The 55,498-nt window shown below is 63.9% G+C and carries 57 protein-coding genes, 1 tRNA gene and 1 pseudogene (2 of these 59 running past the window's edge); 23 read left to right on the top strand and 36 right to left on the bottom strand.

The genetic code is table 11. The features are described from left to right. Together H143_RS20435 and fabI are read left to right on the top strand one after the other, a co-directional pair. On the top strand, positions 1 to 795 hold the 3' portion of the coding sequence (locus tag H143_RS20435) for a transglycosylase SLT domain-containing protein (RefSeq protein WP_019938202.1). It extends 666 nt beyond the left edge of the window; only the last 795 of its 1,461 coding nucleotides appear in the window; the start codon falls outside the window, past its left edge; the stop codon is at positions 793 to 795. A gap of 45 nt (positions 796 to 840) precedes the next feature. Then, on the top strand, positions 841 to 1,626 hold the full coding sequence (gene fabI / locus H143_RS0110480; RefSeq protein ID WP_019938201.1) for an enoyl-ACP reductase FabI: 786 nt from the start codon (positions 841 to 843) through the stop codon (positions 1,624 to 1,626). Between the two features lie 57 nt (positions 1,627 to 1,683). On the opposite strand, the gene H143_RS0110475 is transcribed toward fabI, so the two are convergent. Beyond that, positions 1,684 to 2,076, bottom strand: coding sequence for an OsmC family protein (locus H143_RS0110475; RefSeq protein WP_019938200.1), 393 nt, complete (start codon positions 2,074 to 2,076; stop codon positions 1,684 to 1,686). Between the two features lie 124 nt (positions 2,077 to 2,200). On the opposite strand from H143_RS0110475, the gene H143_RS0110470 reads away from it, so the two are divergent. The 4 genes from H143_RS0110470 to H143_RS0110455 all read left to right on the top strand — a co-directional run bounded on the left by H143_RS0110470 (position 2,201) and on the right by H143_RS0110455 (position 6,387). Then, complete coding sequence (locus tag H143_RS0110470) at positions 2,201 to 3,298, top strand: hypothetical protein (RefSeq protein WP_155803371.1); 1,098 nt, start codon at positions 2,201 to 2,203, stop codon at positions 3,296 to 3,298. A gap of 10 nt (positions 3,299 to 3,308) precedes the next feature. Continuing rightward, positions 3,309 to 4,619 carry a RimK family alpha-L-glutamate ligase gene (locus H143_RS20430; RefSeq protein ID WP_019938198.1) on the top strand — a complete coding sequence of 437 codons (1,311 nt, stop codon included), beginning with the start codon at positions 3,309 to 3,311 and terminating at the stop codon, positions 4,617 to 4,619. Positions 4,620 to 4,712: 93 nt separating this feature from the next. Continuing rightward, positions 4,713 to 5,900, top strand: a complete 1,188-nt coding sequence (locus tag H143_RS0110460; protein ID WP_019938197.1) for an MFS transporter — start codon at positions 4,713 to 4,715, stop codon at positions 5,898 to 5,900. A 118-nt stretch (positions 5,901 to 6,018) separates the two neighbouring features. Next, complete coding sequence (locus tag H143_RS0110455) at positions 6,019 to 6,387, top strand: PilZ domain-containing protein (RefSeq protein WP_019938196.1); 369 nt, start codon at positions 6,019 to 6,021, stop codon at positions 6,385 to 6,387. Between the two features lie 18 nt (positions 6,388 to 6,405). Here H143_RS0110455 and H143_RS0110450 read toward each other — a convergent pair whose 3' ends face one another. Then, complete coding sequence (locus H143_RS0110450; RefSeq protein WP_019938195.1) at positions 6,406 to 7,272, bottom strand: CoA ester lyase; 867 nt, start codon at positions 7,270 to 7,272, stop codon at positions 6,406 to 6,408. A gap of 19 nt (positions 7,273 to 7,291) precedes the next feature. Next, positions 7,292 to 8,473, bottom strand: a complete 1,182-nt coding sequence (locus H143_RS20425) for a CaiB/BaiF CoA-transferase family protein (protein WP_019938194.1) — start codon at positions 8,471 to 8,473, stop codon at positions 7,292 to 7,294. An 85-nt stretch (positions 8,474 to 8,558) separates the two neighbouring features. Between H143_RS20425 and H143_RS0110440 the strand changes: the two genes are divergently transcribed. Together H143_RS0110440 and H143_RS0110435 are read left to right on the top strand one after the other, a co-directional pair. Next, the gene (locus H143_RS0110440; RefSeq protein WP_019938193.1) at positions 8,559 to 9,527 is read left to right on the top strand and encodes a LysR substrate-binding domain-containing protein; all 969 of its coding nucleotides are present in this window, start codon (positions 8,559 to 8,561) and stop codon (positions 9,525 to 9,527) included. A gap of 67 nt (positions 9,528 to 9,594) precedes the next feature. Next, the gene (locus H143_RS0110435) at positions 9,595 to 10,644 is read left to right on the top strand and encodes an NAD(P)-dependent alcohol dehydrogenase (protein ID WP_019938192.1); all 1,050 of its coding nucleotides are present in this window, start codon (positions 9,595 to 9,597) and stop codon (positions 10,642 to 10,644) included. Positions 10,645 to 10,733: 89 nt separating this feature from the next. Here the strand turns inward: H143_RS0110435 and H143_RS20420 are convergent, their stop codons facing one another. The 6 genes from H143_RS20420 to H143_RS0110405 form a co-directional block, all read right to left on the bottom strand. Further along, the gene (locus H143_RS20420) at positions 10,734 to 11,942 is read right to left on the bottom strand and encodes a GGDEF domain-containing protein (RefSeq protein ID WP_196801295.1); all 1,209 of its coding nucleotides are present in this window, start codon (positions 11,940 to 11,942) and stop codon (positions 10,734 to 10,736) included. 130 nt (positions 11,943 to 12,072) lie between these two features. Further along, positions 12,073 to 13,110, bottom strand: coding sequence for an L-threonine 3-dehydrogenase (gene tdh / locus H143_RS0110425; protein WP_019938190.1), 1,038 nt, complete (start codon positions 13,108 to 13,110; stop codon positions 12,073 to 12,075). A 22-nt stretch (positions 13,111 to 13,132) separates the two neighbouring features. Continuing rightward, the gene (locus tag H143_RS0110420) at positions 13,133 to 14,335 is read right to left on the bottom strand and encodes a glycine C-acetyltransferase (protein ID WP_019938189.1); all 1,203 of its coding nucleotides are present in this window, start codon (positions 14,333 to 14,335) and stop codon (positions 13,133 to 13,135) included. A 13-nt stretch (positions 14,336 to 14,348) separates the two neighbouring features. Then, positions 14,349 to 16,694 (bottom strand): bifunctional diguanylate cyclase/phosphodiesterase, encoded by a 2,346-nt coding sequence (locus H143_RS21605; RefSeq protein WP_231378493.1) that lies wholly within the window; start codon positions 16,692 to 16,694, stop codon positions 14,349 to 14,351. Between the two features lie 292 nt (positions 16,695 to 16,986). Beyond that, the gene (locus H143_RS0110410; protein ID WP_019938187.1) at positions 16,987 to 18,231 is read right to left on the bottom strand and encodes a S9 family peptidase; all 1,245 of its coding nucleotides are present in this window, start codon (positions 18,229 to 18,231) and stop codon (positions 16,987 to 16,989) included. Positions 18,232 to 18,332: 101 nt separating this feature from the next. Further along, positions 18,333 to 19,745: a PLP-dependent aminotransferase family protein gene (locus H143_RS0110405; RefSeq protein ID WP_019938186.1), complete on the bottom strand. Its 1,413-nt coding sequence runs from the start codon at positions 19,743 to 19,745 to the stop codon at positions 18,333 to 18,335. A gap of 675 nt (positions 19,746 to 20,420) precedes the next feature. Between H143_RS0110405 and H143_RS22050 the strand changes: the two genes are divergently transcribed. Next, the gene (locus H143_RS22050; RefSeq protein WP_081627034.1) at positions 20,421 to 20,873 is read left to right on the top strand and encodes a VOC family protein; all 453 of its coding nucleotides are present in this window, start codon (positions 20,421 to 20,423) and stop codon (positions 20,871 to 20,873) included. A 525-nt stretch (positions 20,874 to 21,398) separates the two neighbouring features. Here H143_RS22050 and H143_RS0110395 read toward each other — a convergent pair. Then, a tRNA-Ser gene (locus tag H143_RS0110395) sits at positions 21,399 to 21,489 on the bottom strand. Positions 21,490 to 21,782: 293 nt separating this feature from the next. Here H143_RS0110395 and H143_RS0110390 point away from each other — a divergent pair. From H143_RS0110390 to H143_RS0110380, 3 genes are read left to right on the top strand one after another with little or no spacing between them, the layout of a single operon-like run. Next, positions 21,783 to 22,649 (top strand): pirin family protein, encoded by an 867-nt coding sequence (locus H143_RS0110390; protein ID WP_019938184.1) that lies wholly within the window; start codon positions 21,783 to 21,785, stop codon positions 22,647 to 22,649. Between the two features lie 56 nt (positions 22,650 to 22,705). Next, positions 22,706 to 23,374 carry a 3-oxoacid CoA-transferase subunit A gene (locus tag H143_RS0110385; protein ID WP_026349920.1) on the top strand — a complete coding sequence of 223 codons (669 nt, stop codon included), beginning with the start codon at positions 22,706 to 22,708 and terminating at the stop codon, positions 23,372 to 23,374. Further along, entirely contained in the window at positions 23,371 to 24,078 is a 708-nt protein-coding gene (locus H143_RS0110380; RefSeq protein ID WP_019938182.1) for a 3-oxoacid CoA-transferase subunit B, read from the top strand. Before H143_RS0110385 ends, H143_RS0110380 begins: the two co-directional genes overlap by 4 nt. A gap of 8 nt (positions 24,079 to 24,086) precedes the next feature. Here H143_RS0110380 and H143_RS20405 read toward each other — a convergent pair whose 3' ends face one another. The 7 genes from H143_RS20405 to H143_RS22440 form a co-directional block, all read right to left on the bottom strand. Next, a complete protein-coding gene (locus tag H143_RS20405; protein ID WP_019938181.1) occupies positions 24,087 to 24,902 on the bottom strand; it encodes a hypothetical protein in 816 nt (271 codons plus the stop codon). Between the two features lie 30 nt (positions 24,903 to 24,932). Next, positions 24,933 to 26,480 (bottom strand): SpoVR family protein, encoded by a 1,548-nt coding sequence (locus H143_RS0110370; protein ID WP_019938180.1) that lies wholly within the window; start codon positions 26,478 to 26,480, stop codon positions 24,933 to 24,935. Continuing rightward, a complete protein-coding gene (locus H143_RS0110365) occupies positions 26,477 to 27,742 on the bottom strand; it encodes a YeaH/YhbH family protein (RefSeq protein WP_019938179.1) in 1,266 nt (421 codons plus the stop codon). The genes H143_RS0110370 and H143_RS0110365 overlap by 4 nt, the downstream gene beginning before the upstream one ends. A gap of 15 nt (positions 27,743 to 27,757) precedes the next feature. Beyond that, entirely contained in the window at positions 27,758 to 29,683 is a 1,926-nt protein-coding gene (locus tag H143_RS0110360) for a PrkA family serine protein kinase (RefSeq protein ID WP_019938178.1), read from the bottom strand. Between the two features lie 275 nt (positions 29,684 to 29,958). Beyond that, entirely contained in the window at positions 29,959 to 30,384 is a 426-nt protein-coding gene (locus tag H143_RS0110355) for an NAD(P)-dependent oxidoreductase (RefSeq protein ID WP_019938177.1), read from the bottom strand. Between the two features lie 45 nt (positions 30,385 to 30,429). Continuing rightward, a complete protein-coding gene (locus tag H143_RS0110350; protein ID WP_019938176.1) occupies positions 30,430 to 31,176 on the bottom strand; it encodes an SDR family NAD(P)-dependent oxidoreductase in 747 nt (248 codons plus the stop codon). Beyond that, positions 31,173 to 31,400 carry a hypothetical protein gene (locus H143_RS22440; RefSeq protein ID WP_155803370.1) on the bottom strand — a complete coding sequence of 76 codons (228 nt, stop codon included), beginning with the start codon at positions 31,398 to 31,400 and terminating at the stop codon, positions 31,173 to 31,175. The genes H143_RS0110350 and H143_RS22440 overlap by 4 nt, the downstream gene beginning before the upstream one ends. Here H143_RS22440 and H143_RS0110340 point away from each other — a divergent pair. Further along, complete coding sequence (locus H143_RS0110340) at positions 31,390 to 32,268, top strand: alpha/beta fold hydrolase (RefSeq protein ID WP_019938174.1); 879 nt, start codon at positions 31,390 to 31,392, stop codon at positions 32,266 to 32,268. The two genes, H143_RS22440 and H143_RS0110340, sit on opposite strands and share 11 nt — an antisense overlap. A 46-nt stretch (positions 32,269 to 32,314) precedes the next feature. Here the strand turns inward: H143_RS0110340 and H143_RS0110335 are convergent, their stop codons facing one another. The 3 genes from H143_RS0110335 to H143_RS0110325 form a co-directional block, all read right to left on the bottom strand. Then, positions 32,315 to 33,016 (bottom strand): substrate-binding domain-containing protein, encoded by a 702-nt coding sequence (locus tag H143_RS0110335; protein WP_019938173.1) that lies wholly within the window; start codon positions 33,014 to 33,016, stop codon positions 32,315 to 32,317. A 30-nt stretch (positions 33,017 to 33,046) separates the two neighbouring features. Beyond that, complete coding sequence (locus tag H143_RS0110330) at positions 33,047 to 34,021, bottom strand: tripartite tricarboxylate transporter substrate binding protein (protein WP_019938172.1); 975 nt, start codon at positions 34,019 to 34,021, stop codon at positions 33,047 to 33,049. Between the two features lie 71 nt (positions 34,022 to 34,092). Beyond that, on the bottom strand, positions 34,093 to 34,971 hold the full coding sequence (locus tag H143_RS0110325; RefSeq protein WP_019938171.1) for a fumarylacetoacetate hydrolase family protein: 879 nt from the start codon (positions 34,969 to 34,971) through the stop codon (positions 34,093 to 34,095). Positions 34,972 to 35,127: 156 nt separating this feature from the next. Here H143_RS0110325 and H143_RS0110320 point away from each other — a divergent pair, with 156 nt between their 5' ends. After that, the gene (locus H143_RS0110320) at positions 35,128 to 35,847 is read left to right on the top strand and encodes a FadR/GntR family transcriptional regulator (RefSeq protein WP_019938170.1); all 720 of its coding nucleotides are present in this window, start codon (positions 35,128 to 35,130) and stop codon (positions 35,845 to 35,847) included. A 27-nt stretch (positions 35,848 to 35,874) separates the two neighbouring features. On the opposite strand, the gene H143_RS22670 is transcribed toward H143_RS0110320, so the two are convergent. After that, positions 35,875 to 36,078 (bottom strand): hypothetical protein, encoded by a 204-nt coding sequence (locus tag H143_RS22670; protein WP_019938169.1) that lies wholly within the window; start codon positions 36,076 to 36,078, stop codon positions 35,875 to 35,877. A 21-nt stretch (positions 36,079 to 36,099) separates the two neighbouring features. On the opposite strand from H143_RS22670, the pseudogene H143_RS22045 reads away from it, so the two are divergent. From H143_RS22045 to H143_RS0110285, 6 genes and pseudogenes are all read left to right on the top strand, one after another. After that, a pseudogene (locus H143_RS22045) lies at positions 36,100 to 36,371 on the top strand (MFS transporter); the annotation flags it as partial. 417 nt (positions 36,372 to 36,788) lie between these two features. After that, positions 36,789 to 37,532, top strand: a complete 744-nt coding sequence (locus tag H143_RS22965; protein ID WP_019938167.1) for a hypothetical protein — start codon at positions 36,789 to 36,791, stop codon at positions 37,530 to 37,532. Between the two features lie 14 nt (positions 37,533 to 37,546). Further along, positions 37,547 to 38,200, top strand: coding sequence for a 5,6-dimethylbenzimidazole synthase (bluB, locus tag H143_RS0110300; RefSeq protein WP_019938166.1), 654 nt, complete (start codon positions 37,547 to 37,549; stop codon positions 38,198 to 38,200). 84 nt (positions 38,201 to 38,284) lie between these two features. Beyond that, complete coding sequence (locus H143_RS0110295) at positions 38,285 to 38,581, top strand: FeoA family protein (protein ID WP_019938165.1); 297 nt, start codon at positions 38,285 to 38,287, stop codon at positions 38,579 to 38,581. Then, positions 38,574 to 40,403 (top strand): ferrous iron transporter B, encoded by a 1,830-nt coding sequence (locus H143_RS0110290; RefSeq protein ID WP_019938164.1) that lies wholly within the window; start codon positions 38,574 to 38,576, stop codon positions 40,401 to 40,403. Before H143_RS0110295 ends, H143_RS0110290 begins: the two co-directional genes overlap by 8 nt. Beyond that, a complete protein-coding gene (locus H143_RS0110285; protein WP_019938163.1) occupies positions 40,400 to 40,714 on the top strand; it encodes a DUF6587 family protein in 315 nt (104 codons plus the stop codon). Before H143_RS0110290 ends, H143_RS0110285 begins: the two co-directional genes overlap by 4 nt. A 63-nt stretch (positions 40,715 to 40,777) precedes the next feature. Here the strand turns inward: H143_RS0110285 and H143_RS0110280 are convergent, their stop codons facing one another. From H143_RS0110280 to H143_RS0110220, 13 genes are all read right to left on the bottom strand, one after another. Next, positions 40,778 to 41,527: an alpha/beta fold hydrolase gene (locus tag H143_RS0110280; RefSeq protein WP_155803369.1), complete on the bottom strand. Its 750-nt coding sequence runs from the start codon at positions 41,525 to 41,527 to the stop codon at positions 40,778 to 40,780. A gap of 3 nt (positions 41,528 to 41,530) precedes the next feature. Next, a complete protein-coding gene (locus H143_RS0110275; protein ID WP_019938161.1) occupies positions 41,531 to 41,800 on the bottom strand; it encodes a type II toxin-antitoxin system RelE/ParE family toxin in 270 nt (89 codons plus the stop codon). Then, positions 41,800 to 42,087: a CopG family ribbon-helix-helix protein gene (locus tag H143_RS0110270; RefSeq protein WP_019938160.1), complete on the bottom strand. Its 288-nt coding sequence runs from the start codon at positions 42,085 to 42,087 to the stop codon at positions 41,800 to 41,802. The genes H143_RS0110275 and H143_RS0110270 overlap by 1 nt, the downstream gene beginning before the upstream one ends. 149 nt (positions 42,088 to 42,236) lie before the next feature. Further along, complete coding sequence (locus tag H143_RS0110265) at positions 42,237 to 42,818, bottom strand: carboxymuconolactone decarboxylase family protein (protein WP_026349916.1); 582 nt, start codon at positions 42,816 to 42,818, stop codon at positions 42,237 to 42,239. Between the two features lie 69 nt (positions 42,819 to 42,887). Next, entirely contained in the window at positions 42,888 to 44,225 is a 1,338-nt protein-coding gene (locus H143_RS0110260) for an aspartate aminotransferase family protein (RefSeq protein WP_026349915.1), read from the bottom strand. Positions 44,226 to 44,240: 15 nt separating this feature from the next. After that, positions 44,241 to 45,287, bottom strand: coding sequence for a C45 family peptidase (locus H143_RS0110255; RefSeq protein WP_019938157.1), 1,047 nt, complete (start codon positions 45,285 to 45,287; stop codon positions 44,241 to 44,243). A 16-nt stretch (positions 45,288 to 45,303) separates the two neighbouring features. After that, positions 45,304 to 46,032: a glutamine ABC transporter ATP-binding protein GlnQ gene (gene glnQ / locus H143_RS0110250; protein WP_019938156.1), complete on the bottom strand. Its 729-nt coding sequence runs from the start codon at positions 46,030 to 46,032 to the stop codon at positions 45,304 to 45,306. Continuing rightward, positions 46,029 to 46,685, bottom strand: a complete 657-nt coding sequence (gene glnP, locus H143_RS0110245) for a glutamine ABC transporter permease GlnP (protein ID WP_019938155.1) — start codon at positions 46,683 to 46,685, stop codon at positions 46,029 to 46,031. Before glnP ends, glnQ begins: the two co-directional genes overlap by 4 nt. A gap of 66 nt (positions 46,686 to 46,751) precedes the next feature. Then, a complete protein-coding gene (gene glnH, locus H143_RS0110240) occupies positions 46,752 to 47,504 on the bottom strand; it encodes a glutamine ABC transporter substrate-binding protein GlnH (protein ID WP_019938154.1) in 753 nt (250 codons plus the stop codon). A 257-nt stretch (positions 47,505 to 47,761) separates the two neighbouring features. After that, positions 47,762 to 48,622, bottom strand: a complete 861-nt coding sequence (locus tag H143_RS0110235) for a MurR/RpiR family transcriptional regulator (RefSeq protein WP_019938153.1) — start codon at positions 48,620 to 48,622, stop codon at positions 47,762 to 47,764. Between the two features lie 51 nt (positions 48,623 to 48,673). After that, positions 48,674 to 49,291 carry a riboflavin synthase gene (locus tag H143_RS0110230; protein WP_019938152.1) on the bottom strand — a complete coding sequence of 206 codons (618 nt, stop codon included), beginning with the start codon at positions 49,289 to 49,291 and terminating at the stop codon, positions 48,674 to 48,676. 38 nt (positions 49,292 to 49,329) lie between these two features. After that, entirely contained in the window at positions 49,330 to 50,481 is a 1,152-nt protein-coding gene (ribD, locus tag H143_RS0110225; protein WP_019938151.1) for a bifunctional diaminohydroxyphosphoribosylaminopyrimidine deaminase/5-amino-6-(5-phosphoribosylamino)uracil reductase RibD, read from the bottom strand. Between the two features lie 58 nt (positions 50,482 to 50,539). Next, on the bottom strand, positions 50,540 to 52,279 hold the full coding sequence (locus H143_RS0110220) for a hypothetical protein (protein ID WP_019938150.1): 1,740 nt from the start codon (positions 52,277 to 52,279) through the stop codon (positions 50,540 to 50,542). 98 nt (positions 52,280 to 52,377) lie between these two features. Here H143_RS0110220 and H143_RS22040 point away from each other — a divergent pair, with 98 nt between their 5' ends. From H143_RS22040 to H143_RS0110210, 3 genes are read left to right on the top strand one after another with little or no spacing between them, the layout of a single operon-like run. Further along, complete coding sequence (locus H143_RS22040) at positions 52,378 to 52,653, top strand: DUF1272 domain-containing protein (RefSeq protein ID WP_081627033.1); 276 nt, start codon at positions 52,378 to 52,380, stop codon at positions 52,651 to 52,653. Continuing rightward, on the top strand, positions 52,650 to 53,216 hold the full coding sequence (locus H143_RS0110215; RefSeq protein ID WP_019938149.1) for a cysteine hydrolase family protein: 567 nt from the start codon (positions 52,650 to 52,652) through the stop codon (positions 53,214 to 53,216). The genes H143_RS22040 and H143_RS0110215 overlap by 4 nt, the downstream gene beginning before the upstream one ends. A 52-nt stretch (positions 53,217 to 53,268) precedes the next feature. Then, the gene (locus H143_RS0110210) at positions 53,269 to 54,267 is read left to right on the top strand and encodes a GlxA family transcriptional regulator (RefSeq protein ID WP_019938148.1); all 999 of its coding nucleotides are present in this window, start codon (positions 53,269 to 53,271) and stop codon (positions 54,265 to 54,267) included. 12 nt (positions 54,268 to 54,279) lie between these two features. On the opposite strand, the gene nrdR is transcribed toward H143_RS0110210, so the two are convergent. Together nrdR and glyA are read right to left on the bottom strand one after the other, a co-directional pair. After that, positions 54,280 to 54,762, bottom strand: a complete 483-nt coding sequence (gene nrdR, locus H143_RS0110205) for a transcriptional regulator NrdR (RefSeq protein ID WP_019938147.1) — start codon at positions 54,760 to 54,762, stop codon at positions 54,280 to 54,282. 126 nt (positions 54,763 to 54,888) lie between these two features. Next, on the bottom strand, positions 54,889 to 55,498 hold the 3' end of the coding sequence (gene glyA / locus H143_RS0110200; protein ID WP_019938146.1) for a serine hydroxymethyltransferase. Its footprint extends 638 nt past the window's final position; only the last 610 of its 1,248 coding nucleotides appear in the window; its start codon lies beyond the right edge, outside the window — the gene reads right to left on this strand; it ends in the stop codon at positions 54,889 to 54,891.

Below are 55,498 nucleotides of genomic sequence, written 5' to 3'. Positions count from 1 at the left end.
AAGCTGCAGGCCATCAAGAACATCATTGCCGATCCCGCCAAATACGCGATCACGCTGCCCCCGGTCCAGAACACGCCCTACTTGGCCATGGTGAGCGAGCCCACCGACATGGACGTCGAAGTCGCCGCGCAACTGGCGGAAATGCCGCTCGATGAATTCAAGGCGCTCAATCCCTCATACAAACGTCCGGTGATTGGCGGCAAGAACGACAACAGCACCCTGGTGCTGCCCAAGGACAAGGTCGAGGTCTTCACGCGCAACTTCGCCAACTACCAGGGCCGCCTGAGCAGTTGGCGGGTCTACCAGCCAGAACGCGGCGAAAGGGTCGCGGCGGTCGCCAAGAAGCTGGGCATCTCCGAGGTTGGGCTGCGCAAGCTCAACGGTATCTCGCCCCGCACCAAGGTCGTGACCGGACAAAAGCTGCTGGTGCCCGCCAAAGGCGTGAACGCCAAGACGCTCGTGGCCATGGCCTCGGCCGACGGCGAGCTTCCTCCGATTGCACGCCCCGTCCGAACCTTCAAGGTGGTGCGCGGCAGGAAAATCGTGCATCGCCGTGAAACCCGCGGCCGCAAGGTCTACCGCGGCCGTCCCGCGCACGTGGTGATCCGCAGAAACGAGCACGGCAAGAAGATCGTGCTTGCCCGCGCTCGCAAGGAAATCAAACACGGGCACAAGATCGTCGTCGCCAGCGTCCACAAAGGCGCCCCGCGTATCGGCCATATTCTTAATCGCAACGACAGCCACGACGTCAGGGTGGCCAGCGCGTCCGGCAACCCGTCCCGGCGTCCGCATTAAAATACGCGCGGCCCGACAAGGGCGACACGACAAAAAGGACAAGACATGGGCTTTCTCGCCGGCAAGCGCATCCTGATTACCGGGGTGCTTTCCAACCGATCCATCGCCTACGGTATCGCCCGCGCCTGCCACCAGCAAGGCGCGGAACTGGCGTTCACTTATGTGGGCGACCGCTTCAAGGAGCGCGTCGGCGAATTCGCCGCCGAGTTCGGCAGCGACATCGTGCTGCCCTGCGACGTTGCCGAAGACGCGCAGATCGAAGCCACGTTTACCGATCTGGGCAAGCGCTGGGACGGCCTGGACGGCCTGGTGCACTCCATCGGCTTCGCGCCGCGCGAGGCCATCGCGGGCGACTTCCTCGAAGGCCTGTCGCGCGAGGCCTTCCGCATTGCCCACGACATCTCCGCCTACAGTTTCCCCGCCCTGGCCAAAGCCGCCCTGCCCATGATGCAGAGCCGTCAGGCCTCGGTGCTGACGCTCACCTACCTGGGTGCGGAAAAGGTCGTCTCCAACTACAACACCATGGGGCTGGCCAAGGCTTCGCTGGAAGCCTCGGTGCGCTACCTGGCGTCTGCGCTGGGTCCCCAGGGCATCCGCGCCAACGGCATTTCGGCCGGCCCCATCAAGACTCTGGCCGCCAGCGGCATCAAGGACTTCTCATCCATACTGAAGTTCGTCGAGGCCAATGCGCCGCTGCGCCGCAACGTTACCATCGACGATGTGGGCAACACGGCAGCCTTCCTGCTGTCGGACCTGGCGGCAGGCATCACCGGCGAGATCACCCACGTCGATGCGGGCTTCTCGACCGTCGTTCCCGGCATGCAGGCGTGACCAGGCGGTTCCTTCCTCGGCCTGCCGAAAAGGGAACCGCAGCCAGTCTGCTTTCCATCAGGCCAGCTCGGTCGTAATTTGCACATCCGTCGTCGTCATCAGGCGGTGGATGGGGCATTTGTCGGCCACGGCCAGCAATTCGGCGCGCTGCGCCTGGGTCAAGTCGCCGTTCAGGGTCAGCCGAGCGGTAAGCTTATAGACGCCGTGCCTTTCCTCGGCGGCATCGCGCACCACGTCCACGTCCACCGAAACCAGCGGCAACTGCTTGCGACGCGCATACCACATCAGCGTAAGCGCCTTGCAACCACCTAGCGCGCCGTCGAAATAATCGTGCGGGTCGGGGCCGTCGCCGTCCGGTTGGGAAAACCCCAGGGGCATGCCGTGGCCTTCGGCTGTCGCGGTATAGCGCAAGGCGTTTTCAGGCGGGTTGGCGCGAATCGTTATGGTCATGAATCGATCTCCTGTGTCCTGGCCTGTTGTAACACTTATCCTCGCTTTCAGATCGTGCCTGGGCGCGGTAGCAGGCACAATGGATACCTCGGCCGCGGACGCGGCCCATCGATCGCAACACGCCATGCTGTTCCCTTCACACGCTCTCGCACCGGCCGCGCGCGGCACCCTTTCCATCGCACGCTACGGCATCGGCGCGGCCCTGACGGCCGCCGGGTTGCTGGCCGCATCCGCCAGCCTGGCCGCCACCGGCATGGCGGCCAGGGCCGGCAACCCTGCCTCGAACTTGTGCTCGCCGGCGCATCGCGGCTTCGACCTGGTCCAGGACAAGCATGTCGCGCTCGGTTCGCTCCAGGCGCATGCCAGCCTTCAGGCACTGCGCGACACCGGTGCCAATACCGTCGCCATCGTGCCCTTGCTGCGGCAGTCCCGCCCCGACACCCCCGACGTGGACCGCAGCCTGGACATGAGCGACGGCGAACTGGCCCACTTCATCCGTCAGGCGCACAAGTTGGGGCTGCAGGCCGTCGTCGACCCGCGCATCCAGGTCTCGGACGGCAGGCCTGATGACGTGCGCATGGGCAGCGACCGGGATTGGGCCGCCTGGTTCCACCATTACGAACAGGCACTTGTCGGGCTGGCCGCCGTCGCCGCCGATGAGCATGCCCAAGCCTTGGTGATCGGCACGGACCTGGACCAGACGCTATCCAGGCCGGAATGGACGGCCTTGATCGCTCGGCTGCGCCGGGTTTACCCCGGCCGGCTCATCTATGCGGCGCAAGGCGCGGCAGGCGCGCAGCGGGTGCCCTTCTGGAACAAGCTCGACGCGGTGGGCGTGACGCTGCAACCCGTGCTTGACGCGGCAGGCGGCCCGGCGAGCTGGCGCGCCGCGCTGGCCGGCGAACGCAAACACCTGCTGGCGCTGGCCAGGCAGACCGGCCGCCCCATCTTCGTGGCCGAGCTCGGTTTCAGCGCCGGGCCGAACCCGGCCGCCCAGGCGGATTCCCATGCCATGCCGCCGCCCTCGATCGACGCAACCGTGCAGTCGCGTGCACTGTCCACATGGCTGGCCGAACTGTCCAACCCGGCGATACGCACCGTGCTGGTCTGGCGCTGGAACCAGGCCGAGCAAAACGGCGGCTTCATTGCGCAGGATAAAAAAATCGCACAGGCCATGACCAGGCGCTGGCGTTCCTGCAGCCGCGCGCCGGCGGTCTGGTAACGCCTTGCCCATGACCGGCATCGGCCTGCCCGCCGACCCGGCCGGCCACCGCGACCTGGCGGAACAATCCCGCGCGCAGGGCGACGAGCTCGCCGCACTGGCCCATCTGCTTGCCGCCCAGGTCCTGGAAGCCGGCGACGCGCACGCTGGCAAGTGCCTGGCTGACGTAGGCACCGGCTATTTCATGAAGAACGAGCACGCTACGGCGCGGCGCTGGTACGAACTGGCGCTACGTCTGGACTGCGGGTTGGCCGTGGCCTGGCAGAACTTGGCGGTTGTCCATGCTCAGGCCGGCGATCACCGACAGGCCGAACAATGCCGCGACCGCGCTTACGGCCTGCAGCGTGTTTTCGTCGAGGACGCCGGCCAGCCCAGGCGCCGCGTAGTACTGCTGTGCTCGGGCCGCACATCGGGCAACGTGCCTTTCGACCTGCTGGTACCCACGCCGGACAACTGCCGCATCAAATACGCCATCGATTACGCGGCCCCCGCCGAAGACGCAACCCTGCCGGCGTCCGATCTGGCCTTCAATGCGATCGGCGAACCCGACATCGCCGAGCCGCTGGCTGAGCGTCTGTGCCTTTTCGCGCGGCACTACGCCAAACCCCTGCTCAACCCCCCCGAGCGCATCGCAGCCACCCGCCGCGACCGCCTGCCCGCACTGCTGGACGCAATCGCCGGCCTGCAGACCGCGCGTTGCCTCAGGCTCGACGATCTCTCGGCCGTACCGGCAAGCACGCCTGGCGCATTGGTTCAGTGGCTGGACGCGAACCGTCTGGCCTTGCCGCTGCTGGTACGCCCGGCCGCCAGCCATGGCGGCGCGGGCCTGACACGCTGCACAGAGCTGGCCGGCCTGGACACGGCCCTGCGCGCCAAGCCGGGGCCTGGCTACCTCAGCGCCTATCGCGACTGCCGCAGCCCTGACGGCTACTACCGCAAATACCGCGTCCTGTTCGTGGACCGCCGCCCATACCCTTACCATCTGGCGATATCGCCGCACTGGATGGTTCACTACTACTCGGCCGACATGCTGGTCGAGCCCTGGAAACGGGAAGAAGAAGCGCGCTTTCTGGCAGACCCCCAGGCTGAACTGGGCGCGCCGGCATGGAGCGCTCTGACGGCGCTGGGTCGCCGGCTGGACCTGGACTATGCCGGCATCGATTTCGCACAGCTGGCAAACGGTACGGTCTTCGTGTTCGAGGCCAACGCCACCATGCTGGCGCACCGGGAACGCCCCGGCGGACCGCTGGCACACAAGAACTCCTCTATCCAGCGCATTGCGGACGCGTTCGAGCACCTGCTGCAAAAACACAGCGCCTGAACGCGCCGCCCGCCGTCCGCGCCAAGGAGAAGCAAACCCGCTTAGAACTATACTTAATGTGCTAATAAAAAGTAGACATAAGGAGACAGCGCGGTGGGCAGGATCATCACTCAAGGCAATATTGCGCGCCTTTCGGCCGCACAAGCCCTGGCCGGCGCCAACACCACCGTCATCTACGCCACGGCGGCGATCATCGGCAACACCCTTGCCCCCACGCCGGCCCTGGCAACCCTACCGATCTCCGTCTTTGTCGTGGGCATGGCGGCCAGCACACTGCCGGCCGGCGCAATCGCGCAGCGCCACGGCCGGCGCGCGTCATTCCTGGTTGGCACGGGGTGCGGCATCATCGTCGGCCTGCTGTCCGCCCTGGCGATCTGGCTGAGCAGTTTCTGGCTCTACAGCTTTGCCATGCTGTTCGGCGGCGCCTATGCGGCCGTGGTGCTGTCTTTTCGCTTCGCCGCGGCCGAATGCGTCGATACGCAGGACCGCGCGCGCGCCCTGTCCACCGTCATGGCGGCCGGCGTCGCCGCGGGGGTGATAGGCCCCCAACTGGTCACCTACACCATGAATCTGTGGCAGCCCCACCTGTTCGTGGCCACCTATATCGCCCAGGCCGTCGTGGCCCTGCTCAGCGCCTTCATTTTGACCGGCGTGGCGCTGCCCATTCCCAAGCGCGACAAGCAGGTTTTCACAGGCCGTCCGCTCGGGCAGATCGCGCGCCAGCCGGCCTTCATCGTCGCCGTGATCTGCGGCATCGTCAGCTATACGCTGATGAATTTCCTGATGACCTCGGCCCCACTGGCCATGCATCTTTGCGGACTGCCGCAGGAAGCCACCAACCTGGGCCTGCAATGGCACGTCATCGGCATGTACGCCCCCAGTTTTTTCACCGGTCGCCTGATCAACCGCTTCGGCGCCCCCAGGATCGTGCTGGCCGGACTGCTGCTGCTGGCCTGCGCGGCCATCGCCGGCCTGGCCGGCCAGACGGTCGGGCACTTCTGGGCTTCGCTCACTCTGCTGGGCCTGGGCTGGAACTTCGGCTTCATCGGCGCTTCCGCCATGGTGCTCGAAACCCATCGCCCCGAAGAAAAGAACAAGGTCCAGGCGCTCAACGACTTCCTGGTGTTCGGAACCATGGTGGTCGGCTCGTTCTCTTCAGGCAGCATCCTGGCGCTGGACGGCTGGCATGTCGTATGCCTGATCGTGTTCCCCCCCATCGCGGTGGCGCTCATCGCGCTGGGCATGCGCGGCAGAATGGCCGCACGGACGCAGCAAGCCTGATATGCAAAGATTTGCAGCAAACAGTTTCAAATGTGCCCTAAGCGCGGTAGCCTATTAGAAGCCGCCCTGGCGAAAATCTAGAAGAGGAAGGTGCAGCCTGGCCTGTCACCGAGAAATCATGATATCCAATACCTCGAATGACTATTTCATGGACCTGCGCAAGGAGCGGCGCACCCGCCTGCTGTTCGACCCCTTGCTGCTGGATAAAGAAGGCCGGGTCATTGCACGCGTGGCCGATCTCAGCATGAACGGCGCGCTGCTCTATACCCGGCGCGGCGCATATCCCGAAGGCGCGACAATTGCCGGTTGGCTGCAATCCCCGCCTCTGAACGGCGACGACGAATTCTACGTGGCCGTCACCTACCAAGTGCGCTGGGTCTCTGACGAGAACGAAGCGGGCTGGAGCCAGGTGGGCTGCCAGATGAAGCCCTTGGACGAAATTTCATCCCGCAAACTGGATCTGCTGATCAAGCTGACCGCGCCTTGACCCCTGATACCGGCGAATTCAGGCGCGTGCCTGATTCAGGCACGCGAGCGCGCGCAGGTACACCGGCTTGTCGATCATCAGATCGCCCACTTTGATGGCCCCCAGCCCCTGCTGGAAGGCTTGCTCGAATTTCTGGACGATCTCCTGGGCCTGCCCGATCTGTTCGGCAGTCGGCGTATAGCATGCATTGATCGCATCCAGGAATTTCGGATGCACCACCACCGCACCGCGAAAACCCAGTGCCTTGGCGCGCACAAGGCCCTTTGTGAACGCTTCGAGATCGCCGAGACTGGCGATCGAATCAATGAGTCCGATAGGCTGGATGCCCGCCGCCCTGGACGCATTGAGCACCGTCATGCTGGCAAAGAACAGCGTGTCCGGCGTCGGGATGGCGCCGCAATCCAATGCGTAATCCTCGCTGCCCAGCATCATGCCCATGATGCGCGCGCAGGCCTGCGCGATCTCGTAGACCCGCGGCAATGCCTTGGCGCTTTCTATCTGCAGCAGGAATCGCGCATGGGGCGACGGCAATTGAGCACGCAACGCCAGCTCATCCACGATTCGGTCCAGGATTTGCACATCGCGCGGGTGCTCGACCTTAGGCAGGACAATGATGTCAGCGCCGCCTTCGATGACCGCATTCAGATCCTGCACAGCGCTCAACCAGTCGGCATTGATCCGGACCGCGGCGATTTTTCCTTGCGCCTTGATGCTTGCGATGGAGTCCGCGATCCGGGCGCGTGCGGTGCCGCGCATCGACGGATGGGTGCCGTCCTCCAAATCCAGGATGATCGCGTCCGCAGATCGGCCCAGCGCACTGGCCAGCAGCTTCTCATTGGCGGCAGGGACGAACAGAAACGAGCGGATGAGAGGGTGATTGCTCATGGGATTTCCATCATTGATGTCATGCGATGCCGGCGCCGCCTTGCAGCCAATGCTCGGAATCCTGACCCAGGGTCGGCGCAGCCCGGTCGATTCGGGGTCTCGCGCCGTTGATGCGGTATGGCGGGGCATGCACCAGAACTTTGCGGCCGTCGGGGGCCGTCTGCTCGACCAGCATGCCGCGCTCCAGGACATAGGGATGTCCGAGCAGATCCGCGATATCGCAGACGGGCCCGGCGGTAATGTCGCGCTCTGCGAAAAAGGCCAGCGCTTGATCCAGCGTCAGCTTGGCCAGATGGCCCTGGATGATGGCGTCGAGCGCATCGATATTGCGCAGGCGCGCCTCGTGGGTCGAGAAGCGGGGATCGCTCAGGCCTTCGGGGTATCCGACGCCCTCGAAGAGGCGCGACAATGTGCCTTGCATGCCAGCCGACAGCGCGACCCAGCGCTCGTCTTTAGTCCGGTAGACATTGCGCGGCGCATGCGTCGGCGAGCGGCTGCCCGACCTGGCCGTCACCTTTGCGGACAACTGATATTCGGCCGCTTGCGGACCCAGAATCGAAAACAGCGGTTCGAACAGCGACAGGTCGATTTCCTGCAGGCCCGCGTCGCAGCAGGCATCGCGGTGCCGCAGCGCCGCCAGCGCAAGGGTCGCGCCATAGATGCCCGCCACCGAATCGGCCATGGCAAAGGGCGGCAGCACCGGAGGGCTGTCCGGAAAACCGTTCATCGCCGCAAAGCCGCTCATCGCCTCGATCAGCGAGCCGAAGCCGCCCTTGTTGGCGTAGGGTCCGGTCTGCCCCCATCCCGAGATGCGCACCACGACCAGCCCGGGTCTGATTTCTTGCAGGGCCTGCCTGTCCAATCCCATCTTCTCCAGCGTGCCCGGCCGGAAATTCTCCACCAGGACATCCGCGCCGCGCAGCAATTGCTTGAGCGCCAGCCTGCCCTCGTCCGATCTCAGATCCAGCACCACGCTCTGCTTGTTGCGGCAATACGCCATCCAGTAGGTGCTCATGCCCTCCCGCTGCCAGGCTCGCAGCTCGTCGCCTTTTCCGGGCGGTTCGATCTTGATGACTGTCGCGCCCAGATCCGCGAACACGTGGGTCATCATGTTTCCCGATACCAGTCGGGACAGGTCGACGACGCGAATGCCGCGCAAAAGCGCATTTGATTCGTCCGGTGCAGATCGCGCAGGTGCCATAGCTCACTCCTTTGGGATATTGTGGCCACGCAGCCGATATCTGTAAAATAGATTGTCTGTCTATTAAATATATGAAATATCAATAGTGGAACTGCGCCAGCTGCGCTACCTGATCGGGATCCACGAGGCCGGAGGTGTCCTGGCTGCCTCGCGATCGCTCCATATCGCCCAGCCCGCGCTAAGCCAGAGCATGGCCGCGCTCGAGGCCGAACTGGATGCGAAGCTGTTCCTGCGGTCCAACCGGGGCATGACGCTGACCGACGCCGGCAAGTCCTTGCTGGAACACGCGCGCATCGTGCTGGCCGACGTGGACCGCGCCCGCGACGCGGTCCATCGCACCGGGACGCAAATCCAGGGACAGGTTTCAATCGGACTTCCGACGACCGTGGCGCTGGTGGCCACCCTGCCCATCCTGCAAGCGGCGCACGCGCACTATCCCGGGATCAGGCTCAAGATCATCGAGAGCCACAGCGGATTTTTGAGCGAGTGGCTCAAGTCCGGGCGCCTTGATACATCGGTGCTCTTCGTGACGGACCGCGACGCCGCACTGGCCAGCCATCCGCTGCTGCAGGAGAGGCTTGCGCTCGTGACCCGTCCCGGCCCGAAGACCCCGAAGACCAGGTTCCTCGCCCTGCGCAAGCTAGCGGACCTGCCTCTGCTCCTGCCGTCCAAAGAGCACGGGCTGCGGCGCATCGTCGATGACGCGTGCGCCCGCGCGAACGTGGCGTTGAACGTGATTGCCGAGGTCGACTCGCTGCCCAATATCAAGAAGGCAGTGCAGACGGGCATGGCCGCGACCATCCTCTCGCCCGGCTCCGTCGCCGAGGAGCTTGCGGCGGGTTCGCTGGCCATCACGCCAATCCGGAGTCCGCAACTCTCCAGGCAGATCGCCTGCGCCACCTCGCTCGCGCGGCCGATGACGCCCGCGATTCATGCGACGGTCGAGCTCATCAGGCAGCAGCTGCGCACACTGGTCGAGAGCGGGACCTGGCCCGCGCGGTGGATTGCAACCAAGCCCGCGTCGCAAAGCCCGACGTACGGCAGTACTCTCTAGTAGTCGAGATCACGCGACGACATCCAAGGCAAACGCTTCAGATTCCCTTTGCGACAAGGATTGCATCATGACCATCAAAGCCTATGGCGCCCAAGCCAGCGATAAACCCCTCCAAGCCATGACCCTTACCCGGCGCACGCCGGGCGCGCACGACGTGCAGATAGAGATCGCCTACTGCGGCGTGTGCCACTCGGATCTGCACCAGGTGCGCTCCGAGTGGGCCGGCACCTTATACCCCTGCGTGCCGGGGCACGAAATCGTGGGCCGCGTGTCGGCGGTGGGAACCCACGTATCCGGCTTCAAGGCGGGCGACCTGGTCGGTGTCGGCTGCATCGTCGACAGCTGCGGCCATTGCGAGGAATGCGCAGCGGGACTGGAAAACTATTGCGACCAGATGGTCGGCACCTACAACGGCCCGACCCCGGACGCGCCCGGCCACACGCTGGGCGGCTATTCCCAGCGCATCGTCGTAAACGAGCGCTACGTACTGCGCATCCGCCACCCGCAGGCGCAACTGGCGGCCGTGGCGCCTTTGCTGTGCGCGGGCATCACCACGTACTCGCCGCTGCGTCACTGGAAGGTAGGACCGGGACACAAGGTGGGGGTGGTTGGCATAGGCGGCCTGGGGCACATGGGCATCAAACTGGCGCATGCCATGGGCGCGCATGTGGTGGCGCTCACGACGTCCGAATCCAAGCGCACCGCGGCCCTGGCTCTCGGGGCGGACGAAGTCGTGATTTCGCGCGACACCCACGACATGGCCGCCCACGCCGGAAGCTTCAATTTCATTCTGAACACCGTTGCCGCGCCGCACGACCTCGATCCCTTCTTCGAGCTGCTCAAGCGCGACGGCACCATGGCGCTGGTGGGCGCCCCCGCCACGCCGCATCCTTCGCCGCAGGTTTTCAACCTCATCATGAAGCGCCGCAGTCTGGCCGGGTCGCTGATCGGGGGCATCCCCGAAACCCAGGAAATGCTGGATTTCTGCGCCGAACGCGGCATCGTGGCAGACATCGAGATGATACGCATCGACCAGATCAACCAAGCCTACGAGCGCATGCTCAAGGGCGACGTGAAGTACCGTTTCGTCATCGACAGCGCGTCGCTGGCCGCCTGACGCGGCGGTCCAGGTCGGCACTGGCCTGAAGCGCTTTTCGGCATCGTCGGCGGCACCCCGTTCCCTGCCCTGATGATGCCGACCCTGAATCAGGCGACGAGCACGCGATTGCGCCCGGCGCGCTTGGCGGCATAAAGCGCCGCGTCGGCGGCACCGATGAGCGCTTGCGGCGTATCCAGGCCCTCGCGCGCCGCGACACCGATGCTGACGGTGATGCCCACCGATTGGCCTTGCACGGAAAACCTCAGGCGCTGCACGGCTTCGCGCAGCGCTTCGGCGCTCTGGGCAGCCTCGCGCGACGTTGCCTGCGGCAGCAATACGACAAACTCCTCGCCACCGAAACGCGCGAGCTGATCCAGGGGTTGCAGGCAGGACCCCAGGCACTGCGCGATCTGGCGCAGACACGTGTCGCCCGCAAGATGCCCGTGACGGTCGTTGAAGGCCTTGAACATATCGATGTCGATCAACAGCAGGGCTCCCGCCGACCCGGGCACGGCCAGGAACGCGGACAGGGCCTGGTCGAGTTGCCGCCGATTGGGAATACCGGTCAAAGAATCCGTGTAGGACAGACCGGTGAGCGCGGCATTGCTTGCCGCGAGCTTTTCATTGCGCAATCGCTCCAGCAACCCATGCAGGTAAATGCGGCGCGCGGCGCGTTCGAAGGCATGCACGCCCACCAGGGATGGAAGCAGGATGGTCGCCATGAAGCCGGCAAGGAACATCGCGTCGCCGCGGTGTACTTCCGGGCGACCTGCCAATGCCAGCACAAAAGCCCCGATATTGGCCAGAAACAGAATGGCCGCCTGGCGAAAGCGCAGACGCACGAAAATCATCGCAAAGCTGGTCGGCGGTATCGCCAGCAGAAAGTCGCGCAAGGTGGCTGGCGCGGGCTTGACGGCAACGATGAAAATCGCGGCCAGGGTACAGAGCAGGCAAATGGCCAGCAAGCCTGCTTCGCGCATGGCGGCGGCGCATCCATCGCGCAGCCACACATGCCGCACAACGAGCGCGGCCAGGCTGGGTCCGATCAATTGGATCGAGACGCCGCGCCAATCGGGATTCGGGATAATGGTCAAGTTCAGCACTATGCCGAGGCCAAAATACAGCGCCGCCCCCCACAGCAAGATGAAACGAAGCTCCTTGACCCGCTCGGCGGCGATGTCATGCCAATATCGGACTTCCAGCGCCGCAGGGAACTTCAATCGAAAGCCAGGATGAGCGAGCTCCGACTCGGCCAATGCCTCCAGGCTGGAGCTACGGTCTTCCCGAATAACGCCGGAGCGCGCCGTTTCAATCATTTTTGCAACGCCATCCTGTACATCCGAATGAATCATCTCTCTGATCCAGAGCCAAGCAACCTGCCGGATTTAGATAGACAGGCATACCGGACTCGGCGATGGAACCGGCCCGGCACGGGCCGGGAGGGCCTCAGGCCACCAGGTTTTCCCAGTCCAGGATCACCTTGCCGCTTTGGCCCGACAGCATGGCGTTGAAACCCGCCTCATATTGCGCCACAGGATAGTGGTGCGTGATGATGGGACTCAGATCCAGTCCGCTTTGCAACATGGCGACCATCTTGTACCAGGTCTCGAACATTTCGCGGCCGTAGATGCCCTTGATCTCCAGGCCCTTGAAGATGACCTGGTTCCAGTCAATGGCGGTCTGGGCCGGTGGAATGCCCAGCAGCGCGATCTTGCCGCCATGGTTCATGTGCTCGAGCATCGAGGTGAACGCCGCGGGCACGCCCGACATTTCCAGGCCGACGTCGAAACCCTCGGTCATGTGCAGGTCCTGCATGACGTCCTGCAGATTTTCCCGTGCGACATTGACCACGCGGGTAGCGCCCATTCTGCGTGCCAGATCCAGGCGATAGTCGTTCACGTCGGTGATGACGACATTGCGCGCCCCTACGTGGCGCGCAATGGCCACGGCCATGACGCCGATGGGGCCGGCACCCGTGATGAGCACATCCTCGCCCACCAGATTGAACGACAGCGCCGTATGCGTGGCATTACCGAACGGATCGAAGATCGCGGCCAGGTCGTCGGAGATGCCATCGGGAATCTTGAATGCGTTGAAAGCCGGAATCACCAGATACTCGGCGAACGCGCCCGGTCGGTTCACCCCGACGCCCACGGTGTTGCGGCAAAGATGGCGGCGGCCGGCGCGGCAATTGCGGCAAAAGCCGCAGGTGATGTGGCCTTCGCCGGACACTCGGTCGCCGATCTCGAAGCCGCGCACCTCCTGTCCCATGGCGACGATATGGCCCACGTATTCATGGCCGACGTGCATGGGCAACGGAATGGTCTTGCGCGCCCAATCGTCCCATTTCCAGATATGGATGTCGGTGCCGCAAATGGCGGTCTTTTTTATCTTGATCAGAACGTCGTTGTGGCCGACTTCCGGCTTTTCCACGGTGGTCAGCGTCAGTCCGGCGGCAGGAGCCAGCTTGCTCAGTGCTTTCATGAAACATCCTTAATTCGAGGGCTCAGGAGATCGCACCCAAGACCTTGCCCGCCTTGCCGAAAGCGGCGATGGCGCGATCGATCTGCTGCGCGGTGTGGGCGGCGCTCATCTGGGTGCGGATGCGGGCGCGGCCCTTGGGCACGACAGGATAGGAAAAGCCGATGACGTAAATTGCATCGGCCAGCATCGCATCGGCCATTTTCCCGGCCAATTGCGCATCGCCCAGCATGACGGGGATGATGGGGTGATCCCTGCCCGCCAGCGTGAATCCCAGCTCGCTCATACCGCTACGGAAATGCTCGCTGTTCTCACGCACGCGACGGCGCAGATCCGCTCCTTCCGGACTCGCCAGCAGTTCCAGCACCTTGATCGAGGCCGCCGCGATGGATGGCGCCAAGGTATTGGAGAACAGATACGGGCGTGAACGCTGGCGCAGCAACTCGATGATTTCCTTGTGGCCGCAGGTATAGCCCCCGGAGGCGCCGCCCAGCGCCTTGCCCAGCGTACCTGTGATGATGTCCACGCGGCCTTGCACGTCGCAGTATTCCGGCGTGCCGCGGCCATGCTCGCCGACGAAGCCGACGGCGTGGGAGTCGTCGACCATCACGAGCGCCCCGTATTGGTCCGCCAGGTCGCAAATGGATTTCAGGTCGGCGATGATGCCGTCCATGGAAAAGACGCCGTCCGTCGCGATCAGCTTGAAGCGCGCGCCGGCCGCGTCGGCCGCCTGCAATTGCGCCTCCAGATCGGCCATGTCGTTGTTGCGGTAGCGAAAGCGCCGGGCCTTGCTCAAGCGCACGCCGTCGATGATCGAGGCGTGGTTAAGTTCGTCGGAGATGATCGCGTCTTCTTCGCCCATCAAGGTTTCGAACAGGCCGCCGTTGGCATCGAAACAGCTGCCATACAGGATCGTGTCGTCTGTTCCCAGAAAATCGGAAATGGCCGACTCCAGCTGCTTGTGCACCGATTGGGTACCGCAGATGAAACGTACCGAGGCCATGCCGAAACCGTATCGCTCCAGCCCTTGCTGCGCGGCGAGGATGAGCCTTTTGTCGTCGGCAAGACCCAGGTAGTTGTTGGCGCAGAAATTCAGGACATCGGAACCGCGAGCCAGGTGGATCTGGGCGGACTGCGGACTTTCGATCACGCGCTCGGTCTTGTAGAAGCCGTCGGCGCGGATCTGGTCCAGGGTAGTGCTCAGGTGGGCAAGAAAGCGTTCACGCACGTTGGTGTCTCCTTTATGGATAGGATTCGATATTGGCCGGGACCACAGTCTCGAGAAATTGCGCGGCCGGCACGGGCCGGCCCAGCAGATAACCCTGCAATATATGGCAGCCCAGCTCGCTGAGAAACCGCTGCTGCGCCGCGGTCTGCACCCCTTCCGCAACGACGTGCATGTTCAGCGTCCGGCCCAGGGCGACGATGGACGAGACGATGGCCGCATCCTCCGAGCCCGGGACCAGGGACATGACAAAGCTGCGGTCGATCTTGAGTTCCGCGGCGGGCAGACGCTTCAGATACAGCAGGCTGGAATAACCCGTACCGAAATCGTCGATCGAGATCCGCACGCCCATCGCAGCGAGCTGGTCCAGAATAGCAACGCTCTCCCGGGCATCGCGCATCGCGGTGGTTTCCGTAATCTCGAGCGTGAGGCTGCCGGGCGGCAGCGCATGGCGGTCCAGGGCATCGCGCACCTGCTCGATCAAGCGGGCATGGCAGAACTGGAGCGGCGAAAGATTGACGGCGATCGACCAGTTTTCATGCCCCTGGCTGTGCCATTGGGCCATCTGCCGGCATGCCTCGTTCAGCACCCAGGCACCGATCGGGATGATCAGGCCGGTCTTTTCCGAAAGGGGAATGAATTTATCGGGAAAGATAAGGCCCCGCGACGGATGACGCCAGCGCAGCAAAGCCTCGGCCCCACAAAGGCCCGTCGTGCAGGCCAGGTATTGCGGCTGATAATGCAACTCGAATTGGCCCCGTTCCAGGGCCATATGCAGATCGTTCAGCAGCGACAGATGATCCTGCACGTCGGAGTTCATCGCGGCATCGTAAAAACAATAGCCGTTTTTACCGCGCTGCTTCGCATGGTACATGGCGGTGTCCGCATGGATCATCAGATCATGCTGCGTCACGCCGTCGCCGGGGTAGACCGCGATGCCGATGCTAGCCGTCACATGCAGTTGCTGGCCGGCGATCTGCGTGGACGGGCTGATGACCGAAATCAGTTTCTGGGCGATGGTCGCGGCATCGTCCGGATCCCTGATTTCGCCCAGTAAAATGAACTCGTCGCCGCCGACGCGCGCCACCGTATCCTGGGCACGCAGCGCAGCGCAGATGCGCTGCGCGACGGCGATGAGCAACTGGTCGCCGACATGATGGCCGCAGGAGTCGTTGATAGTCTTGAAATCATCGATATCCAGGAACATCAACGCGAAACAACCCTGGTCGCGTTGCGCCTTTTCCAGCATCTGGCCCAGGCGGTCCCGCAACAGCAACCGGTTCGGCAGGCCGATCAATGCGTCGTGCATGGCCAGGCTGGTCAGCTTCTGATTGACGCGCACGAAAATGGTACGCAGCGCCGCCAGGGCCAGCAGGGCCGCGATGATCGAGACGACTACCTGTGCGCGGGCCTGGCCGTAGGCCGAGCGAACTTCGTCCAATGCCGTCTTGTAGGCCTGGTCCCGCAGGGCAAGAATGGGCAGGTAAAGAGGAATCACCTGGGCCCGGTAGGCGGGCACGCTCATGGGAAAGACGCCGTCCGAGAAGTGCGGCACCAGCCTGCGCTTGATGGCCGTAAAGGGCGCCATGAAACCGGCATCGACTGCGGCAACCGACGCCCAGAGCGCCGGCGGCGTGGAGAACTCCCCGCGCACGGCGAGCAGCTCTGTCCATATCTGGCGCACCCGCCCTTCGTAGATCAGGAATCGCTCCCGGTCGGCGGGGCCCACCGGCCTGGACTCCACGAGCCACGCCTCCAGCAGGCCGGCTTGCGCCCCGGCCACGGCGCGCAAGTCCGCCGCCTGGCTGGCGATCTGGCTCGCGGCATAGGCCGAGCCGTTGACGAACGCCAGCTTGTCGACCTGGCTGTGCAAAAGATCGGCTGCCTGCGCATTGATGCCATTCATCCGGCGGATCAATTGCCGCGCGGCATCTGCGCGCTCGTCAATAGGGCGGCCGAGCCGCTCGTCGCAGAATTGCCGGCTGGCGGCCACGCTGGCGGCCAGTTCCCTGGCGTTGATCAGCAGCTTGGCTTGGACGTGGTCCATCGCAGCCAGGTCGCCGACGCGCGCAAGCATATTGGCAATGGCCTGGTCGGTCTCCTGGCGCGCCTTGCGCAAAGCGGCCAGCCTTTGAGCGTTGCCGCCCGATCCCGCATCGGTCAGCGCCAGGGTTGAGAACCCACGCTCGATCGAAACGAACCCCTGGATGCCTGCCAGCGCCTTGATCGCCTGGATACGCGTAATGCTGGCGTTCAGCTCGCCCATCTCACGGATGGTGCGCCAACCCAGCATGCCGGAGAGCCCGATCACGATCAGCGTGATCAGGATCAGGGCAAAGCCGAATAGCTTACGGACGGGCATGTGAACCGCCTGCATTGGGCCGCGAGATCATGCACTTTGACAATAGCTCCCGGTTAGATCCATATCCCGAAAAATCTTGAAACTATTTATTTCTGATTGAATTATCAATCGAATAATGAGGGCGAAAAAATACGCCCCCAAAGAACTGCCGCGCCGGCTGCGGCCCGGTCAAACGGGCTGAGGACAGCCTAGCCGGATCGGGTTCGCCGAGGAGTCCGAGTTGGGATTCGGCGGGATCGGCTTGTCTGGAGACGCACGGCGCTTGGGCGTACCGGGATCGGTACGGGGCGCGTCATTGCTTGTCGAACCACGCCTTCCACTCGGGCACAGCATGCGCGAACGTGCCTCGATGGGTCGTGGCGCCGGTCGATACGGCCTGCACCAGGGTATTGCCGCTACCCATCGCCTGTTGGTAGGTCGCCGCCAGCCGGCCCAGCCCTGTGCTGATCGCCTCGTCCGTCTCGCCGTAATAATTGCGTACCGGCGTGCGGATCACCCAGCGGTAGGCTTGCGTCGAGGCAACCAGGCGGCCGTAGGCCGAATCGGCGAAAAACTGCGGATCAAAGTATTCCTTGCGGATCAGCTTGTGCAAGTCGGTCGGCAAATCCGCGAGATTGAAGGGCTCGCGCAGATAGGCCTTGCGCGCCACATCGTAGTATGGGGGATTGATGAGCGAGCGCGCCAGTCCGGGCACGCCGTAGTAATGCTCGAAAGAGAAGGCCGACAGGATGAAGAGCGAGTTCACCCAATTGGCATCATTTTTGCGCGGAAAATTCAAAAAGCCGTTCAGGGCCATGAACACGTCAACCGGCGCACTGGCGGTGGCCGCGGCCTGCACCGGCACGCCGGCATGCTCGAGTTTTTCCAGAAACGCCATGGTGACGAAACCGCCCTGCGACCAGCCGGCCAGAAAGAGCTTGTCGCTCTTGCGCTTGAGGTCGGCGAGCACGGCCCTGGACGCCGTCAGCATGTCATAGCATGCCTGCTGGTGGCTGGCCTTGACCATATAGCCCTCGGGTTCGGTCGAATCCCCCAGGCCGAAATAATCCGCGCCGATCAGGACATAGCCCTGCCCCGCGAACTGCGCGATCATCAGCTGGGTCTCGGGCGATTCGTCCGGGTACGACGGAACCTGGTGCTTGCCGTACACGGTGCCGTGCTGATACGACACCATCGGCAATGTGCTTGCCGCCGTGTCGGGCACCGCGACCAGGCCTGTCGCCATCGTGGGCTGATTGCCCCGCTCCGGGATCACGGATGGGTACGTCACGCGATACAGCAGAACCGCATTGCGCGCCGGGGTGTATTGCACCTGGGTGCCGGCAAATTGCGGTATTTCCTTTTGCAGGATGCGATTGAGGCGCTCGACACCCCAGCGCGCGATGAGGTGGTAGCGAACGCCGGAGTTGAGCACCACGTCGGCCGGCAGCGCCGCCCTGGCGGGGCTCCAGAGGCCGCCGGCGACCAGGATAAGGACTAGGCCCAGGCGCGCGGCCAGGCCGGCACGGCGCAGGAAAGCAGCAATATGGATTTGCATGGCTAGGGTCGATACCGCAGGGAAATGGCTTGCGCCCGACGGCGGCAGTTTACTGCAGGCCCTAATCCCCCGGGTCCGGCGCATCCGCTACGCTGGCCGCATCACGCAGCCAGTGCCCGGGCGATGGTCCCGACCGTCTTGAGCGCCACATGGAATTTCTTGTCGTCTGGATGTCCGAAGTTGATTCGCACATGGTGCTTGAAGCGATGGTCGGCCGAGAACAAATGGCCTGGCGCCAGGCTGATGCCTTGAGAAAGGGCCAGCCGGTGCAGTTCCAAGGCGTCGACCCGAGGCGGAAGCTCCACCCAGATGAAATAGCCGCCTTCGGGCTGCGTGGCCCGCGTGCCGGCCGGAAAGTGCCTGGCAATGTCGCGCAACGTCGCGTGCCGATGCTGTGCCAGCTTCGCCCGCAACTGGCGCAGGTGCCGGTCATACCCCCCGCGTTCAAGGTATTCGCTCAAGCCCTCCTGCGACGGCAAGGGCGCGGCGATGGAACTCATCAGCTTGCGCTGCGCCACGTCGCGGGCGTAGCGGCCCGCCGCGACCCAGCCGACGCGGTAGCCCGGCGCCAGCGACTTGGAGAAAGAACTGCAGTGCATGACCCAGCCCGCGCGGTCCCACGCCTTGGCGGGCCGGGGCTTGCGGGCACCGAAATACAGCTCGCCATACACGTCATCCTCGATCAACGGCACCTCGCGCTTGGCGAGCAGGTCCACCAGCGCCTCTTTGGCGTCGTCCGGCATCAGACTGCCCAGGGGATTCTGGAAATTGGGCATGAGCCAACATGCCTTGACCGGATGCCGTTCCATGACCGCAGCCAGCGCGGCCACGTCGATGCCCGTGCGCGGATGGGTGGCGATTTCGACGGCGCGCAGGTTGTGGCGTTCCAGCGCTTGCAGCGCGGCATAGAAGGTCGGGGATTCCACGGCCACCAAGTCGCCGGGCCGGGTAACGCTCTCCAAGCACAGGTTCAGCGCCTCCATCGCGCCGTTGGTGATGACCAGTTCCTCGGTGTCCACGCCGCAGCCCATGCCCAGATAGCGCAGGCCGATCTGGCGGCGCAACGCGGCGCTGCCGGGCGAAAGGTCTTCGACCGTGCGCCAGGGGTCCAGCCGGCGCAGCGCCTTTCCCGTGGCGAGCGCGAGCTTGGGCAAAGGGAACAGCAGCGGGCTGGGGAAGGCCGATCCCATCGGCACGAGCGCCCGGTTCTTGGCGTGACCCAGTACCTGGAAGACCAGTTCGGACACCTCGACGGCGCGCTCTTTCGCCACCGGCCTGGAACCCTCCGGCTCCTGCTGCCAGCTCACCGTATGGCTGACGAAGTAGCCGGAGCGCGGGCGGGCCTCGATCAGCCCGCGCGCCTCCAGCAGGTAGTACGCCTCGAAGACGGTGGACGGACTCACGCCCCGGCTGCGGCTCGCCTGCCGCACCGAAGGCACACGCTCGCCCGGCCGCAACTGGCCTTGGGCAATGGACTCGGCGATCTCTTGTGCGAGGGCTTCGTAGCGCTTCATGGTGTTTTGTCATCGCGTGCAACTGATATGCACAATTTGCAGATTTAAAGACACTGTACTTTTGCAGGATTTTTATTGGCAAATTACCCCATGCCGTTCATCTGCTCTGCTGTTTATTTGATGAATCTGAGTCTGTGATTTCGGCGGTTGCCCTGGCACAGTAGCGGCTACAGGCGTGAGGATCGTCGCGGGATCCTATGCCGCATCCAATTCGGCTCGAACCATTCGTTTACCTGGCTACGGCTAATTTCCAGGCTGCTGTGCAGCGCTTTGAGGACATCATGGAGTGGGTTCCTATATTCTTGATCACGTTCAAGCTGCTCGTTCTGGGCACGTGCATTTTCTTCGCCATCAAGTCTCATCATGACGGCGAAAAGGAAGAGAAAGAAAAAGAGAAGAAGAGAGCAACCAACGGATCGTAAGCGCCGGTGTACCGGCTTACGGTTCGCGCATCGGGCTTTCCCGGTTCTGCTACTCAGGAGATCGCCAACACGCTTTTACTCAGGATGAGCACACAGCCGGTCATATCGAATGCTAAGTGGCGGGCATCCTACAACAATCATCGGCCGTTTCCGACCCATAACGGTCATCTGCTAAGGTAATGGGGAAAGTCCAGACCAGATTCTTAACTTTCGTATAAGTCTGCGGCATCGACTGGTATCACAGGATGCACCTATGAACGACCGAACCTCTACCGTATTGCGCACCGAGCACACTGGGCTGACAGTCGCGTCGATCGATGGCGTACTTGATTTTTGGACTGAAGTTCTCGGCTTTCAACTCGTGTATCGCAAAGAGCTTGGTGGTGGGCACGCGATGGAACAAGTGGTCGGTGTGTCGGGAGCTTATTTAAGAAATGCTCTCCTAGAGGGCCCCGATGGATATAGAGTTGAGCTGATTGAGTACGATTCACCGGAAGATCGCGTGGTTTTGAAACAACGTCCATGCGATGTCGGTTCGGCTCATTTGACGTTTGCCGTGACCGATCTGCGCGCAATGCTAAATCGCATGGCCCCTTATGGATGGAGGGCAACCGGCGAACCGCAGACCGCGCCTAGCGGAACAATTATGGTCTACACCCGCGGACCTGACGGCCACACTATTGAACTTATGCAACATCCGCAGTGAACTGCCTGTCAGTAACTACCTTGTCTTGGTTACCACCTGCCGTCTCAATTGGGAACCCGTAGCGAGACAGCCGTGGGGAGTTTGCGCCGATCGCGTGCGTCACAGCTGCGCAGCTTACCCAAAATCTGTTCCCAAATTGATTGTCCCGAAATGGCCGCACTGCGACCGATGAGGGCGGCTCGACGTTCGTCGTCGCGGAGAGGTCGCAGTAAAAGCGCGCAGCGGGTTTTTCGAGCCTTCAGAAATGTGTGAGCACTGAACGTTACGCTTGGCGCCGGAACTGATCACCTGCACCGAGTTCGCATTTTTTTGCGTTGTGAATCTGCCGCCTTGCAGCTATTTCGGGTCAATTTGTTGGTATTTTGACGATACCAACGAAATTACCTCAACAGCACCAACGGAGATACCAACAAATTTGCTGGCTTGAGGTGGGCTTGAATGGACCTACCCTGGAAAGAAAAACCCCGCAGAACGTTGATTCTACGGGGTTTTATGGACTGTCCTGGACAGTTCCGGACTATTCTTTGGCGGACAGAGGGGGATTCGAACCCCCGATACGTTATTCACGTATACACGCTTTCCAGGCGTGCGCCTTCAACCGCTCGGCCACCTGTCCTGATCCGGCAATTTCGCGCGAGAAACCGGAAAGGGCCGGACAAAGCAAGCGCGAAAAATCGGTAATCGACGATTCTAGCAGAAATCCCCTACATGCGTATCGCTCACCTGCCTCCAGGCCAGCAGAATGTCCAGCGGCGGAAACGCCCGGGCGCAGGACGGGTTCCTCGTTCACGACATGGAACTCTGTGTGCGAATGAGGCCGCCTAGCGATACGGCTCCCCCGCCCTTATCCTCTTTCCATGCCCCGCGCCTAGGGCGCGGACAACTGGAAACGCAAGCTTGGAGACCCGCATGAAGAACATCCTCGGCATCTATAGCGCCCCAGGGCAGCACTGGGTCGGCGACGGCTTTCCCGTGCGCTCGCTGTTCGGGTACGAAGGCCTGGGCCGGCAGTTGAGCCCCTTCCTGCTGCTCGACCACGCCGCGCCCACCCGCTTCGAACCGGCCGCGCGGCCCCGCGGCGTGGGCCAGCATCCGCACCGCGGCTTCGAGACCGTGACCATCGTCTACCAGGGCGAACTGGAACACCGGGACTCCACCGGCGCGGGCGGCACCATCGGCCCCGGCGACGTGCAGTGGATGACCGCCGGCGGCGGCATCCTGCACGAGGAATTTCATTCGCGCGCCTACACCGCAAGCGGCGGCACCATCGAAATGGCACAGCTCTGGGTCAACCTGCCGGCCAAGGACAAGATGACCGAGCCGAACTACCAGACGCTGCTGGATACGCAGATTCCTTCAGTCGATCTGCCCGGCGGCGCGGGCCGGGTGCGGGTGATCGCGGGCGAATTCGACAGGCGGCGCGGGCCGGCCCGCACGTTCACGCCCATGGACGTGTGGGATATTCGCCTGAACCAGGGCGGCGTCGGCCGTTTCGCGGCGCAGGACGGCCGCACGCTGGCCGCGGTCGTGCTACGCGGCACGGTGCTGATCGACGGCAACGCCATCGCGCGCGAGGGCCAGCTGGTGCATTGGGACCGCAGCGGCGGCACGGTGCAAATCGAGGCCAACAGCGACGCGGTCCTGCTGTGGCTGTCGGGCGAGCCCATCGACGAGCCCGTGGTCGGCTATGGGCCGTTCGTGATGAACAGCGAAAGCGAAATCCGCCAGGCCGTGGCCGACTTCAACAGCGGCCGCTTCGGACAACTCGAAAAATAATAGAATCGCCGGGGAGACATTCGGGCGCTCCGCAAGAAAACCAGGGAACCGTTGCGGTGATAAACAAAATACAGCCCTCGATCATGCAGGCGCTGCACGTCATACCCGACGGCGCCTCGATCCTGGTGGGCGGGTTCGGCGAAGCCGGCATTCCCTTCGCGCTGCTGCATGCGTTGCGCGACCTGGGGCGGCGCGAGCTGACGATCATCAGCAACAACAGCGGCACCGAGCAGGTGGGCATCGCCGCGCTGATCGTGGCCGGGCTGGTGCGCAAGATCATCTGCTCGCATCCGCGCCCGCCCAAGTCGGAAGTCTTCGCCGCCGCCTACCGCGCCGGCCAGGTCGAACTGGAAGTGGTGCCCCAGGGCACCCTGGCCGAGCGGTTGCGCGCCGCGGGTGCCGGGTTGGGGCCGTTCTTCACGCCCACCGGCTACGGCACGCTGCTGGCCCAAGGCAAGGAAACACGCACGGTCGACGGCGTGAACTACGTGCTCGAGCACCCGCTGCACGGCGACTTCGCGCTGGTCAAGGCCGACCTGGGAGACCGCATGGGCAACCTCACCTATCGCTGGGCCGCGCGCAACTTCAACCCCGTGATGTGCATGGCGGCGCGCCACACCATCGCCCAGGTCGAGCGTGTGGTCCCGTTGGGAGAGCTCGCGCCCGAGCACGTGATGACGCCGGGAATCTTCGTTCAAACCGTGGTACCCGTGGGACAAGAATGACCATCGCGACGAACGCCCTGCGCCTGACGCGCCAACAGATCGCCCAGCGCGTGGCGCACGACATCCCCGATGGTTCGGTGGTCAACCTGGGCATCGGCATCCCCACCCTGGTATCGGACTACCTGCCCGCGGACCGCGAGATCCTGATGCACAGCGAGAACGGCATCCTGGGCATGGGACCGCTGGCTGCCGAAGGCGAAGGCGACCCCGACCTCATCAATGCCAGTCGCCAGCGCATCACGCTGATGCCGGGCGCATCGATCTGCGAGCACACGGTCTCGTTCGCCATGATGCGCGGCGGCAAGCTCGACTACACGGTGCTGGGCGGCTTTCAAGTGGCGGCCAACGGCGACCTGGCCAACTGGATCACCGATGCGCCCGATGCGATTCCGGCCGTGGGCGGCGCCATGGACCTGGCCGTGGGCGCGCGACGGGTCTACGTGACCATGGAGCACGTCACGCGCGAGGGGGCGCCCAGACTGCTGGAAAAATGCGCCTATCCCTTGACCGGCCTGGCCTGCGTCGACCGGATCTACACCGACCTGGCCGTGATCGATATCGGCAATCACGGGTTCGAGGTCTACGCCATTGCACAAGGCTTGCCGCTGGATCGATTGCAAGCGTTGACGGGCGCCAAACTGCACACGCCCAAATCGCCCAGGATTCTCAGGCTGGATGCCGAGGGGCTGGTGCAATACGCCTAGCGCGCCGCTCAGCGCGAAAACAAAAAGCGCGACAGCGGCCTTGCCGCCCAGCTTGCCGCAGACAGCACGCCGCGCTGCACCCCCGCTGGAAGACCCAGCGGCTTGATCATCATTTTCACGCTCATATCGACAGGCAGGTTGCGCATTACCATTTCGCTGACCCGCCCGATCTGGCGTGCGCTGATTTCCGAATCGCCGGCGCGCTCGGGATAGCGCGCAGCCATTACATGGCGCATGGCAATCTCCTCGTCTTCGTTGCGGATTTCGAGCGAACGGCGCAGGAGCGTGCGCAACACGTCGTAGCGGCCGAGCCGCTCGGTCTGGTTGTACTTCTTGAAGTACTGATAGAAGACCTTGTAGTGGTGCACTTCGTCCGCGTGAATGCAGCTGGCAAGCTTGACCAGGACAGGCTCTTTCGAGCACTGGCCTATCGCGCTGTACAGGCTGGACGTGCCGGTTTCGATCACGCACCGCGCCACCAGTTCGCGTGCCCGCGTCTTTTCGAGCTGTTCGCGCGAACAGGTCTTGGAATACTCGTGGAAAAAACCGTCAAAAGACGCATTCCAGTCGAAATCTGGCCACACAACGCCGACGTATGCCTTCAGGGAACGGCCATGCTGCAACTCTTCGGCTTCCCAGTCGTTGCGCAGCCAGGCGCACAATTCTTCATCGCCATCGAAGAAATCGACCAGCGTGTGCGAATACAGGTCCGACCCGCTTTCGACGAAAGAGGCCGCACACAACAGCAACATCAGATCTTCGCTGGCCGTCGCGCGTTGAACGTCTATACCCGAGAAGTCAATATCCTCGACACGCCATCGCATGGCATTGCTCCACGACATTAAAACGCATGCTCAAGGGTCTACCTGCCGATACGACAGCACCGTCCCGTCGGGCAGGACCTCTTCCAAACGCACCCGGAAACCCCACAGCCGCCCCAGGTGCTTCATGACCTGGTCAGCCTCGTCTTCGGCCAGCGGCCGGCCGCGGACTTGCTGGTAGCGCAGGAGCAGGGAACGATCCGAGTCCCGGTAATAACGTGAGACCTGGATGTCCGGCAACTGGTTGTCACGATCGTATTGTGACGCCAGAAGGCGCCGGATGTCACGATAGCCTTCGTCGTCGTGGATGGCAGCCACTTCGAGCTTGGGATTGGCTTGCCTGTCGGAGATGGCAAAGAAGTGGAATTCGCGGATAAGCCTGGGCGAGAGGTACTGCGCGATGAAGGACTCGTCCTTGAAGTTGCGCATCGCAAAATCCAGCGTGGCGATCCAGTCGCCTCCGGCAATGTCCGGAAACCATTTTTTGTCTTCGGCAGTCGGCGCCTCGCAGATGCGCCGGATGTCCGACATCATGGCGTAGCCCAGCGCGTAAGGGTTCAGGCCGCCGTAGCCGCGTTCATCGAAGCCGCGCTGGCTGATCACGCTGGTATGGCTTTGCAGGAACTCCATCATGAAGCCGTCGGTAACCTGACCGTCCCGGTGCAGGCGGTTGAGCAGGGTGTAATGCCAGAAAGTGGCCCAGCCTTCGTTCATGACCTTGGTCTGCGACTGGGGATAGAAATACTGGGCGATCTTGCGCACGATGCGCACCAGCTCGCGCTGCCAGGGTTCGAGCTTGGGCGCGTGCTTCTCGATGAAATAGAGCAGGTTCTCCTCGGGTTCCGGCGGAAACACCGGCCGCCTGCCGGCCGGCGCGTCGTCCGCGACCGGCACGGGCACCGTACGCCACAGATCGTTGTACTGCAGCCGGGCATGCTCCTCGCGCTCGGCCTGGCGTCTGGACTCCTCGCGGTACGAGACCGGCGCCGGCCGCTTGTAGCGGTCCACGCCCTGCAGGCTGAGCGCATGGCAGGAATCGAGCACGGCCTCGACGGCCTCGAAGCCGTAACGGTCTTCGCAATCCATCACGTATTTGCGCGCGAAAACCAGGTAGTCCAGGATGCCGTCGGCATCGGTCCACTGGCGGAACAGATAATTGCCCTTGAAGAAGGAGTTGTGCCCGTAGCAGGCATGGGCGATGACCAGGGCCTGCATGGCCATGGAATTCTCTTCCATCAGGTAGGCGATGCAGGGGTTGGAGTTGATGACGATCTCGTAGGCCAGCCCCTGCATGCCCTTGCGGTAGAACTGTTCGTTGCGGATGAACTCCTTGCCGTACGACCAGTGCGGATAGCCGATGGGCAGGCCGCCCGAGGCATAGGCATCGATCATTTGCTCGGAGGTGATGATCTCGATCTGGTTGGGATAGGTATCCAGCCCGTAGGCCTGGGCCGTCCTGGCGATGACCTCGTCATAGCGCTGGATCAGTTCGAAGGTCCACTCAGAACCGGTGGATATGGGATGGCTGGAATGTTCCAAGGCCTGGATCTGGGCGCTGACGCCATTGAGGAGGGTTTTCATGACTGATCGGCCTCCTTCCTGAAAAGCTCGTGGAAAACCGGAAATATCTCGCCGCGCTCGTGGATGCGACGCATGGCGAAGTTCGACGCGGCTTGCTGCTCGTATTCGGCCCACAGGCTGCTTTTGCGCGCCTCGGACGAATCGGGCACTTCGATATAGGCGAAGTAGCGCGCGGCCGGCAGCAGGTTCTCGGCGAGAAAGCGCGCGCTTTTGCCGGCATCGGCGCCGAAGGAATCGCCGTCGCTGGCCTGCGCGGCGTAGATGTTCCAGTCCGCCGGCGGATAACGATCGACCATGATCTGACGCATGAGTTCCAGCGCCGACAGCACGATGGTGCCCCCGCTCTTGGTGTCGTAGAAGAAAGTCTGTTCGTCGACTTCCTCCGCATTGTCGGTGTGGCGGATGAAGACCAGGTCAACATGCTCGTACTTGCGCGACAGGAACATATACAGCAGCGTGAAGAACCGCTTGGCCAGGTCCTTTTTGCTCTCATCCATGGAGCCCGACACGTCCATGAGGCAGAACATGACGGCGCGCGCCACCGGACTGGAGACGCAAACGCGGTGGCGATAGCGCAGGTCGAGATCGTCCAGGAAGGGCACTCGGGCCACGCGGCCCGCCCATTGATCGACCTCGGCCCGCAGGGCGTCCAGTTCCTCCTGCGGCGCATCCCGGGCCAGGGCTTCTTCCAGCCGGGCCTGGACCCGCTCCAGCTCGCTGCGCGCGCTCATGCCCAGCGCCACGCGGCGCGACAGCGATGCCTTGAGCGTGCGGCCTATGCTCAGCTGGCTTGGCGTCCCGGTCGTGGTGTAGCCCGCGCGCTGCCATTTGGTTTCCGACACATCGCCCAGCTGGGTGCGCGCCAGATGCGGCAGCTCCAGATCGTCGAAGAACAGGCTGAGGAACTCGGCGCGCGACAAGCTGAAGGTGAACTGGTCCACCGACTCGCCCTCGCCGGCTTGCGAGCCATCGCCCTGGCCGCCACCCTGAGGACGATCCAGCTGATCGCCCTTGGCGAATTCCTTGTTGCCGGGAAGCACGGTCTCGCGATCGCCGCCCCGGTCGACCCGGAAATGCGGCTCGGAGATGTCGCGCACGGGCAGCTTGACCTCGCCGCCCTGCTCCATGTCTTCGATGGAACGATCGCGGATCATGTCGCCGACCGCCTTGCGGATCTGCTGCTTGTAGCGACGCAGGAACCGTTCGCGGTTGGCCGCGCTTTTATTGCGGCCGTTCAGGCGTCTGTCTATGAGCGAATTCATGGCGCACCCCGCTCATCAAGAGGACTTCCTCACACGCAAATACCATTCGCACAGCAGCCTGACCTGCTTCTCGGTATAGCCCTTGCTGACCATGCGATCCACGAAACTCTGGTGCTTGTTCTTGTCGTCGGCCGATGCCTTGGCGTTGAACGAAATCACGGGAAGCAGGTCTTCGGTATTGGAGAACATCTTCTTCTCGATCACCTCGCGCAGCTTCTCGTAGCTGGTCCAGGCCGGGTTGCGGCCGGCGTTGTTGGCGCGGGCGCGCAGCACGAAATTGACGATTTCGTTGCGGAAATCCTTGGGATTGGCGATACCCGCGGGCTTCTCGATCTTCTCCAGCTCGTCGTTGAGCGCGCCGCGGTCAAAGCTCTCGCCGGTCTCCGGGTCGCGGAACTCCTCGTCCTGGATCCAGCAGTCGGCGAACGTGACATAGCGGTCGAAAATGTTCTGCCCGTACTCGGAATACGACTCCAGATAGGCCGTCTGGATTTCCTTGCCGATGAACTCCGCATAGCGCGGCGCCAGATAGCCCTTGATGAATTCGAGGTAGCGTCGGCGCACTTCTTCCTGCAGATCGTCGCGGACGATGCGCTGCTCGAGCACATACATCAGGTGCACGGGGTTGGCCGCCACCTCGATCTGGTCGTAGTTAAAGACCGAGGAGAGAATCTTGTAGGCAAAGCGCGTGGACACGCCCGTCATACCTTCGTCGATGCCCGCGTATTCCTTGTATTCCTGAAACGCCTTGGCCTTGGGGTCCACATCCTTGAGCGATTCGCCGTCGTAGACCCGCATCTTGGAATAGATACTCGAATTCTCAGGCTCCTTCAGGCGCGTCAGGACCGAGAACTGCGCCATCATATCGAGCGTTCCCGGCGCGCAAGGCGCGTTGAACAGCGAGCTATTGCGCAGCAGTTTCTCGTAGATATGCACCTCCTCGGTCACCTGCAGGCAGTAAGGCACCTTGGCGATGTAGATGCGGTCGAGGAAGGCCTCGTTGTGCTTGTTGTTGCGGAAGGTCTGCCATTCAGCCTCGTTCGAGTGCGCCAGGATCATGCCGTTGAACGGAATGGCCGAGAACCCCTCGGTACCCTTGAAATTGCCCTCCTGCGTCGCGGTCAGCAGCGGATGCAGCATCTTGATGGGCGCCTTGAACATCTCGACGAATTCGAGCAAGCCCTGGTTTGCCAGGCACAGGCCGCCTGAATAGCTGTAGGCGTCGGGATCGTCCTGCGAGTAGCGGTCCAGCATGCGGATGTCGACTTTGCCCACCAGCGAGGAAATATCCTGATTGTTCTCGTCACCCGGCTCGGTCTTGGCGATGGCCACCTGGCGCAGCACCGACGGCAAGAGCTTGACCACGCGGAACTGCGCGACGTCGCCGTCGAATTCCCTCAGGCGCTTGACGGCCCAGGGCGACATGATGCCGGTCAGGCAGCGCGTGGGTATGCCGTATTCGGCCAGCAGCTGCTGGCCGAATATATCGGGATTGAACAGACCCAACGGCGACTCATTGACCGGCGAACCCTTGAGTGCGTAGATGGGATAGCGTTCCATCAATGCCTTCAGGCGTTCGGCGATGGACGACTTGCCTCCACCCACGGGACCCAACAAATACAGAATCTGCTTGCGCTCCTCCAGGCCCTGCGAGGCATGCTTGAAGAAGGCCACGATTTGCTCGATGACCTCTTCCATGCCGTAGAACTCGCGAAACGCCGGATAGCGCTTCATGAGCCGGTTGGAAAACAGGCGCGAAAGGCGCTGGTCGTTGCGGGTATCGACTAATTCCGGCTCGCCGATAGCGGCCAGCATGCGCTCTGCGGGGCTGGCGTAGATCATCGGGTCCCGCCTGGCCAGATCCAGGAATTCATCGAGCGAGAACTCGGCTTGCTGATCGCGGGCGTATTGCGATTTGAACCCTTCGAGGATGCTGCTCATGGCCCATCTCCTGCGGATCTCATGCGTCCTAAATGCAGGACGCTTCTGTCATTGTGTGCTTCGGACAAATGCGATGCCAGAGATTCCTGCTTTTTCTTTTACACAGGATATAGGCTTGTTGGCGAAAGCACACACAATAGAAAGGATATGAAACCCTATATTGGCTTAGGCCCCATTCTTTGAAAACAGTTCCATCAATGCGGAAAAATACAGGGCCGCACTTACGCCTGTTAATGCGTTACTTGAAATACATCGAAGCGCTTTTCCGGTGCATTTCATGCACGCGATCGCTCATCGATCGCCTGGATGACAGCGGCCATGTCTTCTTCGCCCAGGTCCATGGCCTGGGTCGCGCCATAGAGCGCAAGGCATACCTCTATCAGCGGCGTGGCGATTGCAGCCTGCCGGTCGGCGTCCGTGGCCAAGCGTTTGTTCTTGGGCACGTCGGAAATGCCCGCTTGCCGCGTGAAGTCGCGCCGCACCAACTTGGTGAGTTTCACGCGCGATACATTGCTGACCAGGGAACCGGCATCGAGAATGGCGGCGCGCGGCGGTGCGAGCGCGGCTTGCCCGGCCTGCCGAAGCTCGGGTTGCGCGTGGTCGCGGGCAGCGGACTGTCCGCCGCGGCGGCCGATTTTGCGGACGTACTCGCAACCGTTGCGAGCTAACGATTGGCGGGAAGGCGGTGGCCTCGCGGCCACCGCGCGTAGAGCGCTTGAGAGCCGTCCTGCCGCCCCCGGGCCTCTTCAGGTGAGGTTCAAGCCGCCGTCGCAGAGCAGAATCTCTCCGGTCAGGTAATCGGAGTCGACCAGCATGGCGACGGCCTGCGCGATGTCTTCGGGTTTAGCCGAACGGCGCATGGGCGATTTTTCCTGCCAGAGCTGCTGCGCTTGCGTCCAGTCCGACGTGAGGGGCGTATCCACCAGTCCGGGAGCGACGGCATTGACACGTATGTCCGGCGCGAGCGCAAGCGCGAGCAGGCGCGTCACATGATTCAAGGCCGCCTTGGTCGCCGCATAGGGGATCGACGCGCCTTTGGGCCGCACGCCCGCATGCGAACTCACGTTGACCACGCTGCCGGGCCGGCCTCGGGCCGCAGCCTCGCGCAGCGCGGCCTGCGCCTCGGTCGCCAGCCGGAAAGGAGCGACCACATTGACCTCGTAAAGCGCATGCCAGATGTCGGGAGTGGCCGCCGCCAGGTCCGCATGGGCAATGACGCGGCTGATGCCGGCGTTGTTGACCAGCACATCCAGCCGCCCCCAATGGGCCGCCGCCTCGCGCACGAGCCGCACGCGCTGGGCGTCGTCGGCCAGATCGGCTTGCACATAGGCAGCCGCCCCCAGCTCGCGGGCCAGGGCCCGGCCCGCGTCGGCCGAACTGCGCGAATGCAGGACGACGGCGTAGCCGTCCGCCGCAAGCCGCCGCGCGATCGCGGCGCCTATGCCTGAAGTTGAGCCGGTGATCAGCGCCACGGGCAGCGAATCGGATTTCATTTCAGAAGGTCTCCCTGGAAGTCGGCCAGGTCGCGCAGCCCGACCGATAGCCGGTGGCGCGCCGCCGGCGCAATCTGGTCCGGATCGGTCGATCCGACCATCGCATCGCGGCCATGCCTTGTCGATGCCTCGAACCAGCTACTGATTTTGTTTTCGGAAAAATCGTCATTGGCATCTTCTATTAGACTGCATGCAGTCAAAAAGGAGATGGCGATGTTCGACAACTACGCGGACGCATCGGCAACCGTGGATGGAGTGCGCATCAATGCAGTCAAGGGCGGGTGCGGCCCGGCGCTGCTGCTGCTGCACGGCCATCCGCAAACCCATGCGATCTGGCACAAGGTCGCGCCCGAGCTCGCCCGGCATTTCACCGTGGTCGCCGCCGATCTGCGCGGCTACGGCGACAGCGGCAAGCCGCAAGGCGCCGGCGATCATTCCAATTATTCCAAACGCCGCATGGCGCTGGACCAGGTCGAACTCATGCGCCGGCACGGCTACGATTCGTTCGCCCTGATCGGGCACGACCGGGGCGGGCGCGTCGCGGCGCGCATGGCGATCGATCATCCCGATGCCGTGACGCGGCTGGTGACGCTGGACGTCGCCCCCACCGTCGCGATGTACGAGCAGACCTCGTTCGATTTCGCGCACGCCTATTGGCATTGGTTCTTTCTGGTGCGGCCGGCGCCGTTCCCCGAAACGCTGATCCGCGCCGATCCCGACCTGTATCTCAAGCAGACCATCGGCGCGCGCAGCGCGGGACTCAAGCCGTTCACGCCCGAGGCCTACGCCGAGTATCTGCGCTGCCTGTCCGACCCGGCCACGGCGCACGGCATCTGCGAGGACTATCGCGCCTCGATCACCATCGACCTGGAACACGACCGCGACGACCTGGCCGCAGGCAGGCGGATCGCCTGCCCGTTTCTCGCGCTGTGGGGCGCGGACGGGGTGGTCGGGAAATGCTTCGATCCCCTGGCCGAGTGGCGCAAGTGGAGCGCGGGCGTGCAAGGCAGCGCATTGCCCTGCGGCCATTACATCCCGGAAGAAGCGCCGCAGTTGCTGCTGGCGCGCGTGCTGCCCTTTTTGCAGCGTTAAGCGACGAACGCCCGGCGCGGATTTGCCGGGCGCACTTGCCGGCACGCTACGAATCGAGCTTGAAACCCGAATGCTGGCGCAGCCGGCGCGATGCATCCCCGCTCAAGGCCTGCACAAAACGGCACGCAAGCTCGGGATGCCGCGCCTGGGTGCATACAGCGGCGGTGTATACGGTGTCCAGGCCGTAGCCCGGCGGCAGTTCACCCACCAGCTTCACGCCTGGCGTATAAAGAATTTCCGTGACCTGAGTACAGCCCATCAGGCCGCCGCCTGTCGCGGCGGCCAGCTCGCGCATGGCCGTCGCGCCATTCGGGTACTCGCGCACGCGACCGCGCATGACCTGGGTAAGTTCCAGGCGCTCCAGCACGTTCGCCACATGGATGCCCGCGCTGGACTTGCCCAGATGCGGAACATAAAGGCCCCGCGCGGCCGACAGCGCGGCGCGCAAGGCGTCGGCCTCGCCGATGGCCACGGCCGGATCGCCGGCTCTTACGGCCACGCCGGTCGCAACGCTTCCCAGATCCCTGGCGCTGCCCGCGACGACGTAGCCTTGCTGTTCCAGCGCCGTGATCAGCGAGGCCGAGAGGATCAGGACATCGCAGGGTTCGCCGGACAACAGCTTGTCGCGCATCAGCCCCACCGCCCCAAAGGTAGCGGACACGGCGCAGCCCTGCTGCGCTTCGAAATCGCCCTGCAGACCGCTCGCCACAGCCTTGGCGGCGCCGCCGCTGAAAAGTACCAGTTCCATTGCTACTCCGTTGTAAGCGGTGAACGCGGATCAGTTCACGGAGATATGCGCGGCATCGACGATTTCATGCCACTTGACGATATCCTGCCGCAGAAAGCGGGTGAACTCGGCGGGCGACATGCGCAGGGGCGTCACGCCGCTCCTGGCCCAGGCCGTGCGTATGTCTTGGCGCTGCGTGATCTCGCCGATTTCGTGATTGAGCTTGTCCACGACGGCCTTGGGCGTCCCCTTGGGCGCAAGCAGCCCCAGCCACAGCGTGGCGGTATAGCCGGGCAATCCGGCCTGCGCCATGGTGGGCACATCGGGCAGCACAACCGAGCGCGTCTTGCTGGTCACGCCCAGCGCACGCACCTTGCCGCTGGCAACCAGCGGACTCATGGTGCTGACCGCGTCGAACATCATGTCCACCTGTCCGCTCAACAGGTCGGTGCGAGCCTGGTCGCTGCCCTTGTAGGGAATGTGCACGATGTTCAATCCAGCCATGTGCTTGAAGAGCTCGCCCGCCATGTTGTACGGAGTGCCGGTGCCGGACGAGGCGTAGTTCAGCTTGCCGGGTTCGGCTTTGGCCAGCCGGATCAAGTCGGCCAGGCTATGCACGGGCAACGTGGCGCGCACGGCCAGCACCAGTGGCGCTTCGTTGATGGGCGTGATGGGAACGAAGTCGCGCATCAACTTGTAAGGCCGCCGCTTGAGCAACGATTCGTTGACGGTCTGCGTATTCGAGATCACCAGCAGGGTGTAGCCGTCCGGCGCAGCCTTGGCGGCATATTGCGTTCCGATCACGGCGCCCGCGCCCGGCTTGTCCTCGACGATGAAGGACTGCCCCGTCGCCTTGCCCAGTTCCTGCGCCAGGATCCGCGCATAGACGTCGGCCGATCCGCCGGCCGCAAAAGGCACGACGATCGTGACGGGGTGATCGGGATAGCTCGCACGCGCCAGCGCCGGTGACGGCGCCAGTGCCAGGCCGATCAGGCCCGCCAGCGCTGCAAAGAGGGTTCCACGCATGATTTTTGTCTCCTCGTTCTTGCCATTGTTTTTTTGCCGGCGCGGCGCCCGCGCAGTGCGAACGCCGCGGATCAGGCCACCGTGTTCTCCAGCGCGCCCAGACCCTGAATCTCGATGCGGATGACGTCGCCCGAACGCACGAAGCGCGGGGGCGAGAAACCGATGCCCACCCCGGCCGGCGTGCCCGTGGCGATGATGTCGCCGGGCAGCAAGGTGATGCCGGCTGAAATCGTCTCGATCAGCGTGGGAATGTCGAAGATCAGCTGCGAGGTATTGGCGCTCTGGCGCAGTTCGCCGTTGACCCAGCATTTCACGTCCAGGCTGCGGGCGTCGACCTCGTCGGCCGTCGTCACATAAGGCCCCATGGGGCAGAAGCCATCGAGCGACTTGCCCAGGAACCACTGGCGATGCAGTTTCTGCAAGTCCCTGGCCGTAAAGTCGTTGACAATGGTGTAGCCAAACACATGATCGAACGCCTCGGCCTTCTTGATGCCCCGTCCGGGCTTGCCGATGACCACCGCCAGCTCGGCCTCGTAATCCAGCTGGGAGGTCACCGATTCGTGGGCGGGTATGAACGCGCCCGGCCCGATGACCGATGTATAGGCCTTGGTGAACACCACCGGCGCCTCGGGCGCGAGTTCGCCGGCCTTGGCGCTGCTGTCGAAGCCCGATTTGCTGAATTCGGCGGCATGCTCATGGTAGTTCTTGCCCACGCACATGATGTTGCGCCGAGGACGGTCTATGGGCGCCAGCACCTGAGCGCTGGACAGCGGCCTGCCCGGGCCGGAAATCTCGAGGGCTCCCGGCTGCCGGGCGTGATCGGCGATCAGATCGACCAGATCGCCGGCAAAGCCCGGGATCAGGTCCGACACGGGCCAGTAACGCCCGCCCTCGGGATCGACCACGGCGATGGCATGCTTGCCGTCGATGGAGAGATTTGCGAATTTCATAGCGCCAGCCTATTGTGATTTAACAGATCCATTTGGTCCGATTTATATAAAATCCGAGCAATTTATAGAACCAATTGGATAAAATATCAACCAAATAGAACCAATTAAATAACCAATTGGTACCGTTTATACTAGCCCTCAACGCAGGAGTTCATTGTGGAAGACACCGACGCGCAAGCGCATGCCGGACGCACGGCCTTGAGGTCCACGGGCGCGCGGGCGCTCTCGACCTATTTGAATCACGCCATGTCCGCCGGACAGTTGCGCGCCGGCGCGAGACTGCCTCCCGAGCGCGAGTTGAGCCAGCGCTTTCAGACCTCGCGCGGCACCGTGCGGCGCGTGCTGGCGCAATTCCGTGAACGCGGGCTGATCACGCAGGCTGCGGGCAGCGGCACTTTCGTGCTCGACAGCGCCGACGGGCTCCTCAGCCCCGATCAGCCCGGCTGGCTGGACATGCACGTCAGCCCGGCCGAGCTCATGGAAGCGCGCAGGCTGATCGAGCCGCTGATGCCCATCCTGATCGCGCGCCACGCGACGGCGGCCGATTTCGCCGCCATGCAGGCCTGTCTGGACCGCTCGGAAACGGCGCAAACCATCGAGGACTTCGAGCACTGGGACGGCGAGCTGCACAAGGTATTTGCCGTGGCGACCCACAATGCCCTTTTCGTGCAGAACCTGGAACTGATCAACCACGCCCGCGAGCAAGGCGAATGGGGCCGGCTCAAGCGCAATTCGCTCACGCCGCAGCGGCGCCAGGAGTACGAACGCCAGCACCAGGCCATCGTGACCGCGCTGCGCGACCGCGATGCCGCCCAGGCCGGCGCGTTGCTGTCGCAGCACCTGGAACAGGTGCAGCGCAATCTGTTCGGCGACTGATCCGTGCGCGCGGCGCTGCCGCCGCCCTCAACCGCCCTGCCGGTCAAGGCCCAGCGTGCGGGCCAGCGCATCGCGCATCAGCGCCACCGGACGCACCAGTCGCCCGGGCAACAGGCCATGCACCAGCCAGATGCTCAGCACATTGCGAAAGTCCGTCACCTCGATGGGCTGCAAGGCGTCGCGGTGCGCGCTGGCCTGCAGCATCTCGGGCACGGCCAGCCCGATGCCCATGCCCCGCGCCACCCGCGACAGCTGCAGTGCTGCGCCGCATTTCTCGGCATTGCCGCGCTCGCGCGGTCAGGCTGGCTGCTCCTGGCATCGCTCGCGCTCGCGGGCGCGACTTCCAGCGTGATCCAGATGCTCGTGCCCATGGCGGCGTCCATGGCGCCGAAGCATCGCCGCGGGCGGTCGGCAACGTGATGAGCGGGCTGATGGTGGGGATCCTGCTGTCGCGTCCGCTTGCCAGCCTGATCGCCGGATCGCTGGGCTGGCGCGCGTTCTTCGGCATCGAGGCCTGCGCGGACGCCTGAACGCGCTTTTCGTGGGGATTTTCTTCATCGGCGGCGCGATTGGCGCGGCACTGTCGGGCGCGGCCTGGCCATGGGCAGGGTGGAACGGCGTTTGCGCGGTCATGATGGGATTTGTGATCGCCGCAGTGCTGTTCGGGGCTTGGATCGCTACACCCGCGCCCAAGGCCGGCCGTAGGGCCTCTGGCAACACCCAAAGAAACCACGCCCTGGCCGGCGCAGGCCACGCGCAGGCGCCACCTCTACGCAGGAACGCACAGCGGCTTTTGCCGCCGGGCCCAAACCCGGCGATGTCTTTGCGCGGCAGATCGGCAGGACCCATCTATACTTGGCCGGGCATAGCACGTACCCCGGTCATGGCGTTCCCAAGGCGATATTCGCCAGCGCACATGGCGCCGACGCCTCGATGCGGCAATGAACCTATCGTCGATATATAAGCGCAGCGCAATACGCGCGTATCTGGGCTGCGCCCTGATCCTCACCCTGGCGGCTTGCGCAGGCACGTCGCCCGGCGCGCCGCTCCCGCCCTTGGCCGTCTCCGGCACGGGCCCCTGTTGCGGCGCACTCGCGCCCAAGGCGGAGAAGCTGCTGGCCATCCTGGACGCCTCCAAGGTGGAAACCCTGTGGCAGCCCGGCCATCTCGTCGACTGGAAGAGCGGCGCCTCCAGAGGCCTGGCCCGCTCCGCCGGGGACACGCACTGCTCGGCCTTCGCGGCGGCGATGGGCCTGCGGGCGGGCGTCTACCTGCTCAGGCCGCCCCGGCACTCGACCCGGCTCCTGGCCACGGCCCAGGCCTTGTGGCTGGACTCGCGCGCAGCCCATGACGCGGGCTGGCGGCGGGTGCGCGATGCCGCCCAGGCCCAGGCCCGCGCCAACGCGGGCGATTTCGTGGTGGCATCCTTTCCCTCCCCCGATCCGGACAAGCCCGGCCATATCGCGATCGTGCGCCCCTCGGCCGGGCGTACCTTGGCGGACATACGCCGATACGGCGTGCGGATGACGCAGGCCGGAGGCCACAACAGGCTGCGCACCACCGAGAAATCCGGCTTCGGCAATCACCCCGGGGCATTTCCCGACGCGATCGAATTTTTTGCGCACGACCTGCCCGAATCGATTCTGCGTGTCGGCGATCCCGCGGTGGGCCTGGCCGGCAACTGAGGCACAAGTCCCGCATGACGCACTCCTTCGACGAAGCCGACCGGGCCGCGGTCTACCGCGCCATCCATGAGCGGCGCGATATGCGCCATTTCGTATCGGCGCCGGTGGATCCCGCCGCCCTGAGCCGCCTGATCGAGGCCGCGCACCACGCGCCCAGCGTGGGCTATATGCAGCCCTGGCGCATCCTGCGCATCAGCGATCCGGCGCTGCGCGCAACGCTGCATGCCGCGGTGGAGCGCGAGCGGCTGAAAACCGCCGAAGCATTGGGCGAGCGCGGCGAGCAGTTCATGCGCCTGAAGGTCGAAGGCATGCGCCAGTGCGCCGAAATTCTGGTCGTGGGCCTGATGGACGGCCGCGACGGCCACGTCTTCGGGCGGCGCACCATGCCGCAGATGGATCTGGCCTCGGTCGCCTGCGCAATACAGAACATGTGGCTGGCCGCTCGCACGGAAGGCCTGGGCATGGGCTGGGTGTCGATCTTCGACCCTGAGGAAGTGCGTGCGATTCTGCGCATGCCGGTGGGCGCGCAACCGGTTGCGATCCTGTGCCTCGGGCATGTCGAGCAGTTCTACGAAGCGCCGATGCTGGAGATCGAGGGCTGGGCCGCGCGCAGGCCGCTGCGCGACTGTGTATTCGATAACTATTGGCCGGCGGCCGGCAGTTCGTGACCTTCGCGCCGCGGCGCGGCGCCGGGATCCTGCACTGGGTCCGCGCCTGCCCTGAGCAAAGAAATGCTCTAACATAAAAGATAAATGTTCTCATTTCCTTTTCTTGAAACCGATATCCGGTTGTTTCCTATGCAGCATCTATCCGAGCTTCCCAGAGGAACGCGCGCGGTCGTGGATCACGTCGTGCATACGAGCGAAAAGGACGCCATCAGCCAGCGCCTGACCGACCTGGGCTTCGTTTCGGGCGAAGGCGTGCGGGTGGCGGCGTTCGGCCCGCTGGGCGCCGACCCCATCCTGGTCGTCATCGGTTCAACCCGTTTTGCATTGCGGCGCAGCGAGGCGGCGCGCGTGGTCGTCCGCGAGGTGGGCGAACATGTCTGAAGCCAGTCTGCGCATCGCGCTGGTGGGCAACCCCAACTGCGGCAAGACCGCCCTGTTCAACCTGCTGACGGGGGGCCGGCAGAAGGTCGCCAATTACGCCGGCGTTACTGTCGAGCGCAAGGAAGGCCGCTTCACCATGCCCTCGGGCAAGCTGGCCCGGATTCTGGACCTGCCGGGCACATACAGTTTCGATGCGGCCAGCCCGGATGAACAGATCACCCGCAATGTCCTGGCGGGAAACTATCCGGGAGAGGCTCGCCCGGACCTGATCGTCTTCGTTGCGGATGCGACCAACCTGCGCCTGCATCTGCGCCTCTTTCTGGAGGTGCGCCGCCTGGGCCTGCCCATGGTGCTGGCGCTGAACATGATGGACGCCGCGCGAGCGCGCGGCATCGCCATCGATGTCCAAGCCCTGTCCCGCCGCCTGGGCGTGCCGATCGCCGAAACCGTCGCAGTGCGCCGCGACGGCGCGCGGGCCTTGATCGAACGCGTCGACGTGCCAGAGCCCATCGCGCCGCCCTCGTCCGGACCGGACGGGCAGGACCTGCATGCGCAGGTGCGAGCCTTGCTGGCCGCCACCGTGCGCATGCCGCGGGCCACGTCCGCGCTGGACGATGCGCTGGACCGCTGGATGCTGCACCCTGTCTTCGGACTGGCCATTCTGGCTGGCGTCATGTTCCTGATTTTCCAGGCCGTCTATGCCGGCGGCAAGCCGCTCACCGACATGATCGGCGACGGCTTCGACTGGCTGGGCCAGGCAACTGCCGCATTCCTGCCCGACGGGCCGCTCAAGGGCTTGCTGGTCAACGGCATTTTCAGCGGGCTGGGGACCGTGCTGGGCTTCCTGCCGGAAATCCTGGTGCTCTTCTTCTTCATCCTGACCCTGGAAGAATCCGGCTATCTGCCGCGCGCGGCTTTCCTGCTGGATCGCGTGATGGTATCGGTGGGCCTGACCGGCCGCGCCTTCATTCCCCTGCTGTCCAGCTTCGCCTGCGCCATACCCAGCATCATCGGCACGCGCAGCATTCCCGATCCGCGCGACCGGCTCGTCACCATCCTGGTCGCCCCGCTGATGACCTGCTCGGCGCGCCTGCCCGTCTATGCCCTGCTCATCGGCGCCTTTGTCCCCGATCGCCTGATCCTGGGCGTCTTCAATCTGCAAGGCCTGGTGCTGTTCATCCTGTATGCGGCGGGCATCGCCGGCGCCGCGACGGTGGCCTACGCCGCCAAGCGCCTGCGCCGGGACCGGCGCGAGCACGCATTGCTGATGGAACTGCCGTCCTACCGACTGCCCAAGTTGAGCAACCTGGCCATCGGACTCTGGGAGCGCGGCTGGATATTCCTCAAGCGCCTGACCGGCGTCATTCTGGCCTTGACCGTGATCATGTGGTTCATCTCGGCCTTCCCCGGCCCGCCGGCAGGCGCCGTCGGGCCGGCCATCGGATACAGCATCGCCGGCTATCTGGGGCGCATTCTCGAGCCCGTTTTTGCTCCGCTGGGCTTTAACTGGCAGATCAGCCTGTCGCTCATACCCGCCTTCGCAGCCCGCGAGACGGCGGTCTCCGCCCTGGCGACCGTCTATAGCGTGGCGCAGGATTCCGGCCCGGGCCTGGCGACCACGCTGGCATCGAATTTCTCCACGGCCAGCGCGCTGTCGCTGATGGCATGGTTTGCGTTCGCGCCCCAGTGCATGTCCACGCTGGCGGTGATCCGGCGCGAGACCGGCTCATGGCGCAATGTGTGGATATCCTTCGCCTACATGTTCGTCGTGGCGTATGTCGCCGCGTTCCTGACGTATCGCATCGCCGGGTGGTTGCTATGAATGCGGCCGTGTCGTGGTGGCAATACGCCGTTCTGGGACTGCTCGTGCTGGCCAGCGCGGTACAGGTCATGCGCAAGATCGCGCCGCGGCTGGCCGCGCGCGGCCAGGCACGCGCCGCCGCCGCGCTGGACCGGGCGGGCCGGCCACAGCTGCTGCGCGCGGTCGGGCGCTGGATGCGCCCGCGCGAGGCGGCAGGAAACTGCGGCGACGGCTGCGGCACGTGCGGCAGCTGCACGCCGGGCGCCACGAACCACCCGGGCGATGTGCAACCCATCACGTTCCGGAAAGACCCACGGAACGGCTGCCATTGACAGGACTGCGGCGGTCACCGGACCTCCCCTGCGACCGTTGAATGTTGCGTCGGAATGGCCCCGCTACGCTTGACCTGCTGTGCAGCGCAGTCCGACTTCACGCATGAGTGCCGCGAAGGCGGCCGGATTTTCGACGCAGGATGTATGGCCTGTATCGAGAACGCGCAATGTGGCGCCAGGGATCGCTCCGGCGAGTTCCTGCGCGTGCCACAGCGTACGCGCCGCGTCGAACTTGCCGTGCACGACTATCGTGGGCAAGCCTTCGAGTCTTGCCAGGACGGGCAGGAGATCCGTTTGCAGCTGACTGCGAATGGCAGCCGACACCGCCTCCTTGCGCAGTCTGGACGGATAAAGCCTGAGCTCGTCCAGCAGCGGCTGGCCTGGCAGTTGCCGGAAACAGCGCTCCAGGAAGGACGCCCACAAGGCTGCTCCCCAGTCGTTCTCGATGCGCTTGACCAGGGATTGCGCATCGGCGTGGCCGCGAGTGTTGGCGCCGCTATTGGCTAGAAGCAGCCCGCGCACGCGAGGGCTTTCCTGCTCCAGGTCCGACAGGGCGGCAAGCACCGCCAAGGGAGTGCCGAGCGAATGACCGACAAGCACGACGCGCGGCTGATCCGAGATGGCCGACAGAATGCGCCGGGCTATCGCGTCCAGGTCGTAGGATCCGTCGTCCTCCAGCCAGGCGAGCGCTATCGCGCGCAAGCCGGATTCCTGTGCAGCCTCTTTGAACACCAGGGGGCTGCACATCGCGCCGGGCAGGCAAACGAGAGTCGGAAAGGAAGGGTCTCCGTCGCTAAGGGGAACGATGCGCATGTTTCAACATTCCAGTGCCGCATGCAGGACGTTGAGCACACGGACTACATCACCGATAACATCGTAGATCAAGATGTAGTTCGGATGCATGACCAGTTCGCGAGTACCGGCGATCCGACCAATCCGGCCGAGATTCGGATGCCCGAGCAACAGTGCAGCTTTTTCCTCGAACGACTCGTCAAGATCCAGCGCGGCAATCGGATTGTCTGCTTCGATATCGTTGTAGACGTTCTCGCGGTCCTCTATGGCCTCGGGCGTCCAGAAAAACTCCATTACTTCAATGCTTCCAGCCGGCGTCGGGTTTCAGCTCGACGCGCGGCAAATTTCGCCTCGACTTCGGCTGCGGGTATCAGCTTGCCGGCATCGGCCGAGGCCCGGGATCGGTTGACCTTGGCTTGCAGCCAGGCATCGTATTCCACCGCCTCCTGCTGACGCTTGACGTAGTCCCGCATGAAGTCGCGCAGGAGCTGTGCGCCGGAGCGATCCTGGGCTTTCGCAGCCGAGGAGAACTCGCTTTTCAGGGCTTCATCGACTCGGAACGTAAAAGTCGCCTCGCTCATGGCGTTACCCCCATGTGTTACGCAATTAGTGCAATCTAGCACGAGGCATGGGCAACACAAACCGCCCTCTAGTTCCTCGCCCACTTCCCTTGTCTGTACAAGAAAGGACTTCGTTCAGCCCTCTGCTTTCGGACTTCTCGATAAGCCGGCTAATTCAACGTGCCCTGGCCGCAGTCGGGCTCTTCGAAGGGCAATTCGGCCTGCCCTTGCGCGCGCATGCCGAAGGTGTTCAGTGTCATGGCCACGAGCGCGTAATAACCGAGCAGCCCGACCAGATTGACGACGACCGGATACCCGAAGCGCTCGGCTGCCTGCGCGTAGGTGTCATCGGAAACCCGCTTGGCCGCGTAAAGCTCGGTCGCAAAGCGAAAAATCAGTTCGTCGTCCGGATGCTCGAACACAGGCGGCGTGCCGACGCGAATCGATTGCGCCGTCGCGGCAGGCAAACCCGCCTCGAGCGCGATCGGATGGTGGATGTGCCATTCGGCCTGCGATTTCCATTGCGCTGCAGTCACCAGGATGGCCAACTCGGACAGACGCAGTGGCAGGCCCGTCTGGTAGCGGCAGAACGCACCGAGTCGCTGTGCGTGCTGGGCCAACTCCGGGCTGTGGATCCATCCGAGAAAAGGTCCGTTCAGATTGCCGCGCGGTCCGTTCAGGATCTCGCGCAGCACGCTTTGCTGCTCGCTCGTGGCGGAATCGAGGTGAAACGGTGGAAGTCTGCTGCTCATATCGGTGCTTTGGGACGGGAAGATAGGCCGAGCACACAGCCAGGCGGGAAGAAAGGTTCAGCGGGAAGGTTACAACGCGTCGAGCGACCGTAGCGCGCCATCGACCGCGTCTCCCAAACGCTCGACAATCGTCTCGATCTGCCGGTCGGTGCAAATGAACGGCGGCGCCAGCAATACATGATCGCCGTGCTGGCCGTCGACCGTTCCGCCCATCGGGTAGACCATGAGTCCGCGTTGCATCGCTTCGCGTTTGATCAGCGCATGCAGTTTCAGGTCAGGTGAAAATGGCGTCTTCTTCTCGCGATGCTGGACGAGTTCGACACCGACGAAGAGCCCCCGGCCCCGTATGTCGCCAACATGCAAGTGATCCGCGAAACGCGCGCGCAGGCTGGCGCGCAGCTGCTCTCCGCGGGCCACGACATTGGCCAGCAGATTGTCGGCGGCGATGACCCGCTGCACTTCGAGCGCCGCGGCACAGGCGGTAGCGTGACCGATATACGTATGGCCGTGCTGGAAGAACCCTGAGCCGGCGACGATGGTGCGGTAGATCTCGTCGCTTACCAGCGTCGCGCCGATCGGCTGATACCCCGCTCCCAATCCTTTGGCGATCGTCAACAGATCAGGAGCGACGCCGTCTTCCTCGCAGGCGAACAGATGACCGGTACGCCCCATGCCGGACATGATCTCGTCCAGAATCAGCAGTACGCCGTATTTGTCGCAGACAGCGCGGATTTTTCTGAAGTACTCGCGCACTGGCGGCACCGCGCCCGCCGTGGCGCCCACGACGGTTTCCGCGACGAACGCGGCGACCGATTCCGCGCCGAGTTCGAGAATCTTGCTTTCAAGCTCGTCGGCCAGCCGCTGCGCGTAGGCTTGTTCGGTTTCGTCGCTGCGCTGTTCGCGATAGGCATAACAGGGGCTGACGTGATGCGCTTCGATCAATAGTGGCAGGAACAGCTCGCGCCGCCAGGCATTGCCGCCGATCGCGAGCGCCCCCAGCGTGTTGCCGTGGTAGCTCTGGCGGCGCGCGATGAAATGGCGGCGCTCGGGCTCGCCTTTTTCGACGAAATATTGGCGGGCGAGTTTCAGCGCGCCTTCGATTGCCTCGGATCCGCCGGACGCGAAGTAGACATGGTCCAGCCCGGCCGGCGAGGTCTCGGCCAGGCGTTCGGCCAGCTCTTCCGCGACCGCCGTCGTGAAAAACGAGGTATGCGCATAAGGCAGCTGCTGCACCTGCCGCTTGATCGCGTCGATCACCCGCTGGTCGCTGTGGCCGAGGCAGGAAACCGCCGCGCCGCCGCTGGCGTCGATGTAGCGCTTGCCATCGGCGTCGATGATTTCGATACCGTCGCCGGCCACAGCCACGGGAAGGGATGCACGCGGAGCGCGATGAAATATGGTAGTCATACAGGTGTACAAAGGTTAGGAGACAGCACGCGGCTGCGTATCTTTCGTAATGAAATTCTCGAAGCAGCGCTCTCGCAGCCGATGGACTTCGAATGCCACGCCGGTCGGTCCTATCGTGAAAACGGCGCTGGCAAGCGTATTTTCATCATCGGGATCGGCAGGATCGTCGCGATAGATCGGCAAACCCGCCGGCGCCTTGTCGAACAGCACATCAAGCAGGTTAGCGCCGTTTACCTCACCGAGGGCGGGCAGCAGTCGATCGACCCGGTTCTGCCTGTCCAGGGAAGATGCAGTGACGATCTGGCGCTCTTGATCCGAACCGGAGTGCGTCATGTGATTGGCATGCCCAGACCGCAATTCGATTGGAGCCACGGAACAGCGAAGCACCGTGGCCTCGATGCTGAGCAGGCGCTCATCGCCAACGCAACCTAACGTGTGATGAAATCCGCTGGCGCGCGCATTGCCGGCCAGGACACTGTGTGCCGCACCGATGCTTCTGACATCGAGCACCGCGCGCGCAAGCACCATCCGGGGCACGCCGGCCTGCGGCTGGACGATGCGAAGATTATTGATGGTCTGGACGAGACCGGCGCGGTTGACTGCGAAGGTATGCCCCGGCAGCGAGCCCGGATAGTAGAAGGAAATGAAGCCTGGCTTTCCGGTCGGCCGGATGTCCACGAGCATGGCGTGATCGCGCAGATAGGGATCACCGTCCTCGTTGTGCGCGATGTAGCGGGTTTCCCGCGCGCGCACGGCAAGCGTGGTGCAGCCATCCGGGACGTTGTGAATCAGCTCGCCGCGGCAATTCCAGAGAAACACGTCGTCGACAGGCCAGCCCAGACCGGCCGCGATGCCTTTCAGTTCCGCCACGTATTCGGGATACGCGGCCAGCGCGGCCTGCCACAGCTGTTTGACGAAGGAATGGCCGCGCCATGGCCGCAGCGCGCGCCAGGCGCCGCGTTGGCCCATATAGTCATCCATCACGGGGCGTGCCAGAACGCCCAGTGCGTGGCCTATGTCGTGCGGCGCACCTGACAATACGGGAGGCGTAAGCGACTGCATGGACGGATAACCCGACTCAGGAGACATGTTTGAGGAAATCCTGCAGCCTCTGGGTGGGCGGATTGCCGATCAGCGCGCCGGGTTCGCCGTCCTCGACGAGGATTCCCTGATCCATGAACAGCAGGCGCGTGCCCACGCGCTTGGCGAAGCCGATTTCGTGCGTCACCACGATCATGGTCATGCCTTCCGTCGCCAGATCCTGCATGACTTTCAGAACCTCGTGCCGAAGTTCGGGATCCAGCGCGGATGTCGGCTCGTCGAACAGCATCAGTTTGGGCTTGATTGCGAGCGCTCGGGCGATGGCGACGCGCTGCTGCTGGCCGCCCGACAATTCCCACGAGTAATGGTTTGCACGGGATTCCAGCCCCACTTTCGTGAGCAGCGCCATGGCCTGATCGCGCGCCTGGGCCCGCGTCGCACCGCGAACCTGGATCGGACCGAACATCACGTTTTCGAGCGCGGTCATTTGGGGGAACAGGTTGAACTGCTGGAAGACCATGCCGGCTTCGAGCCGGATGCTGCGGATCTGATCGGCGCTGCCCTTGACGCTGAGGCCGTCCACCAGCAGTTCGCCGTCGCTGATCTTCTCGAGCGCATTGATGCAACGCAGCAGAGTCGACTTGCCCGATCCGGACGGCCCCACCACCACCACGATCTCGCCGCTGTCGATCTTGAGATCGATGTTATTGAGCACGGGCAGGTGGCCGAAACTCTTGGAGACGCCCCTGAATTCGATCATGCTCATAATATGCGCATCCTTCTTTCGACAAAGCGCAGCGCCAGGGTCATGACGCCGGTGAGAATCAGATAGATCACAGCGACCGCGGTCCATATCTCCACCGCGCGGAAATTGCCGGCGATGATCTCCTGCCCCTTGCGAGTCAGCTCCCCGACGCCGATGACGATGAACAGCGAGGTGTCCTTCAGACTTACGATGCATTGGTTGCCCAACGGCGGAATCAGGCGGCGAAACGCCAGCGGACCGACGATTTTCACGAGTACGCGTGGCATGGACAGCCCCATGGCCAGTCCCGCTTCGGTCAGGCCCTTGGGTATCGAGAGCAGCGAACCGCGGACTACCTCGGCAAGATAGGCACCCGAGTTCACCGTAATGGCAATGATCGCGGCGCTCAAGCCGTCGATCCGAATGTGCGCCAGCAAGGGCAGCGCGAAATACAGGAACATCACCTGAACCACGATCGGCGTCCCGCGAATCAGCTCGATATAGATCTGCGCGAGAATGTTCAGCACAGGCGGGCCATAGGCACGGAACACCCCCGCCAGCGTGCCGACGCAGAATCCGCCGATCAGACCCACAAACGCGATGAAGACCGTCAATTTGACGCCTGCCATCAAGTCGGGCAACGCCGTCCATATCACTGGCCAGTCAAAATTCACTCGCCACTCCTATTTGCTTTTGTTGGCAGTGCAGCGCCATGCGCCGCACTATTCTGTCGTGACGAATTACTGCTTGGGCGGCTCGCTGCCGAACCATTTCTTGTAAATGGTCGCGTAGCGTCCATCCGCCTTGAGCTTGTCGATCTCCTTATTGACGATCGGCACGAGCGGACTGCCCTTGGGGAACCCGATTCCGTAGTGATCCCCCGTGACCGGGGTGCCGGCCATCTTGACCTTGCCCTTGCCTGCCGTGTTGACGAAATAGAGCACATTGGGCGTGTCGTGCATGGCGGCATCGACCCGGCCCGCTTCGAGTGCGAGATACGCGTTGTCGATGTTCGGAAATTCGCGGATCTCCTTGGGCTTCAGATGCGCCTTGATCCAGTCGATCGTGGCCGTGCCGGTCTTGGCGGCAATGACCTTGCCGTTCAGGTCGTCCATCGACTTGATGCTCGTATTGCCGACCCGCACCATGGCAGCCAGGCCGCTGTCGTAGTAGGGCTCGGAGAAGTCGATCACTTTCTTGCGTTCGGCCGTGATGGTCATGCCGGACAAGGCGACGTCGATGTTGCGCGTCTGCAGCGCCGGGATGAGGCCGCTGAAGTCCATGGGTTGAAGCTGATATTTCCAGCCTTGATCCTTGGCGATTTGGGCCCACATATCGATGTCGAAACCGACATACTTATCGCCCTTCTTGAACTCGAAGGGCATAAAGGACGTATCGGTGCCGACGATAAGAACTCTGCTCTCGGCTTGCGCAACACCCGAACCGAGCAGCGCAGCCGCAACGATCGACAGGAAAAAGACGCGACGAATCATGTTTTCTCTCCGCAGTAATGAGTAGGGTCCCCGGCAGGCATCCCGGGCCATGCGACCGACTACGGGCGTTACCGCAACACGCGGTGTTTTATGTCGCCCAAACAACAACAAATGTTGTTGATGCGAATACTACGGCAACAGAGAGAATCGTCAATAGGTGTTGTTGCCATATTTTCAATAGCAACAACGTTTGTTTCAAAAATGGATTTGGGCGCCCACCTCAGCCAGGAACGGATCGGATCCTGGGAAAACTGAGGTCAGGCTGAGTACGCGCCGTTGGCGTGCAGCGCCGCCTCGGCGTCTTCGATCCGTTTGACAGCCGCCTTGCCTTCTAGCGCGAGAAGATGCGCCACCAGCATCTCCGCGACCGCTGACGCAGCGACGAGCGAGGGAAAAAAGGACGGCGAATCGTGCGAAAAGAGCAGCACCTGATCGGCATTGAGCGCAATCGGAGAAACCGCGCTGTCGGTAATGGCGATCAATGGCGCACCGCGGGCGACGCTCTCTTGCGCCACCCGAACAGCCTCGATCGAATACGGTGCGAAGCTGATCACGACCGTCGCATGCCGCTTCTCGATGCCGCGCACCTGCATCTCGAGCGTGCCGGCCTCGCCCGTTATCAGGCTGATGGACGAGCGAAACAGGCGATACCCGTAGGTGATGCCGAACGCCACCGGGTAACAGGAGCGAAAGCCGGCCACGTGCACGTGCTCGGCCTTGCGCAGCACTTTGGCGGCCTCGACGACGCGTTCCGCGTTGCTGGCCGTCACGGCCTCCAGGTTTTGCACCTGGGATAGCGCGAGCTCTCGGCTGAGGTGATTGTCGGCCCCGCCTTTGACGAGCGAGCGCGCCTTGTTGCCCAGCGTGGGCGGACGGGTTCGAAGCCGGCCCACGAAGATCTCGCGCAGCTCGTTCCAGCCCGGGAATCCGAGGCTCTGCGCCAATCGGACCAATGCGGCAGGCTGCACGCCCGCGCGCTCGGCCACCTTGCGCATTGACAGCACGGCGACCTCGTCGGGGTTGTCCAGGAGAAATCCGGCGCCGACCTGGAGCTGCGGGCTGATCTGCGGAAATTTCTCGCGTATGGTCGCCACCAGCGCTTCGTAGTTTGCTGTCACGCTATTGCCTCGACTATGCGGTTCGCGCGTTTGTTGCCTGGATACGAAGCCTTAACGCTGCGTCGACAGCATGCGCTCCACATAGCGCGCAATGGTGTCGATCTCGATGTTGACCTTGTCGCCCGCGCCCACGTTGCGCAACGTGGTGACCTGCTGCGTGTGCGGGATGATGTTGATGCTGATCTCGCAGCCGGTTTCGTCGTCGCGCACGCGATTGACCGTAAGACTGATGCCGTTGACGGTGACCGAGCCCTTGTAGGCCAGGTAGCGCGCCAGCGTCCTGGGAATGCGGACGACGAGCTCGCGCGACTCGCCCACGGCGTCGAAACTCACGATGTCGCCCAGACCGTCCACGTGGCCCGACACCAGATGGCCGCCGATCTGGTCGCCTACGCAGAGCGACTTTTCCAGGTTCACTTCGCCGGCGCGGTCCAGCCCCACGGTGCGGCGCAGGCTTTCCTGAGAGACGTCGACTTCGAACTGTCCCGGCGCGGGCAGGGATATCACCGTCATGCAGGCGCCCTGCACCGCGATCGAGTCGCCCAGGCCCACATTGCCCAGGTTCAGGCCGCCCGCGTCTATTTTCAGGCGCACGCCTGCCTGCTCGCCACCGGGCAGCGGCTGGACGTCGACGATGCGGCCCACTGCCGCGACAAGACCGGTAAACATGATGGAATGTCCTTCAAATCAGAGGATGGATCAATCGCTCAAGCCGGCGGCGGCGCGGCGTCCAGCCCCGACCGCAGCGCCTGCCAGCGCTGCGCAGCGCGCGCGCGCAGCCGCACGTCGTCGCCGACGCGCAGCGTCTCGATGAATTCGAAGCGTTGCGCCGCGTCCAGGCTTTCGAGCTCGGGCAGACACACCATGCCTGCAGCGTCGCCCAGCAGCACCGGCGCCAGGTAGGCCAGAAGCTCGTCGACGCAGCCGGCCCGCAGCAACGCGCCGGACAGGCCGGCGCCGCTTTCGACATGCACTTCGTTGGTCTCGTGCTCGCCCAGCCAGCGCATCATGCCAGGCAAATCGACCCGCAATGGTTCTGCGCCAGGCATCGATATGGTCTTTACATTCTTGCGCGCCAGGCGCTCGGCCTTGGCCGGATCGGCCTTGGCCGTGAACACCAGCACCTCGGTTCCGTCGAACAGGCGCGCGTCCTCGGGGATGACGAAGCGTCCGTCGACCACGGCCTTGCGCGGCTGGCGCGGCGTGTCCACGTCGCGCACATTGAGCCGGGGATCGTCGGCCAGCACGGTGCCCATGCCGGTCAGCACCACGCAACTGCGCGCGCGCCAGCGATGGCCGTCGGCGCGCGCCTCGCGGCCGGTGATCCATTGGGACACGCCGTTATGCAGGGCGCTGCGGCCATCGAGCGAGGCCGCCAGCTTGAGCCAGGTCCAGGGTGTGCCGCGCCGCATGCGGGCCACGAAACCCGGGTTGAGCGCCAGGGCTTCGTCCAGGCACAGCCCCACCTCGACCGCGATGCCGGCCGCGCGCAGCCTGGCCAGGCCTGCGCCATTGACCCGGGGATTGGGATCGCCCATGGCGACCACCACGCGGGCGGGCCGCGCGGCCAGAAGCGCATCCACGCAGGGCGGCGTGCGGCCGTGATGGCTGCACGGCTCCAGCGTGACGTAGACCGTCGCTCCTTCGGCCGAGTGGCCGTGGGCCTGGGCGTTGCGCAGCGCGACGATCTCGGCGTGCGGGCCGCCCGGCGGCTGGGTGGCGCCCTCGCCCAGCACCCGGCCGTCGCGCACGATCACGCAACCGACCCGAGGGTTGGGCGAGGTGGTATAGAGCACGCCATGCGCCAGATCGAGCGCTCGGCGCATGTGGGCGAGGTCTTGCGGCAAGGGATCGGCCATATTGATTCGATTGTATGCCGCGCATATGCCGCACGCGGGCTGGCCGCGTGGCGCGGCGTCAGAGGGCCAGATAGCTCTCCACCGCCGCCAGCACCGTCTCGGTCTGCACCGTCTGGGCGAATCGGAAGGCATCGCCGTAGAGGGTCTCGTCCGGGAATTCGGCGATGAGCGAGAGCGGCGCGATCTCGGCATCGCTTTCGGCGAGGAGCACGGGGATGCCGTTCATCGCCTCGAAGCCGCGCTCCAGCGCATGGGCCTGAAATACCTCGATCTGGCGCGCATTGAAGGCCGCCAGTTCGGGCACGCGCCGCGCCAGGCCGCCGGTCACGCCGGCGATCAGCCGCCGCGCCCTGTCGTCCCAGCCGGGATGGTGCCTGAGCAGCAGAAAGAAACCCTTGGGCAGGGTCCACAGCTCGAATCCGCGCGGCAGGTAGCCGGCCAGCGGGCGCGTCCATTCATGGGAGGGATAGCCGTGCAGATTGATGTGCAATTGCGCCCCGCTGACCTGCAGCGCCTGGCGGCGCGCGGCCGACTCGTAGGCGGGCTCGCGCTCGCGGTAGGCCAGGTCGTCGCCCAGGGCCGAGTAGCGCGCGGCGTGCAGCATGTGCCGCGGGTTGTGCTCGCGCAGGCGCGCGTACAGGGCGTAGCCGTCCGGGTTCTCGGAACCGATGAGCGCGAAATGCGCACCGGGACGAGCCTTGAGAACATGGGCGGCACGCAGCGCGCCCACGACGCCCGAAGCCTCGTTGGCATGCTGCCCGCCGGAAATCAGCACGGCCGGATCGCTGCCCTTGACGTAGGTACAAAGCACGGGCCGGCCCTGGCGCGTAAGCACGCTATAGGGTGCGCCGCCGATCTGCCGCATTTCATGGGCGATGCGCGCCGGCGTCAGCGGCGCGTCGGCCTGTTCCAGCGGCAGGCCGGCGCTGTCCGGCGTGACATCCGCCATGGGTTCGTAAGCCACGGTCGTGATGCACACCCGAGCGCCGCCTTGCTCGGCGCGGCGCACGTCGGGAATGATCTGGCCGGGCTGCAGGCCGCGGCTGCCCAGCGGCCGCCCCGAATGCAGCTGGAACACTTCGAGCAGGCCGAAGTAGATGTCTTCATGCAGCGCTTCGACCGTGCTCATCGCCTCGCCGCAATAGCCCAGGTCCCGCTCGATGGCGGGGATGTCGACGCGGATTTCCAGGCGCTCGAAATAGGGCTCGCTGCTGCCCCAGGGGTGCTTGCTCACGGTGTCCATCACCGCCGCATAGGCCAGCGAAAATTCCGTATCGCGCGCCTCGTCCAGCCGCACGCCGCCGGCATCGACGGCGCGCACCCAGCCGGTGGGCGACAGGGCGTCCTGGCCGGCATAGTCCCTGGCCAGGCGGTTGGGCGCATAGACCCACGCACGCTTGACGCGACCGCCTTCATAACGCAGTTCGACCTCGTAGTAAAGCTCGGCGGAGCCGGCGGCGAACGACACCGGGACGCCTTCGAGCAGGCCGGCCAGCGGATAAGCTTCGAGCGTGAACCGCTTGGCCATGGCGGCCTCGTGGATCGGATAGCGAATGGCCACGGCGTGCAGGCCGGAAAGGTCCGCCTCTTCCAGAAAATAGTGCACCAGCGGCTTGTAGGCGCTGCGCAACCTGGCGGTTACGCCGGCCTCGGCCAGGCGGCGCTCTGCGTCGCGGCGGGCGGCCTCGTCCTCGAAGAGCCAGGCCTCGATCTGGGCGCCCTCGTAGGAGGGGTCGGAAAACTCGCGCACCCAGGCATCCAGGGTGCGTTCGAAACTCTGCTCCAGCAGCAAGCTCATCGTGATGTCCGTTTTGGTCCGGTTAAAGTCCGCCGCCTGTCTCGCGCCAGACTGCTTTTCCGGACAGAATACCAACATTCCCAACCCAGGAGGCCGTGATGCTGGAACTGCGCCCAGGCTGCGAATGCTGCGACCGGGACCTGCCGCCCGACGACCCCAGCGCGCGCATCTGCTCGTTCGAATGTACTTTCTGCGAAGATTGCGTACAAAAGGTGCTGGGCGGACGCTGCCCGAATTGCGGCGGCGAGTTCGTGCCCCGGCCACGCCGCCCCGCCCGGGAACTTGCCGCCAACCCGGCCTCCACCCGCAGAGTGCACAGTCCCGACTGCGCCCCCTCTTGCATGTCTGTTTCCGTCACACACAGGTCATCATGAAACAAGCCGTCATTGCCATCGACATCCAGGAATCCTTCCGCCAGCTGCCCTTCTGGAGCGATGCGAACCTGCCCGCCTTCGTCCGTGCCACGCAAGGCCTGCTGGATACGGCCGCAGCGCGCGGCATCCCCATCCTGCAGGTCTTCCATATCCACGGACCCGAAAAACCCGCGAGCGTCTTCAGCCGCGACTCGGGCCATGTGAAGACGCTGGCCGAATTGAAGATGCCGCAACCGGCCGACGTGTTCTACAAGAAGGTGCATTCTTCCTTCTACGGCCTGGACGACGCGGGCACCAGCCTGCAGACCTGGCTGCGCGAGCACGGCATCGAAGAAGTGATCATCTGCGGCATCCGCACCGAGCAATGCTGCGAGACCACGGCGCGCCACGCGTCGGACGACGGCTTCAAGGTGAAATACGCCATGGATGCCACCCTGACCTTCGCGATGACCAGCCCTTCGGGCCGTGTCTACACGCCGCAGGAGATCAAGGACCACACCGAGCTGGTGCTGGTGAACCGCTTTGCCAGGATCCTGCCGGCCGCGCAGGCATTGGCCGACTGATTGCCCCCGGAACGCGCACGAGACGAGGCACAGCCGGCACCGAGCGAACCACATGACCATACCGGTCTACTTCATCGTCACGCGCGACATCATCCTGCTGGACCTGGCCGGACCGAGCGAGGTGTTCCGCTCGGCCAATCTGTTCGCGCCGGACGCATTCGAGCAGCACTACTGCGGGCCGGCCGCCGAGCTGGAAACCGGCTTTTCGGGCTTGTACCTGAGCCGGCTCGAGCCCCTGCCCGCGCAGTTGCCCGCGAACGCGCTGGTGGTGCTGGCGGGCCAGGTCGGCTCGGGCCCGAATTGGCAGGAGCCGCAGATCCGCGCCGTAGTGGACTGGCTCGGGCAGGGCCTGCCCGGCGACTGCACACTCGTGTCGGTCTGCGCCGGCGCGCTGCTGGCGGCCAAGGCCGGCCTGCTAAGGCAGCGCGAATGCACCACCCATCACACCTGCCTGGCGCAACTGGCCGAACTCGAACCCAGCGCCGGCATCCTCGACAACCGTATCTTCGTGCAGGATGGCAACATCTACACCAGCGCGGGCATCACCGCCGGCATAGACCTGGCCCTGCATCTGGTGGCGCGCGTCTGCGGGCCGCAGATCGCCAGCGCGACGGCGCGGCATATGGTGGTGTACCTGCGCCGCGCCGGGCAGGACCCGGCCCTCTCGCCCTGGCTGAAAGGCCGCAACCATGTACACCCCGCGGTGCATCGGGTGCAGGATGCCATTCTGCGCGAACCGGCGGCCGACTGGTCGGCCGCCGATCTGGCGGACATGGCGCACACCAGCGCGCGGCATCTGAACCGCTTGTTCGCCGAGCACGCGGGCTGCACACCCATGGATTATCTCTACCGCATACGGCTCGCACTGGCCGGCGAGCTGATACGCGAAACCAGGCTGAGCCTGGAGCAGGTGGCCGAACGCGCCGGCTTCGGCTCAGCGCACCACCTGCGGCGGGTATGGCGGCGCCATGCGCCGGATACGCCGGGCGCGCTACGCGCCGACGCGCAACAGGGACCGCCCGATAACCGGCCAACGGGCGGCTCCCTGTAGTGTCAACAGGCTCTACGAATCCTTGCGCAGCTTGCCCGGCGCGGGCGGGCCCTGCATTTCGCGGATCGCGTCGATGAATTCGCCGATGTCCTCGAAACTGCGGTAGACCGAGGCAAAGCGCACGTAGGCTACTTTGTCGAGCTTCTTCAGCTCGCCCATCACCAGTTCGCCGATGCGCTCGCTGGGCACTTCACGCACGCCGCTGGCCAGAAGCCTTTCCTCGATGCGCGCGACGGCGGCATCGACTTCGGTGGTGCTGATGGTGCGTTTGCGCAGTGCCAGAGAGAGACTAGCGCGTAGCTTGGCCGGGTCGTATTCGACGCGGATGCCGTTGCGCTTGATCACGGAAGGCATGACGAGCTCTACGCGCTCGTAGGTGGTGAAACGCTTGTCGCAGGCCAGGCAGCGGCGACGGCGGCGGATAGTGTCGCCTTCTTCGGAGACGCGGCTATCCACGACCTGGGTGTCGCTGTTGTCGCAGAAAGGACATTTCATGCGCAAACCCCTGATGTTGACCTGGTTATAACAGGCAATTGTAATGGGGACAGGACTGCTTGGACAATGCGAATACGACAACGGCTGCCCTAAGGCAGCCGTCAGGCAGGCATGACAGCCGTCGCCTCAACCGCGATAGACCGGCAGGCGCGCGGTGAGTTCGTTCACCCGCGCGCGAACAGCGGCGATATGGGCCTGGTCGCCCGGATTGTCCAGCACGTCGGCGATCAGGTTGCCGGTGAGCTCGGCCTCGGCTTCCTTGAAGCCGCGCGTGGTCATGGCCGGGGTACCCAGGCGTATGCCGCTGGTGACGAAGGGCTTTTCCGGATCGTTGGGGATGGCGTTCTTGTTGACCGTGATGTGGGCCTGACCCAGCACGGCTTCGGCCTCCTTGCCGGTGATGCCTTTGGCGCGCAGGTCGACCAGCATCAGGTGGCTTTCTGTCTTGCCCGAGACGATGCGCAGGCCGCGCTTGACCAGTGTATCGGCCAGCACCTGGGCGTTTTTGACCACTTGCCGGGCATAGGTCTTGAACTCGGGCGAGAGCGCCTCCTGGAAGGCCACGGCCTTGGCGGCGATGACGTGCATGAGCGGGCCGCCTTGGATGCCGGGGAAGATCGCCGAATTGACGGCCTTTTCGAACTCGGCCTTCATCATGATGACGCCGCCGCGCGGACCGCGCAGTGACTTGTGCGTGGTCGAGGTGACGAAGTCGGCGTGCGGCACGGGGTTGGGA

The organism is Bordetella sp. FB-8, from assembly GCF_000382185.1.
GTDB lineage: Bacteria > Pseudomonadota > Gammaproteobacteria > Burkholderiales > Burkholderiaceae_B > Bordetella.
The sequence above is the reverse complement of the archived record's forward strand: the minus strand, read 5'-3'. Positions and strand labels throughout refer to the sequence as shown.

What these genes read in the sequence shown, in the direction of transcription:
- H143_RS0110230 (WP_019938152.1), bottom strand. Translation starts at nt 49,291, where the DNA reads ATGTTTACCGGTCTTGTCGCGGCAGTGGGCCGCATCGTCGACGTCCAG.
- H143_RS22670 (WP_019938169.1), bottom strand. Translation starts at nt 36,078, where the DNA reads ATGGGCATCGGGCTGGCCGTGCCCGAGATGCTGCAGGCCAGCGCGCAC.
- nrdR (WP_019938147.1), bottom strand. Translation starts at nt 54,762, where the DNA reads ATGAAATGTCCTTTCTGCGACAACAGCGACACCCAGGTCGTGGATAGC.
- H143_RS0110260 (WP_026349915.1), bottom strand. Translation starts at nt 44,225, where the DNA reads ATGACTACCATATTTCATCGCGCTCCGCGTGCATCCCTTCCCGTGGCT.
- H143_RS0110350 (WP_019938176.1), bottom strand. Translation starts at nt 31,176, where the DNA reads ATGAAATCCGATTCGCTGCCCGTGGCGCTGATCACCGGCTCAACTTCA.
- H143_RS0110280 (WP_155803369.1), bottom strand. Translation starts at nt 41,527, where the DNA reads ATGCGCATCGTTCCCCTTAGCGACGGAGACCCTTCCTTTCCGACTCTC.
- H143_RS0110390 (WP_019938184.1), top strand. Translation starts at nt 21,783, where the DNA reads ATGAAGAACATCCTCGGCATCTATAGCGCCCCAGGGCAGCACTGGGTC.
- H143_RS0110370 (WP_019938180.1), bottom strand. Translation starts at nt 26,480, where the DNA reads ATGAAAACCCTCCTCAATGGCGTCAGCGCCCAGATCCAGGCCTTGGAA.
- H143_RS22965 (WP_019938167.1), top strand. Translation starts at nt 36,789, where the DNA reads ATGAACCTATCGTCGATATATAAGCGCAGCGCAATACGCGCGTATCTG.
- H143_RS0110470 (WP_155803371.1), top strand. Translation starts at nt 2,201, where the DNA reads ATGCTGTTCCCTTCACACGCTCTCGCACCGGCCGCGCGCGGCACCCTT.
- H143_RS0110455 (WP_019938196.1), top strand. Translation starts at nt 6,019, where the DNA reads ATGATATCCAATACCTCGAATGACTATTTCATGGACCTGCGCAAGGAG.
- H143_RS0110475 (WP_019938200.1), bottom strand. Translation starts at nt 2,076, where the DNA reads ATGACCATAACGATTCGCGCCAACCCGCCTGAAAACGCCTTGCGCTAT.
- H143_RS0110335 (WP_019938173.1), bottom strand. Translation starts at nt 33,016, where the DNA reads ATGGAACTGGTACTTTTCAGCGGCGGCGCCGCCAAGGCTGTGGCGAGC.
- tdh (WP_019938190.1), bottom strand. Translation starts at nt 13,110, where the DNA reads ATGAAAGCACTGAGCAAGCTGGCTCCTGCCGCCGGACTGACGCTGACC.
- glnQ (WP_019938156.1), bottom strand. Translation starts at nt 46,032, where the DNA reads ATGAGCATGATCGAATTCAGGGGCGTCTCCAAGAGTTTCGGCCACCTG.
- H143_RS0110340 (WP_019938174.1), top strand. Translation starts at nt 31,390, where the DNA reads ATGTTCGACAACTACGCGGACGCATCGGCAACCGTGGATGGAGTGCGC.
- H143_RS0110435 (WP_019938192.1), top strand. Translation starts at nt 9,595, where the DNA reads ATGACCATCAAAGCCTATGGCGCCCAAGCCAGCGATAAACCCCTCCAA.
- bluB (WP_019938166.1), top strand. Translation starts at nt 37,547, where the DNA reads ATGACGCACTCCTTCGACGAAGCCGACCGGGCCGCGGTCTACCGCGCC.
- H143_RS0110295 (WP_019938165.1), top strand. Translation starts at nt 38,285, where the DNA reads ATGTTCTCATTTCCTTTTCTTGAAACCGATATCCGGTTGTTTCCTATG.
- glnH (WP_019938154.1), bottom strand. Translation starts at nt 47,504, where the DNA reads ATGATTCGTCGCGTCTTTTTCCTGTCGATCGTTGCGGCTGCGCTGCTC.
- H143_RS20430 (WP_019938198.1), top strand. Translation starts at nt 3,309, where the DNA reads ATGACCGGCATCGGCCTGCCCGCCGACCCGGCCGGCCACCGCGACCTG.
- H143_RS0110405 (WP_019938186.1), bottom strand. Translation starts at nt 19,745, where the DNA reads ATGAAGCGCTACGAAGCCCTCGCACAAGAGATCGCCGAGTCCATTGCC.
- H143_RS22050 (WP_081627034.1), top strand. Translation starts at nt 20,421, where the DNA reads ATGAACGACCGAACCTCTACCGTATTGCGCACCGAGCACACTGGGCTG.
- H143_RS0110290 (WP_019938164.1), top strand. Translation starts at nt 38,574, where the DNA reads ATGTCTGAAGCCAGTCTGCGCATCGCGCTGGTGGGCAACCCCAACTGC.
- H143_RS0110265 (WP_026349916.1), bottom strand. Translation starts at nt 42,818, where the DNA reads ATGAGCAGCAGACTTCCACCGTTTCACCTCGATTCCGCCACGAGCGAG.
- H143_RS20420 (WP_196801295.1), bottom strand. Translation starts at nt 11,942, where the DNA reads ATGATTGAAACGGCGCGCTCCGGCGTTATTCGGGAAGACCGTAGCTCC.
- H143_RS0110255 (WP_019938157.1), bottom strand. Translation starts at nt 45,287, where the DNA reads ATGCAGTCGCTTACGCCTCCCGTATTGTCAGGTGCGCCGCACGACATA.
- H143_RS0110380 (WP_019938182.1), top strand. Translation starts at nt 23,371, where the DNA reads ATGACCATCGCGACGAACGCCCTGCGCCTGACGCGCCAACAGATCGCC.
- H143_RS0110275 (WP_019938161.1), bottom strand. Translation starts at nt 41,800, where the DNA reads ATGGAGTTTTTCTGGACGCCCGAGGCCATAGAGGACCGCGAGAACGTC.
- H143_RS0110360 (WP_019938178.1), bottom strand. Translation starts at nt 29,683, where the DNA reads ATGAGCAGCATCCTCGAAGGGTTCAAATCGCAATACGCCCGCGATCAG.
- ribD (WP_019938151.1), bottom strand. Translation starts at nt 50,481, where the DNA reads ATGGCCGATCCCTTGCCGCAAGACCTCGCCCACATGCGCCGAGCGCTC.
- H143_RS0110450 (WP_019938195.1), bottom strand. Translation starts at nt 7,272, where the DNA reads ATGAGCAATCACCCTCTCATCCGCTCGTTTCTGTTCGTCCCTGCCGCC.
- H143_RS0110330 (WP_019938172.1), bottom strand. Translation starts at nt 34,021, where the DNA reads ATGCGTGGAACCCTCTTTGCAGCGCTGGCGGGCCTGATCGGCCTGGCA.
- H143_RS0110270 (WP_019938160.1), bottom strand. Translation starts at nt 42,087, where the DNA reads ATGAGCGAGGCGACTTTTACGTTCCGAGTCGATGAAGCCCTGAAAAGC.
- H143_RS0110325 (WP_019938171.1), bottom strand. Translation starts at nt 34,971, where the DNA reads ATGAAATTCGCAAATCTCTCCATCGACGGCAAGCATGCCATCGCCGTG.
- H143_RS20405 (WP_019938181.1), bottom strand. Translation starts at nt 24,902, where the DNA reads ATGCGATGGCGTGTCGAGGATATTGACTTCTCGGGTATAGACGTTCAA.
- H143_RS0110215 (WP_019938149.1), top strand. Translation starts at nt 52,650, where the DNA reads ATGAAACAAGCCGTCATTGCCATCGACATCCAGGAATCCTTCCGCCAG.
- H143_RS0110410 (WP_019938187.1), bottom strand. Translation starts at nt 18,231, where the DNA reads ATGCAAATCCATATTGCTGCTTTCCTGCGCCGTGCCGGCCTGGCCGCG.
- H143_RS21605 (WP_231378493.1), bottom strand. Translation starts at nt 16,694, where the DNA reads ATGCCCGTCCGTAAGCTATTCGGCTTTGCCCTGATCCTGATCACGCTG.
- H143_RS0110220 (WP_019938150.1), bottom strand. Translation starts at nt 52,279, where the DNA reads ATGAGCTTGCTGCTGGAGCAGAGTTTCGAACGCACCCTGGATGCCTGG.
- H143_RS0110365 (WP_019938179.1), bottom strand. Translation starts at nt 27,742, where the DNA reads ATGAATTCGCTCATAGACAGACGCCTGAACGGCCGCAATAAAAGCGCG.
- H143_RS20425 (WP_019938194.1), bottom strand. Translation starts at nt 8,473, where the DNA reads ATGGCACCTGCGCGATCTGCACCGGACGAATCAAATGCGCTTTTGCGC.
- H143_RS0110285 (WP_019938163.1), top strand. Translation starts at nt 40,400, where the DNA reads ATGAATGCGGCCGTGTCGTGGTGGCAATACGCCGTTCTGGGACTGCTC.
- fabI (WP_019938201.1), top strand. Translation starts at nt 841, where the DNA reads ATGGGCTTTCTCGCCGGCAAGCGCATCCTGATTACCGGGGTGCTTTCC.
- H143_RS0110210 (WP_019938148.1), top strand. Translation starts at nt 53,269, where the DNA reads ATGACCATACCGGTCTACTTCATCGTCACGCGCGACATCATCCTGCTG.
- H143_RS22040 (WP_081627033.1), top strand. Translation starts at nt 52,378, where the DNA reads ATGCTGGAACTGCGCCCAGGCTGCGAATGCTGCGACCGGGACCTGCCG.